At 73.2% G+C, this 56,636-nt stretch carries 48 protein-coding genes and 2 pseudogenes (2 of these 50 cut by a window edge); 31 read left to right on the forward strand and 19 right to left on the reverse strand.

Features of this window, described 5'->3' with window-relative positions:
• Window positions 1–723, reverse strand: the beginning of a protein-coding gene (locus KK483_RS05710) for an FAD-binding dehydrogenase (protein ID WP_262004116.1). It extends 933 nt beyond the left edge of the window; 723 of the gene's 1,656 nt are visible here — the first part of the coding sequence; it begins with the start codon at window positions 721–723; its stop codon lies beyond the left edge, outside the window.
• Window positions 724–832: 109 nt separating this feature from the next.
• Between KK483_RS05710 and KK483_RS05715 the strand changes: the two genes are divergently transcribed.
• The 3 genes from KK483_RS05715 to KK483_RS05725 are packed head-to-tail and all read left to right on the forward strand — an operon-like array spanning window position 833 to window position 2,104.
• Window positions 833–1,372, forward strand: a complete 540-nt coding sequence (locus KK483_RS05715; RefSeq protein ID WP_262004117.1) for an NUDIX hydrolase — start codon at window positions 833–835, stop codon at window positions 1,370–1,372.
• 10 nt (window positions 1,373–1,382) lie between these two features.
• A complete protein-coding gene (locus KK483_RS05720) occupies window positions 1,383–1,772 on the forward strand; it encodes a YidH family protein (RefSeq protein WP_262004118.1) in 390 nt (129 codons plus the stop codon).
• A gap of 11 nt (window positions 1,773–1,783) precedes the next feature.
• Complete coding sequence (locus tag KK483_RS05725; RefSeq protein WP_262004119.1) at window positions 1,784–2,104, forward strand: DUF202 domain-containing protein; 321 nt, start codon at window positions 1,784–1,786, stop codon at window positions 2,102–2,104.
• Window positions 2,105–2,116: 12 nt separating this feature from the next.
• On the opposite strand, the gene KK483_RS05730 is transcribed toward KK483_RS05725, so the two are convergent.
• Entirely contained in the window at window positions 2,117–3,052 is a 936-nt protein-coding gene (locus KK483_RS05730; RefSeq protein WP_262004120.1) for an NADP-dependent oxidoreductase, read from the reverse strand.
• A gap of 152 nt (window positions 3,053–3,204) precedes the next feature.
• Between KK483_RS05730 and KK483_RS05735 the strand changes: the two genes are divergently transcribed.
• Together KK483_RS05735 and KK483_RS05740 are read left to right on the forward strand one after the other, a co-directional pair.
• Entirely contained in the window at window positions 3,205–3,501 is a 297-nt protein-coding gene (locus KK483_RS05735; protein ID WP_262004121.1) for a hypothetical protein, read from the forward strand.
• Window positions 3,502–3,696: 195 nt separating this feature from the next.
• Window positions 3,697–4,608: an MBL fold metallo-hydrolase gene (locus KK483_RS05740; RefSeq protein ID WP_262004122.1), complete on the forward strand. Its 912-nt coding sequence runs from the start codon at window positions 3,697–3,699 to the stop codon at window positions 4,606–4,608.
• A gap of 351 nt (window positions 4,609–4,959) precedes the next feature.
• Here KK483_RS05740 and KK483_RS05745 read toward each other — a convergent pair whose 3' ends face one another.
• A complete protein-coding gene (locus tag KK483_RS05745) occupies window positions 4,960–6,249 on the reverse strand; it encodes a glucarate dehydratase family protein (protein ID WP_262004123.1) in 1,290 nt (429 codons plus the stop codon).
• Window positions 6,250–6,405: 156 nt separating this feature from the next.
• Between KK483_RS05745 and KK483_RS05750 the strand changes: the two genes are divergently transcribed.
• Window positions 6,406–7,428, forward strand: coding sequence for a phosphotransferase family protein (locus KK483_RS05750; protein ID WP_262004124.1), 1,023 nt, complete (start codon window positions 6,406–6,408; stop codon window positions 7,426–7,428).
• Window positions 7,429–7,433: 5 nt separating this feature from the next.
• The gene (locus KK483_RS05755; RefSeq protein ID WP_262004125.1) at window positions 7,434–8,648 is read left to right on the forward strand and encodes an acyl-CoA dehydrogenase; all 1,215 of its coding nucleotides are present in this window, start codon (window positions 7,434–7,436) and stop codon (window positions 8,646–8,648) included.
• 424 nt (window positions 8,649–9,072) lie between these two features.
• On the opposite strand, the gene KK483_RS05760 is transcribed toward KK483_RS05755, so the two are convergent.
• From KK483_RS05760 to KK483_RS05770, 3 genes are read right to left on the reverse strand one after another with little or no spacing between them, the layout of a single operon-like run.
• On the reverse strand, window positions 9,073–9,666 hold the full coding sequence (locus KK483_RS05760; RefSeq protein WP_262004126.1) for a TetR/AcrR family transcriptional regulator: 594 nt from the start codon (window positions 9,664–9,666) through the stop codon (window positions 9,073–9,075).
• A 35-nt stretch (window positions 9,667–9,701) separates the two neighbouring features.
• Window positions 9,702–11,375, reverse strand: coding sequence for an AMP-binding protein (locus KK483_RS05765; RefSeq protein ID WP_262004127.1), 1,674 nt, complete (start codon window positions 11,373–11,375; stop codon window positions 9,702–9,704).
• The gene (locus KK483_RS05770) at window positions 11,354–12,118 is read right to left on the reverse strand and encodes an SDR family oxidoreductase (RefSeq protein ID WP_262004128.1); all 765 of its coding nucleotides are present in this window, start codon (window positions 12,116–12,118) and stop codon (window positions 11,354–11,356) included. The genes KK483_RS05765 and KK483_RS05770 overlap by 22 nt, the downstream gene beginning before the upstream one ends.
• A gap of 177 nt (window positions 12,119–12,295) precedes the next feature.
• Between KK483_RS05770 and KK483_RS05775 the strand changes: the two genes are divergently transcribed.
• Window positions 12,296–13,564: a DUF1343 domain-containing protein gene (locus KK483_RS05775; protein ID WP_262004129.1), complete on the forward strand. Its 1,269-nt coding sequence runs from the start codon at window positions 12,296–12,298 to the stop codon at window positions 13,562–13,564.
• Window positions 13,565–13,686: 122 nt separating this feature from the next.
• On the opposite strand, the gene KK483_RS05780 is transcribed toward KK483_RS05775, so the two are convergent.
• Window positions 13,687–16,494, reverse strand: coding sequence for a penicillin acylase family protein (locus KK483_RS05780; RefSeq protein WP_262004130.1), 2,808 nt, complete (start codon window positions 16,492–16,494; stop codon window positions 13,687–13,689).
• Between the two features lie 210 nt (window positions 16,495–16,704).
• On the opposite strand from KK483_RS05780, the gene KK483_RS05785 reads away from it, so the two are divergent.
• From KK483_RS05785 to KK483_RS05800, 4 genes and pseudogenes are all read left to right on the forward strand, one after another.
• Window positions 16,705–17,316: a hypothetical protein gene (locus KK483_RS05785; RefSeq protein WP_262004131.1), complete on the forward strand. Its 612-nt coding sequence runs from the start codon at window positions 16,705–16,707 to the stop codon at window positions 17,314–17,316.
• Window positions 17,317–17,390: 74 nt separating this feature from the next.
• Window positions 17,391–18,101: a 3-keto-5-aminohexanoate cleavage protein gene (locus KK483_RS05790; protein ID WP_262004132.1), complete on the forward strand. Its 711-nt coding sequence runs from the start codon at window positions 17,391–17,393 to the stop codon at window positions 18,099–18,101.
• A gap of 381 nt (window positions 18,102–18,482) precedes the next feature.
• Window positions 18,483–18,743: pseudogene (locus KK483_RS35460) on the forward strand (AIR synthase-related protein); the annotation flags it as partial.
• 2 nt (window positions 18,744–18,745) lie between these two features.
• Complete coding sequence (locus KK483_RS05800) at window positions 18,746–19,456, forward strand: YoaK family protein (protein ID WP_262004133.1); 711 nt, start codon at window positions 18,746–18,748, stop codon at window positions 19,454–19,456.
• Window positions 19,457–19,460: 4 nt separating this feature from the next.
• Here the strand turns inward: KK483_RS05800 and soxR are convergent, their stop codons facing one another.
• The gene (gene soxR, locus KK483_RS05805) at window positions 19,461–19,937 is read right to left on the reverse strand and encodes a redox-sensitive transcriptional activator SoxR (protein WP_262004134.1); all 477 of its coding nucleotides are present in this window, start codon (window positions 19,935–19,937) and stop codon (window positions 19,461–19,463) included.
• 156 nt (window positions 19,938–20,093) lie between these two features.
• Between soxR and KK483_RS05810 the strand changes: the two genes are divergently transcribed.
• Window positions 20,094–20,555, forward strand: coding sequence for a MaoC family dehydratase (locus tag KK483_RS05810; protein WP_262004135.1), 462 nt, complete (start codon window positions 20,094–20,096; stop codon window positions 20,553–20,555).
• Between the two features lie 86 nt (window positions 20,556–20,641).
• Here KK483_RS05810 and KK483_RS05815 read toward each other — a convergent pair whose 3' ends face one another.
• From KK483_RS05815 to KK483_RS05825, 3 genes are all read right to left on the reverse strand, one after another.
• Window positions 20,642–21,286, reverse strand: a complete 645-nt coding sequence (locus KK483_RS05815) for a TetR/AcrR family transcriptional regulator (protein WP_262004136.1) — start codon at window positions 21,284–21,286, stop codon at window positions 20,642–20,644.
• Window positions 21,287–21,364: 78 nt separating this feature from the next.
• Window positions 21,365–21,652 carry a YiaA/YiaB family inner membrane protein gene (locus KK483_RS05820; protein WP_262004137.1) on the reverse strand — a complete coding sequence of 96 codons (288 nt, stop codon included), beginning with the start codon at window positions 21,650–21,652 and terminating at the stop codon, window positions 21,365–21,367.
• Between the two features lie 69 nt (window positions 21,653–21,721).
• Window positions 21,722–22,876, reverse strand: coding sequence for an acyl-CoA dehydrogenase family protein (locus KK483_RS05825; protein ID WP_262004138.1), 1,155 nt, complete (start codon window positions 22,874–22,876; stop codon window positions 21,722–21,724).
• 62 nt (window positions 22,877–22,938) lie between these two features.
• Between KK483_RS05825 and KK483_RS05830 the strand changes: the two genes are divergently transcribed.
• From KK483_RS05830 to KK483_RS05840, 3 genes and pseudogenes are all read left to right on the forward strand, one after another.
• Window positions 22,939–23,616 (forward strand): TetR/AcrR family transcriptional regulator, encoded by a 678-nt coding sequence (locus KK483_RS05830; protein ID WP_262004139.1) that lies wholly within the window; start codon window positions 22,939–22,941, stop codon window positions 23,614–23,616.
• 113 nt (window positions 23,617–23,729) lie between these two features.
• Window positions 23,730–24,430 (forward strand): annotated as a pseudogene (locus KK483_RS05835) (ArsR/SmtB family transcription factor).
• Between the two features lie 32 nt (window positions 24,431–24,462).
• Entirely contained in the window at window positions 24,463–25,428 is a 966-nt protein-coding gene (locus KK483_RS05840) for a DMT family transporter (protein WP_262004140.1), read from the forward strand.
• On the opposite strand, the gene KK483_RS05845 is transcribed toward KK483_RS05840, so the two are convergent.
• Window positions 25,391–26,725, reverse strand: coding sequence for an MFS transporter (locus KK483_RS05845; RefSeq protein WP_262004141.1), 1,335 nt, complete (start codon window positions 26,723–26,725; stop codon window positions 25,391–25,393). The genes KK483_RS05840 and KK483_RS05845 overlap by 38 nt on opposite strands.
• Before the next feature lie 154 nt (window positions 26,726–26,879).
• Between KK483_RS05845 and KK483_RS05850 the strand changes: the two genes are divergently transcribed.
• The gene (locus tag KK483_RS05850; RefSeq protein WP_262009356.1) at window positions 26,880–27,452 is read left to right on the forward strand and encodes a putative glycolipid-binding domain-containing protein; all 573 of its coding nucleotides are present in this window, start codon (window positions 26,880–26,882) and stop codon (window positions 27,450–27,452) included.
• Here the strand turns inward: KK483_RS05850 and KK483_RS05855 are convergent.
• From KK483_RS05855 to KK483_RS05875, 5 genes are all read right to left on the reverse strand, one after another.
• Window positions 27,422–28,552, reverse strand: coding sequence for a Zn-dependent alcohol dehydrogenase (locus KK483_RS05855; RefSeq protein WP_262004142.1), 1,131 nt, complete (start codon window positions 28,550–28,552; stop codon window positions 27,422–27,424). The two genes, KK483_RS05850 and KK483_RS05855, sit on opposite strands and share 31 nt — an antisense overlap.
• Before the next feature lie 17 nt (window positions 28,553–28,569).
• Window positions 28,570–29,961: an aldehyde dehydrogenase family protein gene (locus KK483_RS05860; RefSeq protein ID WP_262004143.1), complete on the reverse strand. Its 1,392-nt coding sequence runs from the start codon at window positions 29,959–29,961 to the stop codon at window positions 28,570–28,572.
• 183 nt (window positions 29,962–30,144) lie between these two features.
• Entirely contained in the window at window positions 30,145–30,507 is a 363-nt protein-coding gene (locus KK483_RS05865; protein ID WP_262004144.1) for a hypothetical protein, read from the reverse strand.
• A gap of 168 nt (window positions 30,508–30,675) precedes the next feature.
• Window positions 30,676–32,976 carry a molybdopterin oxidoreductase family protein gene (locus KK483_RS05870; protein WP_262004145.1) on the reverse strand — a complete coding sequence of 767 codons (2,301 nt, stop codon included), beginning with the start codon at window positions 32,974–32,976 and terminating at the stop codon, window positions 30,676–30,678.
• A gap of 166 nt (window positions 32,977–33,142) precedes the next feature.
• Entirely contained in the window at window positions 33,143–33,751 is a 609-nt protein-coding gene (locus KK483_RS05875; RefSeq protein ID WP_262004146.1) for a TetR/AcrR family transcriptional regulator, read from the reverse strand.
• Between the two features lie 177 nt (window positions 33,752–33,928).
• Here KK483_RS05875 and hmgA point away from each other — a divergent pair, with 177 nt between their 5' ends.
• The 6 genes from hmgA to KK483_RS05905 all read left to right on the forward strand — a co-directional run bounded on the left by hmgA (window position 33,929) and on the right by KK483_RS05905 (window position 44,242).
• The gene (gene hmgA / locus KK483_RS05880) at window positions 33,929–35,257 is read left to right on the forward strand and encodes a homogentisate 1,2-dioxygenase (RefSeq protein ID WP_262004147.1); all 1,329 of its coding nucleotides are present in this window, start codon (window positions 33,929–33,931) and stop codon (window positions 35,255–35,257) included.
• Between the two features lie 64 nt (window positions 35,258–35,321).
• On the forward strand, window positions 35,322–36,071 hold the full coding sequence (locus KK483_RS05885; RefSeq protein WP_262004148.1) for a GntR family transcriptional regulator: 750 nt from the start codon (window positions 35,322–35,324) through the stop codon (window positions 36,069–36,071).
• Between the two features lie 21 nt (window positions 36,072–36,092).
• Window positions 36,093–37,259 carry a type ISP restriction/modification enzyme gene (locus tag KK483_RS05890; RefSeq protein WP_262009357.1) on the forward strand — a complete coding sequence of 389 codons (1,167 nt, stop codon included), beginning with the start codon at window positions 36,093–36,095 and terminating at the stop codon, window positions 37,257–37,259.
• A gap of 160 nt (window positions 37,260–37,419) precedes the next feature.
• Window positions 37,420–38,640, forward strand: a complete 1,221-nt coding sequence (locus tag KK483_RS05895) for a CaiB/BaiF CoA-transferase family protein (protein WP_262004149.1) — start codon at window positions 37,420–37,422, stop codon at window positions 38,638–38,640.
• Between the two features lie 329 nt (window positions 38,641–38,969).
• Complete coding sequence (locus KK483_RS05900) at window positions 38,970–42,872, forward strand: Pls/PosA family non-ribosomal peptide synthetase (protein WP_262004150.1); 3,903 nt, start codon at window positions 38,970–38,972, stop codon at window positions 42,870–42,872.
• A complete protein-coding gene (locus KK483_RS05905; protein ID WP_262004151.1) occupies window positions 42,860–44,242 on the forward strand; it encodes a M1 family metallopeptidase in 1,383 nt (460 codons plus the stop codon). The genes KK483_RS05900 and KK483_RS05905 overlap by 13 nt, the downstream gene beginning before the upstream one ends.
• A 225-nt stretch (window positions 44,243–44,467) precedes the next feature.
• On the opposite strand, the gene KK483_RS05910 is transcribed toward KK483_RS05905, so the two are convergent.
• Window positions 44,468–44,734, reverse strand: coding sequence for a hypothetical protein (locus KK483_RS05910; RefSeq protein ID WP_262004152.1), 267 nt, complete (start codon window positions 44,732–44,734; stop codon window positions 44,468–44,470).
• A 267-nt stretch (window positions 44,735–45,001) separates the two neighbouring features.
• Here KK483_RS05910 and KK483_RS05915 point away from each other — a divergent pair, with 267 nt between their 5' ends.
• From KK483_RS05915 to KK483_RS05930, 4 genes are all read left to right on the forward strand, one after another.
• Window positions 45,002–46,555 (forward strand): DUF4331 domain-containing protein, encoded by a 1,554-nt coding sequence (locus tag KK483_RS05915; RefSeq protein ID WP_262004153.1) that lies wholly within the window; start codon window positions 45,002–45,004, stop codon window positions 46,553–46,555.
• Window positions 46,555–47,907, forward strand: a complete 1,353-nt coding sequence (locus KK483_RS05920) for a hypothetical protein (protein ID WP_262004154.1) — start codon at window positions 46,555–46,557, stop codon at window positions 47,905–47,907. The genes KK483_RS05915 and KK483_RS05920 overlap by 1 nt, the downstream gene beginning before the upstream one ends.
• A gap of 938 nt (window positions 47,908–48,845) precedes the next feature.
• The gene (locus KK483_RS05925) at window positions 48,846–50,303 is read left to right on the forward strand and encodes a sulfite exporter TauE/SafE family protein (RefSeq protein ID WP_262009358.1); all 1,458 of its coding nucleotides are present in this window, start codon (window positions 48,846–48,848) and stop codon (window positions 50,301–50,303) included.
• 58 nt (window positions 50,304–50,361) lie between these two features.
• The gene (locus tag KK483_RS05930; RefSeq protein WP_262004155.1) at window positions 50,362–52,122 is read left to right on the forward strand and encodes a serine/threonine-protein kinase; all 1,761 of its coding nucleotides are present in this window, start codon (window positions 50,362–50,364) and stop codon (window positions 52,120–52,122) included.
• On the opposite strand, the gene KK483_RS05935 is transcribed toward KK483_RS05930, so the two are convergent.
• Window positions 52,106–52,912 carry an SGNH/GDSL hydrolase family protein gene (locus KK483_RS05935; protein WP_262004156.1) on the reverse strand — a complete coding sequence of 269 codons (807 nt, stop codon included), beginning with the start codon at window positions 52,910–52,912 and terminating at the stop codon, window positions 52,106–52,108. The genes KK483_RS05930 and KK483_RS05935 overlap by 17 nt on opposite strands.
• 664 nt (window positions 52,913–53,576) lie before the next feature.
• Between KK483_RS05935 and KK483_RS05940 the strand changes: the two genes are divergently transcribed.
• The 4 genes from KK483_RS05940 to KK483_RS05955 all read left to right on the forward strand — a co-directional run.
• The gene (locus KK483_RS05940) at window positions 53,577–54,404 is read left to right on the forward strand and encodes a glycosyltransferase family 2 protein (protein ID WP_262004157.1); all 828 of its coding nucleotides are present in this window, start codon (window positions 53,577–53,579) and stop codon (window positions 54,402–54,404) included.
• Window positions 54,401–55,480, forward strand: coding sequence for a glycosyltransferase family 2 protein (locus KK483_RS05945; RefSeq protein WP_262004158.1), 1,080 nt, complete (start codon window positions 54,401–54,403; stop codon window positions 55,478–55,480). Before KK483_RS05940 ends, KK483_RS05945 begins: the two co-directional genes overlap by 4 nt.
• Window positions 55,481–55,506: 26 nt before the next feature.
• A complete protein-coding gene (locus KK483_RS05950; RefSeq protein ID WP_399015972.1) occupies window positions 55,507–56,307 on the forward strand; it encodes a polysaccharide deacetylase family protein in 801 nt (266 codons plus the stop codon).
• A gap of 74 nt (window positions 56,308–56,381) precedes the next feature.
• Window positions 56,382–56,636, forward strand: the 5' end (the start) of a protein-coding gene (locus KK483_RS05955; RefSeq protein ID WP_262004160.1) for a DUF5925 domain-containing protein. Its footprint extends 849 nt past the window's final position; 255 of the gene's 1,104 nt are visible here — the first part of the coding sequence; the start codon lies at window positions 56,382–56,384; its stop codon lies beyond the right edge, outside the window.

Consider the following 56,636-nt stretch of genomic DNA (forward strand, 5'->3'; position numbering starts at 1 on the left):
GAGCCGCTCGGGCCACTGGGCGCGTACGAGGTCGTGGTTTCCGCCGATGCCGCCGGAGGTGACGATCACGGCCTGGGCGCGGAGTTCGAAGGTGCCGGTGGTGTCGCGGCTGCTCGCCCGGCCGCGCTCGACGCCGGACGGCTCCAGGATCTCGCCGGTGACGGTGTCCACGGCGCCGCCGGTGCGGCGCAGTCCGGTCACCCGGTGCCGGAAGCGCAGGTCGACGAGGCCGCGTGCGGCGCCTTCCCTGACCCGCCGTTCGAAGGGGGCGACGATGCCGGGGCCGGTGCCCCAGGTGATGTGGAAGCGCGGCACCGAGTTCCCGTGCCCGTTCGCGTCGTAGCCGCCTCGCTCCGCCCAGCCGACGACCGGGAAGAAGCGGACGCCCTGGGCGTGCAGCCAGGACCGCTTCTCGCCGGCGGCGAAGTCGACGTACGCCTCGGCCCAGCGCCGCGGCCAGTGGTCCTCGTCGCGGTCGAAGCCCGCCGTGCCGAGCCAGTCCTGGAGCGCCAGGTCGTGGCTGTCCTTGATGCGCATCCGGCGCTGCTCGGGCGAGTCGACGAAGAAGAGGCCGCCGAACGACCAGTGGGCCTGACCGCCGATGGACTGCTCGGGCTCCTGGTCGAGGAGGATGACGCGGCGGCCCGCGTCGACGAGTTCGGCGGTGGCCACGAGCCCCGCGAGCCCCGCCCCGATCACGATGACATCAGCGTCGTACGCCATGGGTTGTTCGTCCCTCTCGGAGCCGGGGCCTGGTGGATGGGTCCGATCTTCGGTACGCGGGAGTAACTCGTCAATACGTCGAGTCGTGGGCCGGTGATTTGATGGCGGTATGAGTGCCGCTTCGAGTGCAGCTGACGAGATCCTCGACATCGTCGACGAGAACGACGAGGTCATCGGCCAGGCCCCGCGCGGCGAGGTCTATGCGCGGGGCCTGCGCCACCGCTGTGTGTTCATCGAGGCCAGGGACGCCGAGGGGAGGATCTTCGTGCATCGCCGCACCCCGGGGAAGCTGGTCTTCCCCTCCCTGTACGACATGTTCGTGGGCGGGGTCGTCGGCGCGGGCGAGTCGTACGACGGAGCGGCGCTGCGCGAGGCGGAGGAGGAGCTGGGCGTCTGCGGACTCCCCCGCCCCGTGCCGCTCTTCACGTTCCTGTACGAGGCCCCGGCCGCCGAGCCGGGCGGGCTCGGGCAGACGTGGTGGTCCGCCGTGTACGAGGTCCGCTGCGATCTTCCGGTGAACCCGCAGGCGGAGGAGGTCGCCTGGCACGCCTTCCTTCCGGAGGCCGAGCTGGAGGCCCGGCTCGGCACGTGGGAGTGGGTGCCGGACGGTCTCGCGGCGTACCGGCGGCTGCGAGATCACCGCCGGTAGGGTGCGACGCGTGAGCGAGTTCGTGCGGAGTCTGCGGCTGTGGCTGGCCCCCCAGCGGATCCGGGACGAGGGCGAGACGCCCGACTACCGCTTCTCGCTCGCCAACGAGCGCACGTTCCTCGCCTGGCTCCGTACCGCCCTCGCGCTCATCGCCGGCGGGTTCGCCGTCGACCAGTTCCTGCCGGACCTGCGCTGGGGCGTCCGCGTCGGGCTGTCGCTCGCGCTGATCGGGACGGGCGTGCTCTGCGCGCTGCGGGCCGTCAACCACTGGGTGCGGTGCGAGCGGGCGATGCGGCGCGGCGAGGATCTGCCCGTGTCGCGCTTCCCGACGGTGCTGGCGCTGGTCGTGGGCGCCGTGTCGGTCGCCATGGTGGTGGTCGTGGCGTGGGGGCGCGGGTGAGCGGGGGGCCGGTGAGCGGGGTGCCGGCCCGGGACCCGGGGCTCCAGCCGGAGCGGACCCGGCTGGCGTGGCGGCGTACGACGCTGGCGTTCACGGTCGTCGCGGTGCTGGCGGCGCGGCAGGTGGTGCACCACGCGGACATCTCCGCGGAGGACCTGGTCGCCCTGGCGCTGAGCGCACTGGTGTGGGTGGGCTTCCTGTCCGTGGCGCACCGGCGCATCGGGGTGCTCGACGCGGGCCGGCCTCCGGGCGCGATGCCCCTGGGGCAGGGGCTCGCGGCCACCGCGTGCGCGCTCGGGCTCGCCGCCTTCGCCGTCGCGATCGTCTGGTGATCCCCGGCCCGTTCAGCTCTCCCAGTCGACGGTGACGACGATCTTTCCGCGGGTGTGGCCCTCCTCGTTGAGCCGGTGCGCGTCCGCGGTCCTCTCCAGCGGGAAGCTGCGGGCCACACGGACCTCGATGACCTCTTCCTCGGCGAGCTCGCTCAGCCGGTAGAGGTCTGCCGTGTTGGGCCGGACGAAGACGTAGCGCCCGCCGAGCGTGGTCACGGCCGGGTCGGCGATGGAGGCGAGGCGGCCGCCCGGGGCGAGCAGTTCGGCGGAGCCCGCGAGCGTGTCGCCGCCGATCGTGTCGAAGACGGCCTGCACCCCGTCTGGCGCCAGCGCCCGCACCCGCTCGGCGAGCCCGTCTCCGTACACCACGGGCTCCGCACCGAGATCGCGCAGGTACTCGTGGGACGGCGGGCTCGCGGTGCCGATCACCCGCGCGCCGAAGTGGTGGGCGAGCTGCACGGCCATCGAGCCGACCCCGCCCGCGGCCGCGTGCACGAGGACCGTGTCGCCCTGGCCGATGCTCAGCGCCTGGGTGAGCACCTGATAGGCCGTGAGCCCGGCCAGCGGCAGGCAGGCCGCCTCCTCGAAGGTCAGATTGCGCGGCTTGCGGGCGAGCGCGCGGACCGGGGCGGCGACGTACTCGGCGCACGTGCCCCGGGAGAGGAAGTCCTCGCGGACGTATCCCATGACCTCGTCCCCGACGGCGAACTCCGGCACGGACAGCCCCGGCTGGACGACGACCCCGGAGACGTCCCAGCCGGGGACCACCGGGAAGACGGCGTCCAGGACCCCGTCCAGGTGGCCCTCGCGGGCCTTCCAGTCGACCGGGTTGACGCCCGCCGCCCGCACCTTGACCAGCACATGGTCGGGTCCGAGCTTCGGCTCCGGGAGATCGCCGTACTCCAGGACCTCGGGGCCGCCGTAGCGGCGGTAGCTGATCGCCTTCATGCTCCGACCCTCCGGCGGGCCCGGGGCTCGCGCAAGCCGGAAGGGCTCCCCGGGGCGACGCAGCGCCGGGACGACTGAACAATGGGACATTTCGGACTAGCCTGGGTCGGGCCAGGATTCCCGAAGCCCCACGCATCACGAAGGTGAACGACATGACCGTCCTGCACCAGGAGCACCCCACCCACGAGCACGCCCACGGACCGGGCTGCGGACACACCGAGATCGTGCACGGCGACCACATCGACTACGCGCACGACGGCCATCTGCACCGTTCGCACCAGGGCCACTGGGACGAGTGCGAGGCGGGCGGGCACGTGACACACGGGGACCACGCCCACCGACACGGCGAGGGGTGCGGGCACACCGCGGTGAAGCACGGGGACCACGTCGACTACGTCCACGACGGCCACCGCCATGCCGCGCACGACGGGCACTGGGACGACCACTGACGAACACTGACGACCGCCGACGACCGCCGACGACGCGCTGACGGCCGGGCCGGCGGGCCCGGCCTCCGCGGCCTCCGTGATCTGCCCGGCCCGCGCGGCCTCCGCGGCCCGCGCGGCCTGCCCGGCTTCCCCGGGGGCGGGGCGGACTGGCAGGCTGCCACCGTCCGTTCGGCCACACTCCCCGGGGGAGCCACGGTGCCTGCCACCGACCCTTACACCCTCCAGCTCGCACCGTCCGTGCACGCATACGTGCAGCCCGACGGCGGCTGGTGCCTGAACAACGCGGGCTTCGTCAGCGACGGCGAGTCGACGCTCCTGGTCGACACGGCCGCCACCGAGCGGCGCGCCCGGCTGCTGCGCGAGGCACTGCTCGCGACCGGGGCGCCCCTGCCGAGGACGCTCGTCAACACGCACCACCACGGCGACCACACCTACGGCAACTCCGTGTTCGCCCCCGGGGCGACCGTCGTCGGCCACGAGGCGTGCCGGAGCGAGGTCCTCGCGGCGGGACACCAGCTCCATCTCATCTGGCCGGAGACCGAGTTCGGCGACATCGCGATCACCGCGCCGGACCTGACGTACAGCGAACGCCTCACCTTCCGCGCGGGCGGCACGGAGGTGCGCCTGATCCACCCGGGCGTGGCGCACACGACCGGCGACACGGTCGTGCATCTGCCGGAGCAGGGGATCGTCTTCGTGGGGGACCTGGTGTTCCAGGGCGGCACGCCCTTCATCCCCATGGGCTCGCTCGCCGGCTCGCTGCGGGCTCTGGACCTGCTGCGCTCACTCGATGCCGGGATCGTCGTGCCCGGACACGGCCCGGTCACCGACCCGTCGGCGTACGACGCGACGGAGCGCTACCTGCGGTTCGTGGCGGAGCTCGCGGAGGCGGGGCACGCGAGGGGCCTGACGCCGCTGGAGGCGGCGCGGGGGGCTGAGCTCGGGGAGTTCGGGGAGCTGCGGGAGAGCGAGCGGCTGGTGGCGAATCTGCACCGCGCGTACGCGGAGCTGGAGGGGGTGCCCGGGGGTTCGCCGCTGGATCCGGTGGCGGTGTTCGGGGACATGGCGGTGATGAACGGGGGCGTACCGGTGGCGTGCCACGCCTGACGCTTCCCCGTCCGGGGCCCCGACGGCGCGGCTCCGCCCCGGATCCCCGCGCCCCGGATCCCCGCGGCCTCAGACGCCGGCGTGACCGAAAGACCCGCAGCCGGCGACGCACACCCCCTGCGGGGTCGTTCAGAGGCGCCTCCCCAGGGGCCGGCAAGAACCGGGCGTGCGGCAAGAGCGGAGCTGTGCGGCACCGCCCCAGGAGTCGAGCCCGGAGGGATCCCGGACCGGCCGTTCACCGGCGATCGCCGCACCGGCACCCCGGGCCGGGGCCCGTGGGCCCCGCCCCACCGCCCACCGGTGGCAGCCGCACCCTGCGCAGCCCCCGGGCGGTGCCCGGGCAGGGCCCTGCTACCAGCGGGGCACCGGCGGGGTGCGCCAGCCCGGCTCGGCCACGCGCATCGCCGAGGCGTCGTCGCGATCGCGCATCGTGCCGTCGTCCTCCAGCCACCGCCGGTGCAGCGCCGCGAGCCGCTCCCGGTCGAGCTCGACCCCGAGTCCCGGCGCGTCGGACACGGCCAGCCGGCCGCCCTCGAAGACGTGGCGTTTCGTGATGACGTCCTCGGCCTGCCAGGGATAGTGGCTGTCGCAGGCGTGCCCGAGCCCGGGGACCGTCGCCGCGACGTGGGTCATCGCGGCGAGACTGATGCCCAGGTGGGTGTTGGAGTGCATGGACAGGCCGACCCCGAACGTCCGGCAGATCGCGGCCAGTTCGCGCGTACGGTGCAGTCCGCCCCAGTAGTGGTGGTCGGAGAGGACGATCTGTACGGCGCCGCGCGCGAACGCCTCCGGGATCTCGGGGAAGGTCGTGACGCACATGTTGGTGGCGAGCGGCACGTCCGTGCCGGCCGCGACCTCGGCCATGCGGTCGGTGCCGCTCGCCGGGTCCTCCAGGTACTCCAGGACGTCCTTCAGCTCCTCGGCGACGTACAGCGAGGTCTTCACGGACCAGGCGCCGTTGGGGTCGAGGCGCAGCGGCCGGCCGGGGAAGGCTTCGGCGAGCGCGCGGATCGCGGCGATCTCCTCGTCGGGCTCGAAGACGCCGCCCTTGAGCTTGAAGGAGGTGAATCCGTGCTCGCGTGCGAAGCGGCGCGCCTGGGCGACGACGCCGGCCGGGTCGAGCGCGGCGCCCCAGTCGTCGCTCTCGCCGCCCTCCGGGTGGGCGGCCCAGCGGTAGAAGAGGTAGGCGCTGTACTCGACGGAGTTGCGGACCTTGCCGCCGAGCAGGGCGTGCACGGGCAGGCCGAGCGTCTTTCCGAGGGCGTCGAGGCAGGCTACCTCGAAGCCGGATACGACCGAGAGGCGCAGCTTGTCGGCGGTCTGGACGCCGCGCAGTCCGCCCGCGTCGACGCGCTCGTCGGCGGCCCGTGAGTCGCCGCACACCTGCTCGGCGAGGGCGAAGAGTCCGTTCAGATCGGTGACCGGGTGGCCCGGGAGAGCCTCCGCGAGCGGGCGGGCGATGTCGAGGTACTTCCCGTCGCCGTATGTCTCGCCGACGCCCGTGATGCCTCCCCTGGTGACGACCTCGATGATGAGGCGCGGGGTGTACGGCTGGTGGACGCCCTGGGTGTTGAGCAGCGGCGGGTCGGCCATGAGGATCGGGGTGAGCCGGACCGTGTCGATCATCATCGCGGTATCCATACGTGAACTCTATTCAGGGATACGACTCCGGGGCCAGAGGCGGGAACCGACTTTCCGTCCGCGGCACATCACCGCACCCGTCCCGCCCTGGACGACATACCGACTGGTCGGTCATCATGAACGCCAACGAACAGCCGCCCCTCCGGAGGTGCCCCGATGAGCTCAGTCCACCCCCCAGGTCTCGACCCCGAGCAGCTGCGCGGCCATCTCGACCGCGAGCGGCCCGGCCTGGTGAGCGGACCGCTCAGCGCCCGGCTGATCCAGGGCGGCCGGTCGAACCTGACGTACGCCGTCACCGACGGCACGGGCCGCTGGGTGGTGCGCCGGCCCCCACTCGGCCATGTCCTCGCCACCGCCCACGACATGAAGCGCGAGCACCGGGTCATCGAGGCGCTGCACCCGACGGCCGTGCCGGTGCCCGAGCCGCTGCTGCTCTGCGAGGACGAGTCCGTCCTCGGCGCGCCCTTCTACGTCATGGAGTTCGTCGAGGGCACCCCCTACCGCACGGCCGAGGAGCTCGCCCCGCTCGGACCCGAGCGCACCCGGGACGCCGTCCTCGGACTCGTCGACACGCTCGTCGATCTGCACGCCGTGGACCCCGGGTCCGTCGGCCTCGGCGACTTCGGCCGCCCGGAGGGCTTCCTCGACCGGCAGCTGCGCCGCTGGGGGAAGCAGCTCGACGCCTCCCGCAACCGCGAGCTCGCGGGCATCGACGAGCTGCACGCCGCGCTCGGCCGCGCCCTTCCGGCCTCCCCCGCGGCGACCGTCGTCCACGGGGACTACCGCCTCGACAACGTACTGATGGGCGACGACGACCGGATCAGAGCGGTGCTCGACTGGGAGATGTCCACGCTCGGCGACCCGCTCACCGACCTCGGGCTGCTCGTGATGTACAGCCAGAAGCTGGAGCTGCCCGACTCCCCCATCAGCACGACCGCGGCGGCGGCAGGACATCCGGACGCGCGGGAGCTGGTCGAGCGGTACGCCGCCCGCTCCGGCCGGGACACCTCCGCCATCTCCTGGTACACGGCGTTCGCCTGGTTCAAGCTCGCCGTGATCCTGGAGGGCATCCACTACCGCTACACCCTCGGCCAGACCGTCGGCGCCGGCTTCGACCGCATCGGCGACCTCGTCCCCGTCTTCATCGAGCACGGCCTCACCACCCTGCAGGAAGGCTGATCAGCATGGACTTCGCTTTCGACGCGCGCACCGAGGAGCTGCGGGACCGGCTCCTCGCCTTCATGGACGAGCACGTGTACCCGGCCGAGGCGGTCGCCCACGAGCAGCACGCGAAACTCGCGTCCCCGTGGGACACCCCGCCGGTGATCGAGGAGCTCAAGGCCGAGGCCCGCAGGCAGGGCCTGTGGAACCTCTTCCTCCCGGATGCGGAGTACGGCGCCGGGCTGACCAACCTCCAGTACGCGCCGCTCGCCGAGATCACCGGCCGCTCCCCGCATCTCGCGCCGACCGCGCTGAACTGCGCGGCACCGGACACCGGCAACATGGAGGTGCTCGCCCTCTTCGGCTCGGACGAGCAGAAGAAGCAGTGGCTCGAGCCGCTGCTGGCCGGTGAGATCCGCTCGGCCTTCGCGATGACCGAGCCCGAGGTGGCCTCGTCCGACGCGACGAACATCGAGACGCGGATCGACAGGGACGGCGACGACTACGTCGTCAACGGCCGCAAGTGGTACATCTCCGGGGCGATGAACCCGAACTGCCGGATCTTCATCGTCATGGGCAAGACCGACCCGGACGGCCCGGACATCCGCCGCCAGCAGTCGATGATCCTCGTCCCGCGCGACACGCCCGGCGTCGAGGTCCGCCGCGCGATGCAGGTGTACGGCTACGAGGACCATCTGCACGGCGGCCACGCGGAGGTCGTCTTCGACGACGTCCGGGTCCCGGCGTCGAACCTGATCGGCGAGGAGGGCGGCGGCTTCGCGATCGCCCAGGCGCGCCTCGGCCCCGGCCGCATCCACCACTGCATGCGCCTGATCGGCATGGCCGAGCGGGCCATCGAGCTGATGTGCCGACGGGCCGTGTCGCGTACCGCCTTCGGCAGGCCGATCGCCCAGCAGGGCGTCGTACAGGCGTGGATCGCGGACGCCCGGGTGACGGTCGAGCAGCTGCGGCTGCTGGTGCTGAAGACCGCGTGGCTGATGGACACGGTCGGCAACCGCGGTGCGCACACCGAGATCCAGGCCATCAAGATCGCCACCCCGCGGGCGGTCGTGGACATCCTCGACCGGGCGGTCCAGGTGCACGGCGCGGGCGGGGTGAGCCAGGACTTCCCGCTGGCCGAACTGTGGGCGGGAGCGCGGACGCTGATGCTGGCGGACGGCCCAGACGAGGTGCACCAGCGGTCGCTGGCACGTCAGGAACTCAAGAAGTACCTGTAGGCCGTGTCCGGCACATGACGCCCCGTCCGCCCGAAGGGCGGGCCCGGCGGCGTCTGGTGCGTGCGATCCCAAGGCGGAGGACGGAGTCCAAGCGGTCAGGGCACCTCCCGTGCCCGAAGGGCCACGGGGGTGGGGGCACCTCCCAGACGCGAGCTCAGGGGGAGGAGCGTGCCAGACGCCACCGGGCGGACGGACTGTGAAGACATGACCTAGGTCCTGTCGTTCGGATCAGGCCGGATCAGGGCGCGGCCCGCCGCGGAGCGGCTGATGTCACAGCGGTGCGTGCAGCTGCAAGGCGGAGGAAGGAGTCGACGCGGTGGGGACACCTCCCGTGCCCGAAGGGCTACGGGGAAGTCGGCTGACGACAACGCGGCAGATGCGCGTGCCAGGACGTGCGAGCCCGGCAAGATCCGAACGACAGGGCCTAGGGGCGCAGCGCGCGCAGCAGCAGGTCGGCGAGGTGGTCGGCGACCTGCTGCTGTGTGAGCGGCCCGTCCGGGCGGTACCAGGTGGACAGGTGGTGGACCGAGCCGAAGTGGTAGTCCACGACCAGGTCCGCGGGGGTCGCGTCGGAGAAGACCCCGCTGCGCTGGCCCTCCTCGATGAGCGCGCGGAAGCGCTCGTGGTAGTGCCTGCGCTCGGCGCGGACCTGCTTGTTCTTCTCCGGGCTGAGGTGGTGCATGGAGCGGAAGAAGATCGCCGCGTCGTCGAGGTTCTCGATGGTGGTGACGACGACGTCGGCGGCCGCGTCCCGCAGCCGCCGCTCGACCGGTGCGTCCGCCTCGGCGAAGGCGTCGAGGCGCTCCTGCTGGAGCCGCAGGACCCGTGAGTAGACCTCCTGGAGGAGGTCCTCCTTGGAGCCGAAGTAGTGGTAGAGCGCGCCCTTGGTGACGCCCGCCGCCTCGACGATCTCCTGGACGGACGTGCGGTCGTACCCCTGCTCGGCGAAGAGCCGGGTGGCGGCGGCCAGCAGCCTCTGGGGGACGGGGGTGCCGCTCCCGTCCGTCGTCCTGGCCATTGCCGCCACCTGCCCTTCGCTCGGCTCACACGTGTTCATCGGCGGGAACGCAGTTCCCGCCTGAGGATCTTCCCACTGCTGGTCTTGGGCAGCTCCTCCAGGACCTCGACCTGCCGTGGGGACTTGTACGCGGCCAGGCGTTCCTTGCAGTAGTCCGCCAGCTCGGCGGGGTCGGCACAGGCGCCCGGGCGGAGGCTGACGTACGCCTTCACGGTCTCGCCGCGGTAGGCGTCGGGGATTCCGACGACGGCCGCCTCGCGGACGGCCGGGTGTGTGTAGAGGACGTCCTCGACCTCGCGCGGCCAGACCTTGAAGCCCGATGCGTTGATCATGTCCTTCTTGCGGTCGACGACGTACAGCCAGCCGTCGGCGTCCATGAAGCCGATGTCGCCGGTGCGCAGCTCCCCGTCCGGGAAGCCGGCGGCGGTGGCGTCCGGCATGCGCCAGTAGCCGAGGGCGAGCTGCGGGCCGCGCACGACGATCTCGCCGTGCTCGCCGAAGGGCACCTCCTCGCCGTTGTCGTCGACGATGCGGACGACCGTGTCGGGTCCCGGCAGGCCGACGGAGAGGGTGCCGGACGCCGGGTCGACGGGGGCCTCCCGCTCGGGCGGTACGGCGGCGCAGGGGGCGGTGCACTCGGTCAGGCCGTAGCCGTTGCGGATGTACGGTCCGAAGCCCGCGCGGAACTTCTCGACGAGGGCGGGTGGCACGGGCGCCCCACCGGAGGAGATCACCTGGAAGGACGCGAAGTGCTCCCGGGTCGCCCCGGGGTGGGCGGCCAGCGCCATGAACGCGGTGGAGGGACCCACGGTGTAGGCGGGGCGGTGCTCGGCGAAGGCGTCGAGGACGACGCCCGGGTCGAAGCGGTAGGCGAGGGCGAGGGTGCCGGCGTTGGCGATGCAGGCGGCGAGCTCGCAGACCATTCCGGTGATGTGGAAGAGGGGCGCGAGCGCGAAGTAGCAGGCGCCCTCCGGCACGGGGTGGCCGGTGCGCTGGCGCTCGGCGTTGTAGGTGAGGGCGCCGTGCGGGTTCATGGCGCCCTTGGGGCGGCCGCTCGTGCCCGAGGTGTAGCTGATCAACGCCACGTCGGTGGCGGTGAGTTCGCGGCCGGCGGGTGCGGGGTGGCCGGCACGGGCGACGGCGAGGAGGTCGTCGGTGTCGTCGGGCCGGGTCAGCCGCCCGAAGCCGAGGACGCGTGCGTCGTCGCGGGTCTGGAGGTCCAGCTCGCAGGTGGTGACGGCGACGCGTACGGGTGAGCCGGCGGCGGTGTCCCGGATGTACGCCTCCCAGGCGCGGTCGGAGCAGATGACCGCCGCCGCGTCCGCGTCCTGGAGGATGTGGGCCGTCTCGGCGGACTTGTACATGGGGTTGAGCGGCACGACGGTCGCCCCGGCCTTCCATGCGCCGAGCAGGGCGATCACGAAGTGAGGGCTGTTCTGCAGCATCAGCGCGACGCGGTCGCCGCGCGCGATGCCCCGGGCGGCGAGCCGGCCGGCCACGGAGTCGGAGAGCGCGTCGGTCTCGGCGTAGCTCAGGCGTCCGTCGAAGTAGGCGAGGGCGGTGCGTTCGGGTGCGCGGGCGACGGCGGCGCGGAAGGCGTGGAGGACGGTGGCGGGCGGTGTGACGGGGGCCCGCTGGGCATCGGTGAGCCGGCCGAGCCAGGGCCTGGCGGCGTAGATCGACCCGGTCACGCGCCCGCCCCTTCCCATGTGCGCTGGATGCGGTTCATGCTGCCGAGCCAGTGCTCGGTGTCGTCGGCACGGGCCCGGTAGTAGGCGGCCACCTCGGGGTGCGGCAGGATCAGGAAGCGGTCGGCCTCGATTCCGTCGAGGAGCGCGTCGGCGACGTCCTCGGGCTCGATGGCACTGGGGGCGAGGACGAGCTCGCCGGCCGAGCCGGCGGCGGTGAGCATGTCCGTACGCACGCCCTGGGGGCAGATGGCGTGGACCTTCAGGCCCCGGTGACGGTACGTCAGCGAGAGCCACTCGGCGAAGGCGACGGCGCCGTGCTTGGTGGCGCTGTAGGGCGCCGCGCCGATCATGGTGAGCAGTCCCGCGGCGGAGACCGTGGAGACGAAGCGGCCGCTGCCGCGCTCGAGCCAGCCGGGCAGCAGGGTGCGGACGGCGCGGACGTGGGCCATGACGTTGACGTCCCAGGCGGCCGCCCATATGTCCTCGTCGGCGAACGCGTCGCCGGGCGAGGCGAGTCCGGCGTTGGCGCAGTAGATGTCCACGGTGCCGCCGAGGGCGTCGCGCGCCTCCTCGACGATGGCGGAGGCGTCGCCGGCGACGGGGATGGCGCCGGTCTCGGCGGCGATGGCCTTGGTCCTGCCGGGGTCGATGTCGTTGACGACGACCCGTGCGCCCTCCGCGGTGAAGCGGCGGGCGAGCGCTGCCCCGATGCCTCCGCCCGCTCCCGTGACCACCACGTTCGCGCCCTGCACCGTACTCATGGGACCTGCCTTCCGTCGCGGCTCACTCGGGACACTCCGGACGGCAGACTAACCAGTCGGTATGTTCACGCGGAAGGGGCGGACGGGGAACCGTGGTGTCCCGGCTCGTTCCCCGGGGCCCTGGCCCGCGCTACCGTGCGTGCCCATGACAGATGTAGCGATCACGGAGGTAGTGCGATGAGCCTGTCCAGACGGGGTCTGCTGGCGGCGGGCGGCGCGGTCGGCGCCGGCGCTCTGGCCGCGACCGCCTCCACCGCGGCGTCCGCCGCGCCCGCCGCGGCGCACCACGGCGGCAGCCGGGTCCGTACCGGCTTCGAACGACTCGCCGCCGACGGCTACGGGCTCCTCTCGGGCGAACGCGTCGGCGTCGTCACCAACCCCACCGGCATCACCCGCGACACCCGCCACATCGTCGACGTCATGCACGCCGACGACCGGGTGGACCTGGTCGCCGTCTTCGGTCCCGAGCACGGCTTCCGCGGCACGGCCCAGGCGGGCGGTTCGGAGGGCCGCTACGACGACCCCGCGACCGGACTGCCCGTCTACGACACCTACCTCAAGAGCGGACAGCCGCTCGCGGACATCTTCACCGCCTCCGGCGTCGACACCGTCGTCTTCGACATCCAGGACGCGGGCGCCCGCTTCTACACGTACATCTGGACGCTGTACGACTGCATGCAGGCGGCCGCGCTCGCGGGGAAGCGGTTCGTCGTCCTGGACCGGCCCAATCCGGTCACCGGAAGGGCGGCGCTCGGGCCCGTCCTGGACAAGGCGTTCGCGACGTTCGTCGGCCGTGAGCCCATCGCCCAGGCGCACGGCATGACCGTCGCCGAGCTGGCGCTCCTCTTCAACGGCGAGTTCCTCACCGCGGCGCCGGTGGAGCTGGAGACCGTGCGGATGACCGGCTGGCGCCGCGAGGACTTCTACGACGCGACCGGGCTGCCCTGGGTGCCGCCGAGCCCCAACATGCCGACGCCCGAGACCGCCCTCGTCTACTCGGGCACCTGCCTCTTCGAGGGCACCAATCTCTCCGAGGGCCGCGGGACGACCCGCCCCTTCGAACTCCTCGGCGCGGAGGGCGTCGACCGCGCCTGGGCGGAGGCGGCCAACGCCCTTGAGCTGCCCGGAGTCCGCTTCCGGGAGGCGTACTTCGCGCCGACGTTCTCCAAGTTCCAGGGCAGGACGGTCGGCGGTGTGCAGCTCCATGTGCACGACCGGGAGGCGTACGACCCCGTCCGCACCGGGATCGCCCTGCTGGTGACGGCGAAGCGCAGCTGGAGCGGTTTCGCCTGGCGCTCCGACAACTGGATCGACAAGCTCACCGGCTCCACGCGTGTGCGCACCCTGATCGACGCGGGCGCGGACACGGACGAGGTGGTCGGGGCCTGGCAGGACGATCTTGCGGCGTTCCGGGCGGTGCGGAAGCGGTACCTGCGGTACCACTGATCGGAGCCGGCGGCTCCGGCGTACGACGCGGAGACCCCTGCGCCCGGATGCCCCCTGCGCCCACCGGGGCGCAGGGGGCGCAGGGGGGCAGGGGGCGCAGGGGGGCAGGAGGCGAGCTTGCGTCAACGGTGGGTCGGGAACTCCACCACCTGCTGGTACGTCGGACGGTTCTGCCAGTGGACGGCCGGATGCGTGATGCCGCCCAGCGCGCGGTGCACGATCGCGTCCGTGCACCACTGGTCACCCGCCGCGCAGTTCTCGTCGCCGGGGTACACCTGGTTCGCCGGCTTCGCCACCGCCTGCCCCAGGGTCGTCAGGAGCGTCTCACGGCACGCGCTCAGCACCCCGCCACCGCAGTACGGGCGTGCCAGCGGACCCGCCACCGGCCGGCCGAGGACCCGGCGGAGGTCCTTGTCGGCCAGGCCCCACCAGCCGTTCTGGAAGGCGGAGCCCCCGTGCGCCCCGGTCGGCCCGTGGTTCGCCGCGGGCGACTCGTCGACGGCGAGGCTCGCGGTCAGGGCGGCGTACAGCTCGTCACCGAGCCCCGGCCTGAACTCGGCCTCCACCAGCAGTGGCCACCACGCGTCCATGATCCGGACCGCCTCGGCGTGGGCGTAGGCGTGCGACCCGGGTGAGGTCTCCTTGCGCTGCGCACCGGCCGCCCGCCAGGCGTCCAGCTTCTGCACGGCGGCGTTCAGCTGCGGATCGGCGACGGGCGTGCTGCGCACCACCGCCAGCAGTTCGGGAAGCAGCTGCTCGCCGCGCAGATCGGTGACGCCCGCCTCGGCCATCGCCCGGGTCAGCGAGGCCCGGGTGACCCCGCCGTCCGCTACGAGCTCGGCCACCCTCCCGTCGAGCAGATCGCCGCGGTGCACGGCGCCGAAGCCGAACCCCGCGGTGTTGTAGTCCTTGGCCTGCCGGTTGTTCCAGGAGATGTAGTAGTCCTGGCCGACGGACTGCGGATGCTGCGCGAAGGGCGTGTACGCGGCGGTGTTGGCGGCGGGGTCGAAGCCCTGCCACTCGTACGCCTGCTCGGCCTTCACGGGCAGCGCCGGATCGACCCCCGCCGCGCGCACGGGGTTCATGCCGCTGTTGTAGTAGGCGGCGGTTCGGGAGTCCGCGTAGAACCAGTTGAAGGCGTAGTCGATGTGGTGGACGGCCTGCTGGAAGGAGGCGGCGTCCGTCACGTACGACGGGTCGTTGAGCAGCTGGAAGCCGATGATCGAGTCGGCCTCGTGGCGGTAGGTGGTCCGCAGGGTGGTGTACGCGACGGGCTTGCCGCCGACCGTGGCGCGGTGCGTGACGATGCCGTACTTGGTGCGCCAGACCTGCATGCGGTACGAGCCCTCGGCCGTGCCGTCGGCGACGGTGGGCTTCCAGGAGTTGCGCTTCTCCAGCTTCTCCATCGGGGTGCACACGCCCCGGTAGAGGTAGTGGGTGTCGTCCTGGCACAGCTCGATCGCATAGGTGTCGGTCAGGTCCTGGGCCGCCGACGTCGCGGACCAGGCGTAGTCCTGGCCGCGGCCCATCTGGACGTACATGCCGACACCCGCGAAGGAGACGCCGCGGGCGGAGATGCCCGGCCCCTGGAGCTCCTGGAGCATCAGCAACTGCGGCGCGAAGTAGCCGGTCTGCGGCCCGAAGACGGCGACCGGGTTTCCGCTCGCCGTGTGCGCGCCGGAGACGAGCAGGGCGTTGGACATGCCGCGCTTCGGGTCGAGCGAGCCGGGCGGCAGGACGCCGTCGTCGAAGATGCCCTGGGCGGGCCTGAGGCGCTGTGGGGCGCGCACCGGCGCCCTGGCGCCGGTGCCGGCCGAGCCGGTGCGGTCGTACACGAGCTGCTCGGCCCTGACGGAGCCCGGGTCGGGCAGGGCGGTGCCGCGCGGGTTCGCGGGCTTCTCGGCGTACGGGAAGGAGGTGCCGTCGTGCACGGTGAGCACGGCCTCGGGGTCGTTGCGCTGGCGGAACGACTCCCAGACGGCGGTGCCTTCGACGACGCCGTACTTCTGCTGCGCGGCGAGGAGCGAGAGGGCGGCCTGGACCTCGCCGCCACCGCCGCCGCCGAACTGGCCGCCGACGACGGAGGCGATGGCGATGAGGTCGGTGAGCTTGAACGGCTGGATCTCGCCGACGTTGGTGATGGAGTCGATGTGGCCGGTGAGGACGTACTCGCCGGGGAAGTACCTGCCGTCCTTGGCCTGCTCTCGGTAGGCGTTGATGCCGTCGACGTATGCCTGCGCGTCGGCCATGGCCTGTTCGCCGCGGGCACCCTCGGTGCCGCGGATACGGGCGATCTGGGCCTCGTAGTCGGCCTCGGTGTACGGGGCCTGCGGCCAGAACTGCTGCTCCAGGCCCTGGTTGGCGAGCGCGCCGCCGGCGAACGAGGTCAGCTCGCCTCGGCCGATGTGCCGGAACAGGTCCATCATCCACAGCCGGTCCTGGGCGGCCGCGTACCCGGCGCCGAACTCCGTGCCGTAGCGGGTGGTGCCCTTGATGTGCGGGACACCGGTCTTCCTGTCCCGGGTGATGGTGACGTCCGGGCGCGGTGTCGCGACGGACTCGACCTGGTCGGCCGGGACGCCGAAGGAGGCGTCGTTGAAGAAGTCGGTGAGCCTGGCGTCGGTGAGGCCGCCGTAGCCGCCCACGAGGGATTCGTAGCGGGCGAGTTGGTCGGAGCTGTGGGCGGGACGGGTGCCGAGGACCTGGTGCAGAAGGATGTCGGCGAGCGTCGCGTTGCCGTTCTGGCCGGGCGGCAGGATGTCGGCGCACTGGCTCAGGCCCTGGTTCAGGCAGTGGTCGGGGGCGGGGTCGGGGCCGGCGGTGGCGGCCGCGGCGCCCTGCGGCAGCGGGGCCAGCAGGGCCGTTCCGAGTACGAGTGCCGCACAGGCGGTTCTGAAGCGTCCGGTGGGGGGTCCGGTGCGTCGTCGCATGGATGCTCCTCGGGGCTGGGCCCTGTCGGTCGAAGAGGCGGGTGCGGCGGAGGTTACCGGCGGTATGACGGATCGTTGAGATGAACAACCGTCACTTTTTCCGAATCGCCACACCCGCAATCCGCTGTACGGATGTTCGAGGGAGCCGGATCGGGTACTCGTACGTCCATTCCTCAACGCCGAAGTACGAGCGACGGAGGTGGCAGTGCCATGGCCGGTTTCCGGAGTCTTGCGAGACAGGTGCGCGACCCGCGGGGTGATCTGGCGCTGCGGCGCCATTCGCTGCGGAAGTGCCTGGAGCGGTTCGCCCCTTACGGGCACCGGGCGACCTGGCACCATCTGTGCGCCAGGCACGGCATAGGGCCCGATGACCGGGCACCCGATCCGGAGCGGCTGGTGGCCGCGGTCGATGAACTGGAAGAGGCCCGGGACGTGTGGCTCGCGTACGAGGAGGAGTTCGCGGAGCGCCGCAAGCGCGAGAAGCACAACGGGCTGCGGCGGCCCGGGGCGTTCGACGACTGGCACCGGCGGACCTGGGGCGGCAATGGCATCGCACGCTGCGTCGATCCCGCGGTGCATCCGGTCGCTCCGCTGGGAGAAGTGCTGCGACGGCTGATCACCGCGCTGGGAGCCGCGCCCGGGGCGGTCTGCCCGGTGTGCCGGGGCAACCGGATCGTGTGGCGCCAGGATCTGGCGAACGAGCCGTGGTTCGGCCCGGTGTGCACCGGCTGCGGTGTGGTGGTGCCACGGCCGGTGCTGACCAACGACGCCGTCAGGGCCGCCAAGCGGATCAGGGGTGTGGAGCTGGCCTCGGTGGCGTAGCGCGCACCGCGCCGACCGGTTCGGCGTGCGTCGCAGGCGGTGCGCTGTCAGTGGCGGCTGGCACCATCGGAGCCATGATCCAGGTCTGTCTCAACGGGCCCCGTGGCGCGGGTGATTCGCCCGCGGTGCCCATGTCACCGGCCGCGCTGGCCGAATCGGCGGCGGCCGCGGTCGCCGCCGGCGCGGCGGAGGTGCATGTGCACCCGAAGACGCCGTGCGGAAGCGACTCGCTGTCGCCGCGTGTGGTCGCCCCCGTCCTTGAGGCGGTGCAGGCCGTGGTGGACGTCCCGGTGGGCGTGACCACGGGCGCCTGGGCCGAGCCCGACCCGGCCCGGCGGGCCGAACGCATCCGCTCCTGGACGGCGCTGCCCGACCACGCGTCGGTGAACTGGCACGAGGACGGCGCCGAAGAGCTCGCTGCGGCCCTGCTGGAGCGCGGGGTCGGCTTCGAGGCCGGCGTCTGGTCGGGCACCCCCGGCGCCCGGCGCTTCCTGCGCTCCCCCCTCGCGCCGCACGCGCTCCGCGTACTGGCCGAGGTGACGGACCCGTCCCCCGCCACCGCCGCGTCCTCGGCCCGCGCCCTGCTGGCCGAACTGGGCGCCGCCCACGGCCTGCCCGTCCTGCTCCACGGCGAGGACGCCGGAGCCTGGCCGGTCCTGCGCCTGGCCCGTCGCCTCGGTCTCGACACCCGCATCGGCCTGGAGGACACCCTGCTCCTCCCGGACGGCCGCCCCGCCCCCTCCAACGCGGCGCTGGTCGCGGCGGCCCGGGCTCAGCCGCCGTGAAAGGGCGGGACGTTACCAGAGCGGAAATCGATGGCCCACAGGAATGGGGCGCGTGCACAGTGGACCCGATGTGAACCACGCCCGAGGAGTCCCGACATGTCGACGGTGCGCGTCACCGCCGACCGCTGACGATCCATGAGCGTCCGAACGCGGACCCGCTCACGAGTGAGCGCCCGGCGCGGGTCGGCCGGCGGCGCGGGGTGGCCCGTCACGGGGGTGCGGGCCACCCGGCGCCCCCCCGGCGCCGCCCGGCGCCCCGGCGCCATCCGGCCCGGCCTGTGCGCGGCTTGCGGCGGTCGCCCGGCCACGCGCGCGTGGGGCGGTCGGGTGCGACAGTTCCTCGAGCAGCGCGACCATGTCCCGCACGACCTCGGGACCGATGAGGTTCATCGGCGGGCGTTGAACGTGGCGGTCCTGATCTCGGCCTCCCGCGACGGCATGGTCGACGCGGCGCACGACCTGTCGGACGGCGGTCTCGTCCAGGCCGTCACCGAGTCGTGCCTGGGCGGCGGCAAGGGCGCACGCCTGGTCGTCCCCGACGGCCTGGACGCCTTCGCCTTCCTCTTCAGCGAGTCGGCGGGCCACGCGCGCCCACGGTCGGCGCAATGCGGTCGGCGGGCGGGCGACGGGCCGAGACTCGGCGCGTGAAGTCCACGCACGGTACCGCCCTCACCACGACGATGGTGGCGCTCACCGCGGTCACCGGGATGGTGGAAGCGATCAGCGTCCTCGCGCTGGGGCCGGTCTTCACGGCCGTCCAGACGGGCAACACACTCTTCCTGGCGTTCGCGGTGGGCGGCGCCCGGACTCTGTCCGTGGCCGCGTGCCTGGCCTCGCTCGCCGGTTTCGCCCTCGGGGCGGTGCTGGGCGCCCGGTTCGAGTCGCACGAGGACAGCGTCGGGCGCCGGTGGCTCGTCATGGCCCTCTACGGCGAAGCCGTTCTGCTGGCCGTCGCCGGGCTGGTGGCCTGGGGGGTCGTGCGCGCCGGCGAACCTCCCTCCGGCCGGCACTACGTGGTCATCGCGCTGGTCGCCTTCGCCATGGGCATGCGCAATGTCACGACCATGCGCGCGAGCGTCCCGGACGTGCCGACGACGGTGGTCACCCGGTCGATGACGGCGCTTCTCGGCGGCTCGCCCCTCGGCCTCGACACCCGGATCCCGACGGGCACCCGCAATACGCTGCGCCGTGTCGCCGCGGTCCTGGCCATGTTCGCCGGAGGTCTGCTGGGCTCGTGGCTGATCCACGAGGCCGTCGAACCGCCCCTCCTGCTCATGGGCACCGCGGCGTTCGTGCTGGTCGTCGCGTTCCTGTACTCGTTCACCCCGCGCCCGAGCCCCTCCGACCGCGGCTGAGGGGTCAGTCGGCTGCCTGGGCGCGCCGGCGTTCCGGCATCAGACGCGAGCCGGCCATGCGTTCGCCGAAGACGTCGTCCGGGTTGGAGAGGACGCATGTCTCCAGCGACAGACAGCCGCAGCCGATGCAGTCGGTGAGGTGGTCGCGCAGCCGCCCGAGCTGCTTGATGCGCTCGTCGAGCTCGGAGCGCCATGCCTCGGAGAGCCGTGCCCAGTCCGCGCGGTTGGGCGTACGCCCCTCGGGGAGTTCGGCCAGGGCGTCGCGGATCGTGGCCAGCGGAATGCCGACGCGCTGCGCGGCGCGGACGAAGGCGACCCGGCGCAGCGCGTCGCGCCCGTACCTGCGCTGGTTCCCCGGAGTCCTGCGGCTGCTGATGAGTCCCTTGGACTCGTAGAAGTGCAGGGCGGACACCGCGGCTCCGCTGCGCGCGGAGAGCTGGCCGACGGTGAGTTCGTGGACGTTCTCGGGAATCTGCGGCACCCGCCGAGCCTAGGGCGTCCGGCGGATCATGCTGGGCCCGCTGTCGTTCGCGCGGCTCACGGCTCGGGGCTCCGTTGACAGAAGCCCTCACCGCGACCATGCTAAGCAGTCGCTTAGGCATACATAGGGACCGGGCGAGAGGCAGGAGACAGGGACATGGCCGAGCCGAGGATCTTCACATCCGCCGAGGAGCTGACCGCCGGGGTCGGCGAGCAGCTGGGGTACAGCGACTGGCTGGAGGTCGAGCAGAAGCGGATCGACCTCTTCGCCGAGGCCACCGGCGACCACCAGTGGATCCACGTGGACCCGGAGCGCGCCGCGGGCGGGCCGTTCGGGACGACCATCGCGCACGGCTATCTGACGCTGTCGCTGCTGCCCACCCTGGTCCCTCAGATCATGCGGGTCGAGGGGATGAAGATGGGCATCAACTACGGGACGAACAAGGTGCGTTTCCCCTCCCCCGTCCCGGTCGGCTCGCGGCTGCGCGCGACCGCCGTCCTCAAGAGCGTCGAGGAGGCGGGCGGCGGCGTGCAGGTGACGGCCGTCGTCACCGTGGAGCGCGAGGGCGGCGACAAGCCGGTGTGCGTCGCCGAGTCGGTCTCCCGCTACTTCTTCTGAGCGTTCCTGCCTCCGGGCGTTCCTGCTTCCGGGCGTTCCTGCCTCCGGACGCCCCTGCTTCCGGCCACCGCTTCTTCCGGGCGCTGCTACTTCCGAGCGCCCGTCTGCGCACCGGAACCCACCATCCGCAGCACGAGGTCGGCGTACAGCGCGCCGACCTCGTCCGGCGTCCGGCGCCCCTGCACGTTGAACCAGCGCGCCACGTCGATGCAGAGGGACAGCACGGCGAGGGTCGTGCCCGGCACGTCGGGGACGTCGAACTCCCCCGCCGCCACGCCTTCGTTGAGGATCCGGCGCACCGCCGCGTCGCTCCTGCGGCGCAGCTCGACGATCTCGGTCCGGTGCTCCTCGCTGAGCGCGTCGAGTTCGTACTGGACGACACGCGCGGTCATGTGGTGTCCGGCGTGCCAGCGGACGAAGGAGTGTACGGCGTCGGCGAGCCGCTCGGCCGCCGTGCCGCCGCTGCCGGCCGCCGCCTCCAGGATCTCCAGCGCCCGGTCGTGGCCGATTCGGCTGATCCGGTGGAGCAGTTCTTCCTTGGTCTTGTAGTGGATGTACAGCGCGGCCGGACTCATTCCGGCCCGGCCCGCGATGTCGCGCGTCGTGGTCGCGTGGTAGCCGCGCTCGGCGAACGCCTCGACGGCGGCGACCAGCAGCCTCCTGGCCGCCTCCGGGGTGACCTCACCCCACGGCACGTCCTCGGCGCCGGGCGTTTCCTCCGCCGTGCTCATCGCTCGCCCCTTCCGTCCGACAGGACGAACACCATACCCCGAACCTGAGCAAGCGCTTAGACCCTGTCCATCGCTTCGTCACAGCTTCTGGAAGGGGTCGTGCTCCGCGAGGAGCTTCTCCAGCCGCGCCTGGTCGACACGGCTGACGATCTGCCCGGCCTCCTGCTTGTCCCGCACCACCTTGGCCAGTGTGAACGCCGAGGTCGTGAGGTAGAGGACCGCGATCCCGAGGAAGGCGCGCACCCAGACGTCGGCCTCCAGATTGAAGATTCCGAGGGCGACGGCCGCGAGCGCGACGGCGAAGGAGGCGACGGCCTGACCGTAGTACGCCGTCGTGTTCTGCTGTTTGACCGGGGTCTCACTCATGCCGGAAGGATGCGCGGGACGGGTCCCGGCCGGCATCCGCTCCCGTACTCACCCGCCTCACCCGCGTACTCAGAACGCCGAGACCCCGGTCAGCGCGCGGCCGATGATCAGCTTCTGGATCTGGCTGGTGCCCTCGTAGAGGGTCATCACGCGCGCGTCGCGCAGCAGCTTGCCGACCGGGTACTCGTCGATGTAGCCGTAGCCGCCGAAGACCTGGAGCGCGTTGCTGGCGGCGCGGACGGCGGCCTCGGAGGCGAAGAGCTTCGCCTGGGACGCGGCGGTGGCGAACTCCCCGCCGCGGTCGACGAGGTCCGCGACGCGCCAGGTCAGCAGCCGGGCGGCGTCCACATCCACGGCGATGTCGCTGATCAGCTCCTGCACCAGCTGGTACGAGGCGATCGGCTTGCCGAACTGCTCGCGCTCGCGCGCATAGCCGACGGCCGCGTCGAGCGCCGCCTGGGCGATGCCGACACAGCCCGCGGCCACCGACATCCGGCCCTTGGCGAGCGCGGACATGGCGATCGAGAACCCCTTGCCCTCGGGCCCGAGCATGGCGTCGGCCGGCACGCGCACGTCCTCCAGGACCAGTTCGGCCGTGGCCTGGCCACGCAGGCCGAGCTTGCCGCGGACGGTGCGCCGGGTCAGTCCGGGCGTGTCGGCCGGCACGAGGAAGGCGGATATCCCGCGGTGCCCGGGGGCGTCGCCGGTGCGGGCGAAGAGCAGCACGACATCGGCCCAGGTGCCGTTGGTGATGAACATCTTCGAGCCGTTGACGACGTACGCGTCGCCGTCCCGTACGGCCCGGGTGGCGAGGCCGGCCGCGTCCGAGCCGGTGCCCGGCTCGGTGAGCCCGAAGCAGCCGAGGGCCTCGCCTGCGGCGAGCCGCGGCAGCCAGTGCCGCTTCTGCTGCTCACTGCCCCAAGCGGCGATGGTCTTGGCGACCAGACCGAGGGAGACGGACACGATGCCCCTGACCGACGAGTCGCCGCGCCCGAGCTCCTCCGTGACCAGGCAGTACGCGAGGTGGTCGCCGCCCGAGCCGCCGTACTCCTCGGCGACGGTGAGGCCGAGGAAGCCGACCGAGCCGAGCTTCTTCACGATCGACTTGTCGACACTCTCGGCCCGGTCCCAGTCGACGGCATGGGGGGCGATCTCACGGTCGACGAAGTCGCGGGCGAGCTGCCGGACGGCCTTGTGCTCGTCGCCGAGTTCCAGGTTCACCACTGGACATCCCGCCTTTAACTATCACTGCTAGTTTCCGATCGGCAGGCCCTACTATGTGCGCCATGGCCCGACCGCGCAAGCCCCTCCTCAGCAGAGACCGCATCGTCGGGGCCGCGAGCGCGCTCGTCGACGCGGAGGGCCTGGAGGCGGTCTCCACCCGCCGGCTCGCCGCCGAGCTGGGCGTGAGCGGGCCGTCCCTGTACAACCACTTCCGCAACAAGGACGAGATCCTCGACGCGGTCGCCGACGCGGTCAGCGCCAAGGTCGACCTGTCGATGTTCGACGAGTCGGACAGCCGCGACTGGCGCACCGCACTGCACGACTGGGCCGTCTCCTACCGCGCGGCCCTCGCCGACCACCCCCGCCTCGTCCCCCTCCTCGCCCGCGGCCCCGGCCGCCGTCCCGCCGGCCTGAAGGTCGCCGACGCGGTCTTCGGAGCGATGGTGCGCGCGGGCTGGCCCCCCGCCCAGGCCACCCGCATCGGCGCCCTGATGCGGTACTTCATCACCGGCTCGGCGCTCGGCTCCTTCGCCCGCGGCTTCGTGCAGGACGAGACCGCCTACGACCCCGCCGACTACCCTCACCTCGGCCAGGCTCATCTCCTCGCCGACCGCCAGGAGCAGGTCGACGAGGGCGCGTTCGCGACGGGGCTGCGGGCGCTGCTGGACGGCCTTGCGGTGCAGTACGAGGCGGGGGTGCGGGAGGCGTGGGGGAAGAAGGGCCCCACGGGCGGCTCGTAGCGGCGGCGCGGGCGGGGCAAGGGATGCGGTACTCCGCGGTCCGGCACGGCCGGCGGCGCATGGACGAGAAGGCTTCGGCCGCCACCGAACAGTGACTGCGCCACCCTGGAGGCATGGCTTCCAACGATGTCGCCGCCCTCGCGGCGCTGCTCGCCGACGAGACCCGCGCCGCCTTCTGCCTGGCCCTGCTGGACGGACGGGCCTGGACGGCCGGGGAGCTGGCCCGGCATGCCCGGGTGGCCCCCTCCACCGCGAGTGAGCATCTGGGGAAGCTGGTGGCGGGCGGGCTGCTGGCCGAGGAGCGGCAGGGGCGGCACCGTACGTGCGGCTGGCCGGGGAGTCCTCCGCGCACCTGGTCGAGCTGCTCGCCGCGCACGCCGCGCACGCCGCGCCGTCCGACGAGCCGCCGCGGACGCTGCGGGCGGCGAGCGCGCGCAGCGCCATGGCCCGCGGACGCACCTGCTACGACCATCTCGCCGGGAGGCTCGGCACCGCGATCACGGACGCGATGACCGCGCGGGGCCTACTGCGCCAGGACACCGGTTTCGCGCTGACCGATGCGGGTCTGGAGTGGTTCCGGACGGTGGGGATCGCGCTGCCCTCGGGTGGGCGGCGGCCGCTCGCCCGGGCGTGCCTGGACTGGACGGAGCGCCGCCCGCACCTGGCCGGGCTCGCCGGGGCGGAGCTGTGCCGGCACGCCCTGAGCGCCGGCTGGTGTGCGCGCATCGGCTCGGAACGTGCGGTCCGGGTCACCCCGGACGGCGAGCGGGCCCTCGGCGATCTGCTCGGGATCGACGCGGGGATATTGCGGTGAGCGCCGAAGCGTCGTCGGCGTACGGTCGCTCCATGACCTCCACCCCCTGGCGCGCTGTCGCCGCTGCCGCGACGACCGTCGTTCTCTGGGCCTCGGCCTTCGTCTCGATCCGCAGCGCCGGTGCGGAGTACTCCCCCGGCGCGCTCGCGCTCGGCCGGCTGCTCGCCGGGGCCCTGGTCCTGGTCGCGATATGTGCCGTACGGCGCGAGGGGCCCCCGCCCCGGGCCGCCTGGCCGGGGATCGCGGTCTCCGGGCTGCTCTGGTTCGGGCTGTACATGGTCGTCCTGAACTGGGGCGAGCAGAAGGTCGACGCGGGCACCGCGGCCCTGGTGGTCAATGTCGGCCCACTGGTCATGGCGCTGCTGGCGGGGTGGCTGCTCAAGGAGGGGCTGCCGCCGCGGCTGCTCGCCGGGATGGGCGTGTCCTTCGCGGGCGCGGCGGTGGTCGGTCTGTCGATGTCCGGTGAGGGCTCGGCGTCGGTGCTCGGCGTGGCCCTGTGCCTGCTCGCCGCGGTCTCGTACGCGGCCGGGGTGGTGGCCCAGAAGCCCGCCCTGCGGCACGCGTCCGCGCTCCAGGTGACGACCTGGGGCTGTGTGATCGGGGCGGTGGCGTGTCTGCCGTTCGCCGGGGTGCTGGTGCGCGAGGTGGCCGCGGCGCCCGCGGCGGCGACGCTCAACATGGTGTACCTGGGCGTGTTCCCGACCGCGCTGGCGTTCACGACCTGGGCGTACGCGCTGGCCCGTACGACCGCGGGCAGGATGGGCGCGACCACGTACGCCGTGCCCGCCCTGGTGGTGCTGATGTCCTGGCTTTTCCTGCAGGAGGTGCCGGGCCTGCTGACCCTGCTGGGCGGTGTGGTGTGTCTGGCGGGTGTGGCGGTGTCGCGCTCGCGGGCGCGTACGCCGGCCCGGGCGGACCGGACCGGCGTCACGGAAGCGGCCGCGACCGCGGCCGCCGATGTCAGTCCCGCGCAGCCGCCCGCTTCGCGAGAATCCTGATCGACGCGAGCGCGATGACGGCGAGGCCGATGATGTAGCCGGAAACGGCCATCGAGGTGCCGGTCGCCTCCAGCAGCAGCACCATGACGAAGGGCGCCAGGCCGCCGCCGAAGACCGCGGCGATCTGGTAGCCGAGCGAGGCGCCGGTGTACCTCATCTCGGCGGTGAACAGCTCGGCGAAGAGCGCGGCCTGCGGTCCGTACATGATGCTGAGGAAGCAGCTGGTGACGAAGGTGCCGACGGCCAGCCACAGCAGCGACTTGGTGTCGATGAGCAGGAACAGCGGCACCGCCCACACCAGCAGCCCGACCGCCCCGAAGGCGTAGATCCGCAGCCGTCCGATGCGGTCGGAGAGGGCGGCGGACGCCGGTATGAGCGCGAGCTGGGTGAGGCTGACGCAGAGCGAGACGGTGAGCACCGCGTCGCGCTCCATGCCGAGTTCGCGGGTCGAGTAGTCCAGGACGCCGGTGATGATGATGTAGAACGTCGCGGTGTTGACGGCGAAGGAGCCGCCGGCGAGGAACACGGTGCCCAGGTGCCGGCGCAGGATCGTCCGGAGCGGCGAGCGGGGCTCGCTCTTCTCCTGCTCGGCCAGGGCCTGTTCGGCCTCGCGGAACTCGGGGGTCTCCTCGACGCGGGTGTGGATGAACCAGGCGAGTCCGAGGACGAGGAAGCCCACGACGAACGGCACCCGCCAGCCCCAGGAGGCGAAGGCGGCGTCGTCGGTGAAGGCGCCCGCGATCAGGAAGACGCTGTTGGCGGTGACCACTCCGATGGGCACCCCGAGCTGGACGAGGCTTCCGTACAGCCCGCGCTTGCCCTCGGGGGCGTACTCGGTGGCCATCAGCATCGCGCCGCCCCACTGGGCGCCGACGGCGACGCCCTGCATGACGCGGAGCAGCACCAGCAGCAGCGGTGCGGCGATGCCGATCGTCTCGTACGTCGGCAGGAGGCCGATTCCCGTGGTGGCGACGCCCATCAGCGTGAGCGCGAGGACGAGCATCGGCTTGCGGCCGCGCTTGTCTCCGAGCTGGCCGGCGATGATGCCGCCGATCGGGCGGGCGAGGAAGCCGACCGCGAAGGTGGCGAAGGCCGCGAGGACGCCGGCCGACGCACTGCCCGAGGGGAAGTACAGGTCGCCGAGCACGAGGGCGGCCGCGATACCGAAGACGAAGTAGTCGTACCACTCGACGGCGGAGGCGAGAGCGGCCGCGGTGGCCACGCGGCGGCGGTGCCGGTCGGTGGGGGCGGCCACCTGTGCCGAACCGGCGAGCGGGGAAGGGGGTGCCGTGTCCATGCGTGCACACTCCGATGGGTGCGGGGGACGAGGAGTGCGGGGACCGTACCGACCGGGTGGTATGGCGGTCAACGGGTCGCGCAGCAGGAGTTTTTGCTCGATCATTACCCGTCAGTAGCGCCCTGGACATGCCATGGTGAACGCCGTGAGCCTCATGCCCCCGCCCTCGACCGCCGCCTGGCGGCACCAGGACACCCGAGCGGGCTTCGAAGTCGCCTACTTCCAGGCCGTGGAGAACGGCTGGCACATCGACGGGTACACGTCCGCCTGGGCGGACGGCGGTACCTTCGCCGTCGAGTACGCCATCGAACTGGACACGGCCTGGCGGACCATGGGCGCCCGGATCCGCGGCCGGTCGCCCGCGGGGCCCAGCTCGACGGTGCTGGCGACGGACGGTTCGGGGCACTGGCAGGTCGACGGGGAGCCGGCGCCGCACCTCGACGGCTGCTTCGACATCGACCTGGAGGCGTCGGCCCTGACCAACGCCCTGCCCGTGCGCCGCCTGGAGCTGCCGGCCGGGGCCGCGGCGGGCGCGCCGGCGGCCTGGGTGCGCGCGGTCGGCCTCCGCGTCGAACGGCTGGAGCAGACCTACGCCCGCACCGCCGACGAGGCCGGGCACCAGCGCTACGAATACGCGGCCCCCGCCCTCGACTTCGCCTGCCGCATCGTCTTCGACGAGTCGGGACTCGCGCTGGACTACCCGGGGATCGCCGTCCGCGTCGCCTGATCCGCAGAGGAGGCCCCGGCGGGGAAGACGACCAGCGCCCTGCCGCCCTTGCCCGCGAGCATGGTGTCGAAGGCGGCCGGGATGCCGTCGAGCCCGATCCGCTCGGTGACCAGCGTGCTCAGGTCCAGACGCCCCGCGCGGATGTGCTCCGCCAGCACCGGCAGGTCACGCGCCGGGTCGCAGTTGCCGTACACGCAGCCCGCGAGCGTACGACCCCAGTGGAAGAGTTCCAGCGCGTTGAAGGTGACCCGCTGGTCCTTGCCGCCGATGCCGACGACGGTCGTGCGGCCGCCGCGCCGGGTCGCGTCCCAGGCGGTACGGATCGTGTCCGCACGGCCGACGCACTCGATCGCCACGTCGGCGCCCTGCCCACCCGTCAGCCCCCGGATCTGCCGCACCGTCGTGTCCGAGGCGACGACGTACTCGGTGGCGCCTGCGCTGCGGGCGAGGGCCTCCTTCTCCTGCGACACATCGACGGCGATGACCGTCGAGGCTCCCGCGATCCGCGCGGACTGGAGGGTCGCGAGGCCGACCCCACCGACGCCGAGGACGACCACCGTCTCGCCCTCGCGGACGCGCGCCGAGTGGTGGACCGCCCCGTAGCCGGTGAGGACCGCGCAGCCGAGGAGTGCGGCGTCGGTGAGCGGGACGCCGTCCGGGACCGGGAGCACGCAGTTCGCCGCGACGACGGTCTCCTCGGCGAACGCGGCCACGTTGAGGCCGGGGTGGAGCTCGGTGCCGTCCTCGGCGACGGCGTACACGGCGCCCGCGCCGGTGAGTGCATCGGCGCAGAGCCAGACCTCGCCGAGCGAGCAGTGGTGGCACTTTCCGCAGGACGGCGCCCAGTTGAGCACCACGCCGTCGCCGGGCGCGACATGGGTGACGCCCTCGCCGACGGAGACGACCGTGCCCGCGCCCTCGTGGCCGAGGACGGCGGGGACGGGGACGCGCATGGTGCCGTTGGAGAGGGAGAGGTCCGAGTGGCAGACCCCGGCGGCGGCGAGGCGGACCCTCACCTGGCCGGGTCCCGGCTCGGGGAGGCGGATGCCGGTGATCTCCAGCGGAGAACCGACGGCGGGCAGGACTGCGGCGCGGACCACGGTGTGATTCTCCCGGCTCAGAACTGGAGGGACTTGGTCTGAAGGTACTCGGCGAGGCCGTGCGGACCGAGCTCGCGGCCGACGCCGGACTGCTTGTGACCGCCGAACGGGGCCAGCGGGTTGAAGCGGCCGCCGTTGATGTCGACCTGGCCGGTCTGCATACGGCGGGCGAAGGCGACGGCAGCGTCCCGGTCGCCCCAGACGGCGCCCGCGAGACCGTACACGGTGCCGTTGGCGATGCGGAGGGCGTCGTCCTCGTCCTCGTACCGCAGGATCGAGACGACCGGGCCGAAGATCTCCTCCTGGGCGAGGGACATCTCGGGGGTGACGTCGGCGAAGACGGTCGGCGCGACGTAGTAGCCCGTCTCGCGCGGGGCCTCGGGGCCACCGGCGACGAGCCGGGCGCCCTCGGCGACGCCCTGCTCGATGTGGCCGCGGACGCGCTGCCGCTGCTTGGCGCTGACGAGCGGGCCGATGCGGTCGCCGGGGACGTACTTGGCGACGGCGGCGACGGCCAGGGCCACGGCCTCGTCGTACTGGTCGCGGTGGACCAGCATCCGGGTCCAGGCGCTGCACGTCTGGCCGGAGTTGGACATGACGTTGGCGATGCCGACGTTGACGGCGCGGGCGAGGTCGGCGCTCGGCAGGATCACGTTGGCCGACTTGCCGCCGAGCTCCAGGGCGACGCGCTTCACGGCGCCGCCCGCCGTCGCGCCGATCCGCCGGCCGACGGCGGTGGAGCCGGTGAACGAGACCAGGTCGACGTCCGGGTGTTCGGCGAGTGCCTGGCCGGCGACCGGTCCGAGGCCGGTGACGAGGTTGAACACCCCGGCCGGAAGCCCCGCTTCGTGCACGGCCTCGGCGAAGAGCTGGGCGGTCAGCGGGGTGTCCTCGGCGGGCTTGAGCACCACCGTGCAGCCGGCGGCGAGGGCCGGGGCGACCTTGGCGACGATCTGGTGGAGCGGGTAGTTCCAGGGGGTGATGGCGCCGACGACGCCGACGGGCTCCAGCAGGACGGTGGAGTTGCCGATCTGCTCCTCGAAGGGGTACGAGGCGGCCAGCTCGGCGTACGAGCCCGCGACCAGGAGGGGCAGGCCGGCGTGGACGGACTCGGCGAGTCCGGTCGGGGCGCCGAGCTCCGCGGTCACGGTCCGGGCGATCTCGTCCTTGCGGGCGGCCAGGGCGTCCCGGAGCGCGGCGAGCTTCTCGGCGCGGTGGGCGGGGGTGGTGGCGGCCCACCCCGGGAACGCGGCGCGGGCGGCGCGGACCGCATCGTCCACGTCCTGCGCCGTGCCGGCCGGGACGTGCGCGATGACCTGCTCGTCGGCGGGGTTCACCACGGGGATGGTGTCGGGGGAGGCGGCAGAGCGCCAGGTGGCGCCGATGTACATGCCGTCATGGGCCTTCATCCGCGTGCTCCTTCGGACGGGGGAGGCGTCGTGCCGCGGAGCCCAAACTAGCGGTGATAGTTTTCGCGCGCCAGGGCGGGGCGGGGTGCGGTGGGTCTCCCCCGCCCCACCCCGCCTCCTGTCCCGTGATGGCGGCATGGCGCCCGGCCGCGGCATGGCGTCATGGCGCCCGGCTGCGGCCGGTCAGGCAGGCGTCTGGCCGAGGACCGGGGTCGGCGCGGCGGTCGGGTGCGGTGCGCGGGAGGCCGAGGGGGAGATGGGGGTGACCCGGGACGACGGGTCCTGGGCGTGGGCCGGTTGGGGGCGCGGGGCCGTGATGGCGGGGGGCTGGGGCTGGTCCTCGGGGGGCTTCGCCACCGAGGACCAGGTGCGCAGCCGGTGGCTGGCCGCCTCGTCGAGGCTCACCGGGGCCCCGCGCTGTTCCGCCAGCCGGCTGGCCTCGCGGCCGAGGGCCGCCACGTCGTCCCAGCGCAGCCGCAGCACCACGGACAGTTCGGCACCGCCGTCCGGGAGCCCTTTCATGATCGGGCCGTCAGCATTGGTCATCGCCGCTCCTGCTCCTCTCGTCCGCCCGAACGGTCCGCCCGGGCAGTGCGCGCGAGCCGGTCCGCCCGAGTCGTCCGCCCGAGTCGATTCCTCACAGGAGTACGGCGCGCCGGGCCGCCTTGTTCACCCGGTGGTCGTTCACCCGGTGGTCGTTCACCCGGTGGTCGTTCACCCGGTGGTCGTTCGTCCGGTGGTCGTTCGTCCGGTGGTCGGTGACACGTCGACGGGGAAGCCGTTGAGGACGGCGGTGCCGGACAGCGGGTCGAGCAGCGAGCCGTCCAGGAGCTGGTTCACGTTGACTCCGGGGCGGGCCGCTGCCACCGACAGACGCGTACCGGGCCGGTCGTGGCCCCAGCCGTGCGGCAGGCTCACGACCCCGGTCCGTACGGCGTCGGTGACTTCGGCCGGGACCTCCAGCGCCCCGCCGGCGGCCTCGACCCGGGCGAGGTCGCCGTCGCCGAGGCCGAGGCGGGCGGCGTCGGCGGGGTGGATCTGCAGGGTGCAGCGGTTGGAGCCGCCGACCAGCGTGGGGACGTTGTGCATCCAGCTGTTGTTGGAGCGCAGATGGCGGCGGCCGACCAGGACGAGCCGGCCCTCCGGCCGCTCGGTGAGCGCGCGGCGGAGCCTGGGCAGATCGTCCGCGATGGGGCCGGGCAGGAGCTCGATCCGGCCGCTGCGGGTCCTGAGGACCTGGGGGACGCGCGGCAGGAGCGGACCGAGGTCGACTCCGTGCGGGGCGGCGCGCAGGTCGTCGAGGGTCAGACCGTACGGGCCGAGCCGCAGCATCATGTCGAGGCGACGCTCGGGGCCCGTGTCGCCGGTCAGCCCGGCGGCGAACTCCTTGGCGTCCTGGCCGTGGACCGGTGAGTGCGGGTCGGCGACGGCCTTGGCCAGGGTCTGTTCGATCACCATGTCGTCGACCGCGGACGGGGCGGCGCCGTGCATACCGGTCACGGCGAGGATCAGCCGGGCATGGATCTCGCACTCGTCCAGGAGCCCCGGGTCGAGGGGCACGGCGGCGGGTGTGTAGCGGGCCTGGTTGCGTACGGCGAAGGCGTTGAAGGCGAAGTCGAAGTGGGCGCTGCGGGACGGTGGCGGCGGGGGCAGGACGACGTCGGCGTGGCGAGAGGTCTCGTTCAGATAGGGGTCGACGCTGACCATCAGGTCGAGTCCGGTGCTCAGCGCGTGGTCGAGGCGGTCGCCGTCGGGCGCGGACAGCACCGGGTTGGCGGCGATCGCGATCAGGGCGCGGACGCGCCCTTCGCCCGGGGTCCCGATCTCCTCGGCGAGCGCGGCGATGGGCAGTTCGCCCTTGGCCTCGGGGTGGCCGCTGACCCTGCTCGCCCAGCGGCCCAGGGCGAAGCCCTTGCCGGGCGCCGCCGGGCGGGGGGCGCGGTCGGTGGCGGCGAGCGGGAAGAGCGCGCCGCCGGGCCGGTCGAGGTTGCCGGTGAGGATGTTGAGGACGTCGACGAGCCAGCTGGCGAGGGTGCCGTGGGCGACGGTGCAGCTGCCGATGCGGCCGTAGACGGCGGCGGCCGGGGCGGCGGCCAGCTCGCGGGCGATGGTACGGATCTCACCGGCGTCCAGGTCGCAGACCGGCGCGACGGCTTCGGGCGTGAAGTCGCCCAGCGCGGCGCGGACTTCGTCCGTGCCCTGCACGTGCGCGGCCAGGCCCCCGGGGTCGGTGAGGTCGGTCAGTCCCTCCTCGAACAGGACCTGGACGAGGGCGGCGAGCAGCAGCGCGTCGGTGCCGGGGCGGATGGCGATGTGCCGGTCCGCCAGTTCGGCGGTGCGGGTGCGGCGCGGGTCGACGACGGTGAGCGTGCCGCCGCGGCGGCGCAGCGCCTTGAGCTTGCCGGGGAAGTCGGGTGCGGTGCACAGACTGCCGTTGGAGTCGAGCGGGTTGGCGCCGATGAGGAGCAGATGGGCGGTGCGGTCCAGATCGGGCACGGGGATGGCGTTCGCGCTGCCGTAGAGCAGTCCGCTGGAGACGTGCTTGGGCATCTGGTCGAGCGTCGAGGCGGTGAAGAGGTTGCGGGTGCGCAGGGCGGAGAGGAGTACGGGTGGGTACAGCCCGCCGGCCATGGTGTGCACGTTCGGGTTGCCGAGGACGACTCCGACCGCGTGCGGCCCGTGCTCCTCGATCAGCGGGCGTATCCGGGCGGCGATGGTGTCGAACGCCTCGTCCCAGGTGGCCTCGCGCAGTTCGCCGCGGCCGTCGCGGACGAGGGGCGTGCGCAGCCGGTCGGGGTCGGCGTCGAGCTGGCCGAACGACGCCCCCTTGGGGCAGATGAAGCCCTCGCTGAAGACGTCGTCGCGGTCGCCGCGCGCGCCGGTGACCCTGTCCCCCTCGATGGTGAGCGTCAGTCCGCAGGTGGCTTCGCAGAGGGGGCAGATCCGCAGGGCGGTGCGGGCTCCGGCACGAGTCGCGCCGCGGGTGGCGTCGTGTCCTGCGGCTGTTCCTGGCATGGGGCCCTCCCGGGGCGGCGGCAGCGGTGACGCACGGGCGAGCCGAGCATACCGACCGGTACGCACAGTGGCGAGGGTCCGGCCCGGCGGGGCCAGAGCGGCCCGGCGGGGCGCCGACCCCGGGGCGGGAGGGGGACCGGGGCGGAAGGGGGGACCGGGCCGCGGATCAGTCCAGTACGCGGGCGAGGTACGCGTACAGCAGCTCTCTGGTCTCCGCGATGATCTCCGGATCACCGGACGGGCCGACGCGGAAGGCGAGTTGGAGGAGCGCGTCGGCGGCTTCGACGGCCACGAGCGTGGCGCGGCGCAGCGACGCGTCGACGGTCAGTCCCAGGTGGGCGCCGAGCAGCTCGGCGAGGCGGTCGGCGACTTCGTGGTTGGCCCCGGACGCGGGGGCGGCGAGGGGGATGCGGTGGCCGAAGTCGACGAGCGCGAAGCCGGGTACGGTCCGCTTCATCGCCAGGTACTCGTCGAGCACGGCATCGACCACACCGCGCCAGTCGGCCGCGGGCAGCGCCGCGATGCGCTCCGTGATCCGCTGCGCGTAACCGTCCAGGTTCCGGGCGGCGAGGGCCTCGGCCATGGCGCGCTTGTTCCCGAAGAAACGGTAGACCGAGCCGATCGGCACGCCGGCGCGGGCGGCGACGTCGCGGGTGGACAGATCCTCGTAGCCCGTCTCGTCGAGGAGCGCGGCGCAGGCGTCCAGGATCCGGGTCAACCGCTCGGCGCTGCGCTGCTGCACGGGCATACGGCGGAGTGGGTTGGCTGAGGGCATCGCCCCATCATGCCGCCGACCGCGCGGAAGGGGCACGCCGGGGATGTGGGAGCCGGCCGGAGCGGCGCCTCGGGTGGAAACCGCCGCCGCCGGCGGGAAGGTTGCCGTTGACGGGCGCCGCCCGCAATCCTACTGTCAACCATAGGATTCCTTGGTACGGACGCATCGGGAGTACGGATGAGCGGCATCGAGCAGGCGAGGAAGACGGCGGAAGGGCTGGCGTTCCTGTCGGGCTTCGGCAACGAGCACAGCTCGGAGGCGGTGCCCGGCGCACTGCCCCTCGGGCGGAACTCGCCGCAGCGCGCACCGCTCGGCCTGTACGCGGAGCAGCTCAGCGGCTCCGCCTTCACCGAGCCGCGCGCCCACAACCGCCGCTCGTGGCTGTACCGGATCCGCCCCTCGGCAGCCCATCCCCCGTTCGTCCGCGCCGACAACGGTGCCATCCGCTCCGCGCCGTTCACCGAGACCGTGCCCGACCCGAACCGGCTGCGCTGGAACCCGCTGCCCGAGCCCGGGCCCGGTACCGACTGGCTGGCGGGCCTGTGGACCCTCGGCGGCAACGGCGACGCCACCCAGCGCACCGGCATGGCCGTGCACCTCTACCACGCCAACGCCTCCATGGGGCGCCGGGTCTTCAGCGACGCCGACGGCGAGCTGCTGATCGTGCCCGAGCACGGCGGACTGCTGCTCCGCACCGAGCTCGGCCTGCTGGCCGTGCGCCCGGGCGAGGTGGCACTGGTCCCCCGCGGGGTGCGCTTCCGCGTCGAGCTGCTCGACGAGACGGCCCGCGGCTACGTCTGCGAGAACTACGGACAGCCCTTCCAGCTGCCCGACCTGGGGCCGATCGGCGCCAACGGCCTCGCCAACCCGCGGGACTTCAGGGCACCGGTCGCCGCGTACGAGGACGTCGAGGAGCCGGTGGAGGTGGTCAACAAGTTCTGCGGCAACCTCTGGACGGCGACGTACGACCACTCCCCCCTCGATGTCGTCGCCTGGCACGGCAACCATGTGCCGTACGTCTACGACCTGCGCACCTTCAACGTCATCGGGACCATCTCCTACGACCACCCGGACCCGTCGATCTTCACGGTCCTGACGTCGCCCAGCGACACCCCCGGGCTCGCGGGCGTGGACTTCGTCGTCTTCGCCCCGCGCTGGCTGGTCGGGGAGGACACCTTTCGGCCCCCGTACTTCCACCGGAACGTGATGAGCGAGTACATGGGGCTCATCGAGGGCGCCTACGACGCCAAGACCGCCGGTGAAGGGGGTTTCGTCCCCGGCGGCGGCTCGCTGCACAACATGATGTCCGCGCACGGACCCGACCGGGAGACCTTCGACCGCGCCAGCGCCGCCGAGCTGCGGCCGCAGAGGATCGACGACGGTCTCGCGTTCATGTTCGAGACCCGCTGGCCGGTCACCGCCACCGTCCAGGCCGCGAACGCCGGACACCTGCAGAGGGGGTACGACACCGTGTGGCAGGGTCTTGAGCGCCACTTCCGGTCCTGAGCGCCGCCCTCCGGGCCCCGAGCACCACTTTCGGTCCCGAGGCCGGATCTGATACGGAGTTGCCGTGACCGCCTTCGCCCCCGACTCGCTCGTCCTGAACCGCAAGCTGCCGCTCTGGTACCAGGTCTCGCAGTCCCTGCGCGCCTCGATACTGGGACGCCGGCCGCACGATCCGCTGCGGCTGCCCACCGAGGAGCAGCTCGCCGAGCACTACGGCGTGAGCGTGCTGACCATGCGGCAGGCGCTGAAGGAGCTGGAGTCGGAAGGGCTGATCAGCCGGCACCGGCGGCGCGGCACCTTCATCGAACCGGGCGCCCGGCGCGGCGCTCCGCGGCGGCTGCTGGGCTCGATCGACGCGATCGTGGCCCAGCAGTCGGGCGAGCGGACCACGGTCCTCGGCCACGGGACGGCGCCCGTGCCCGGCGAACTCGCCGAGCACTTCACGGACCTGGACGAGGTCGTGATGTACCGGCGGCTGCGCTGCGACGGCGAGAGCGGGGAGCCCACCAACTGGGCCGAGAACGCGGTACGGCCGGACATCGCCGCCGGCATCGACGTGGCGGACCTGGAGCGCTGGCCGATGACGAAGGTGCTGCGGGACGTCGTGGGGGTAAGGATCAGCCGGGTCACCGACACGGTCGAGGCGCGGCTGGCCGACCCGGAGACGGCGGAGCTGCTCCAGGTGCCGCTGCTGTCGCCGATCCTGCACTACACGGGGGTGACCTACGACGACGAGGGGCGGGTGGTCGATGTGGCGCGGATCCGGTATCGGGGGGACCGGTTCTCGTTCTCGGTGACCATCGAGGCGGAGTGACCGGGCGGAGTGACCACGACCATGCTGCTGGACGACCTGATGCCCTGGTCCACCGGACCGCTGCGACTCGGCCGCCGCTGGGTGGTCGCACCGGATGCCCGCACCCTCAGGTCCCGTTGGGACGCGCTCGTGGGGTCCGCGGCGGAGGAGCGCCGGGCGCTCTTCGGCGAGACGCGGGCGCGGGGGCTGCACACCGCGGTGGCCGCGCTGCCGGGGCAGTCCGCGGGGACGGCGCGGTTCGCGCGGGAGGACGGCCCCTGTCCGGAGCCGGTGCGGATCGTGCACGGGGCGTTCGACGAGCAGTGGGTCATCCCCGACCACCGGCTGATCGACGTCGCGCGGCCCGAGTTGTGGCGGGTGGCGGACGAGCGGCAGCTGTTCGCCGTGGAGCAGGGGCATGTGCCGGGAGCGGCGGGGCCCGCGCTGCTCGTCTCCGGGGCGCTGCCCGAGGGCCGCTCGCCGGCCGGCCGGCCCGGGCGGATACGGCCGCTGTACCGGCGGCCTGGCGGGCGTGAACCCAATCTGGCACCGGGGCTGCTGGAGGCGCTGACGCGCCGGTACGGGCAGGAGGCCGCCCCGGAGGACGTCCTCGCGTGGGCCGTGGCCGCCGGGCGGACGACGGCGAGGGGGTGCGAGGTGCCGTTCCCCGCGGATGCGGGCGTGTGGGCAGACGGAGTCGAGCTGGGGCGGCGGATCACCGGGATCCAGCTGAGGGGCGCGCGGGGCGGTGAGCGGCCCCGGCTGCCCGGGGGCCGGCGGCCCTATGTGCGGTCCGCGCTTCCGGCCCGGCCCCTGGACATCGCGTACGACTCCGGCGAGGAGGCGCTGCTCATCGGCGAGGGGCGGATCGCTCCCGTACCCGCGGAGGCTTGGGACTTCCAGGTCGGCGGGGTCCGGGTGGTGGAGCACTGGTTCGAGCGGCGGGCCGCCGAGGCGGAGCCGGGCACCCTGGAGGCGTTGCGGCCCGGCACCTGGCCGCAGGAGTGGACCTCGGAACTGCTGGAGCTGATCACGGTGCTGGCGCTGCTCGGGCAGCTGGAGGCGCGGAGGGCGGAGCTGGGCGAGCAGGTCGCGCGTGCGGAGCTGCCGGAGGTGCCGCTGCCCGCGGTCCCTGCCGCGGCCCGCCGGCCCGCGTCGGTGCTCGACCACCACGAGGAGGGTCCGGAAGGCCAGTTCGCGCTCGTCTGAGGCGTGCGCGCGGGGCGCGAAGGGCGCGGGCGCGGGGCGCGAAGAGCGCGTACGCGAGGCGCGAAGAGCGCGTACGCCGGGCGGGCAGGGCGCGTACGCGGGGCGGGCGGCTCAGGCGTGCGAGTGACAAAGGCGGCGCGTGCACGGTAGTACGGCTCCCATGAGCCAGCCGCTGCCCCAGCAGTCCTCGCCGACGCCGCTGCCCCTCGACGGTGTCACGGTCGTCGCCGTCGAGCAGGCCGTGTCGGCGCCCTTCGCCACACGCCAGCTCGCCGACCTCGGCGCGCGCGTCATCAAGGTCGAACGCCCCGACGGCGGCGACTTCGCCCGCGGCTACGACACGGCGGCGCAGGGCCTCGCCTCGCACTTCGTCTGGTGCAACCGCGGCAAGGAGTCACTCGCGGTCGATCTGAAGGACCCGCGCGGGCTCGCGGTGGTGCGCCGGCTCGTCGCGGGCGCGGACGTCTTCGTCCAGAACCTGGCGCAGGGCGCGGCCCAGCGACTGGGGCTCGACGCCGCCACGCTGTGCGCGGCCCACCCGCGGCTGGTGGCCGTGGACATCTCGGGGTACGGCCCGGACGGTCCCTACGCGCACAAGCGGGCGTACGACATGCTCGTGCAGTGCGAGGCAGGGCTGGTGTCGGTGACGGGTACCGCCGAGCAGCCGGTGAAAGCCGGGATTCCGGCCGCCGACATCGCGGCGGCCATGTACGCGTTCTCGGGGGTGCTCGCGGCGCTGCTGCGACGGGCGACGACGGGGCGGGGCGGCCCCGTGGAGATCTCGATGCTGGAGGCGCTCGCGGAGTGGATGGGGCATCCGCTGCACCACGGGATGCACGGCGGTGCGGCGCCGGCGCGCACCGGCGTGGCGCACGCCGTCATCTCCCCGTACGACGCGTATCCAACGGCGGACGGCGGGCAGGTGCTGCTGTCCGTGCAGAACGACCGCGAGTGGCGGCGGCTGGCGGAGCAGGTGCTGGAGCGGCCCGAACTCGGCGACGACCCGGGCTTCGCCACGAACGCGGCGCGCACGGTGAACCGCGCGAAGACGGACGCCGTGGTCGCGGAGGCGCTGGCGCTGCTGGACACGGCGGAGGCCGTCGCCCGCCTGGAGGCCGCGGGCATCGCCTGCGCCCGGCTGAACACGGTCGCGGACCTGGCGGACCACCCCCAGCTGGCGGCCCGCTCGCGCTGGCGCGAGGTCGGCTCCCCCGCGGGCCCGCTGCGGGCACTGGTGCCCCCGATCACCCTGCCCGGCGGTCCGCAGCCGCTGATGGGCGCGGTCCCCGGGCTCGGCGAGCACACCGACGCGCTGCTCCGCGAGGCGGGGCTGACGGACGAGGAGACGGCGGAGCTGCGGAGGGACGGGGTCGTGGTCTGACCGCCCGCGGGGCCGCGGACGCCCCGTACGGCTGGATCTGCGCGTGCCCTTCACCACAGCCGCTCTCCCGGCCGCGGGCCCCGACCGACGCCCACCGTCCCCCACTCCACGCCTTTGACCTGCGGCGATACTCTGCCAACGGGTCCGCGGTGCAAGTGTCCGGGAAGACCCCGCCCGCGGCGGGCACAACAGGCGAGTCGCTCGAACGCTGGATAAACTCCTCGTTTGCCGTGCGCGCAACAACGCAGCGCACCACTGGGCGAACGGAGAGTGAGATATATGCGTAGGAACGAGCCGTGCGCAATATCGTTCGGCGATCGGCACGCTGCATGACCGTCGTCCCTGGTACCCCGGCCCTGCTCGACCCGCTGCTCGACGGCGCCCCCGTACCGGAACCGGCGCTCTTCGTCGCCGGTGGCGCCCCCGCCGAGCGCACCCTCCTCGACATCCTCGACGAGACGGCGCGCCGGCACCCGGACTCCCTGGCCGTCGACGACGGCCTGGCGCCCCTGACGTATTCCGCCCTCCTCGACGAGGTCGAGGCGCTCGGGCTGCGGCTCGCCGAAGCCGGCATCGGCACCGGCGACCGGGTCGGCGTGCGCGTCCCGTCCGGGACCGCCGACCTGTACGTGTCCATCCTCGCCGTCCTCGCGGCGGGCGCCGCGTACGTCCCGGTCGACGCCGAGGACCCCGACGAGCGCGCCGAACTCGTCTTCGGCGAGGCGGCCGTGAGCGCCGTGATCGGCGCGGGCCGGAGCATCGCGGCGAGCGGTACGCCTTCCGGAGCCACCGGCCGCAGGCCCGCTCCCGGCGACGACGCCTGGATCATCTTCACCTCCGGCTCGACCGGAAAGCCCAAGGGCGTCGCGGTCACCCACCGCAGCGCGGCGGCCTTCGTCGACGCCGAGGCGCGGCTGTTCCTGACGGACGCCCCCCTGGGCCCGGGCGACCGTGTGCTCGCCGGGCTGTCCGTCGCCTTCGACGCCTCCTGCGAGGAGATGTGGCTGGCCTGGCGCCACGGCGCATGCCTGGTCCCCGCCCCGCGTTCCCTCGTCCGCACCGGCCTCGACCTCGGCCCCTGGCTGGTCGAACAGCGCATCACCGTCGTGTCGACGGTCCCCACACTTGCCGCGCTGTGGCCCGCCGAGGCGCTCGACGAGGTACGGCTGCTGATCTTCGGCGGCGAGGCGTGCCCGCCCGAGCTGGCCGAGCGCATGGCCGTCCCCGGGCGCGAGGTCTGGAACACCTACGGCCCCACCGAGGCCACGGTCGTCGCCTGCGCGGCCCCGCTGACCGGCGAGGGCCCGGTGCGCATCGGACTCCCCCTCGACGGCTGGGAGCTCGCGGTCGTCGACGGCCGGGGCGAGGTGCTGCCCATGGGCGAGACCGGTGAACTCGTCATCGGCGGCGTCGGTCTGGCCCGCTACCTGGACCCCGCCAAGGACGCCGAGAAGTACGCCCCGCTGCCCGCCCTGAACTGGTCCCGCGCCTACCGCAGCGGCGACCTCGTGCGCGCGGAGCCCGAGGGCCTGCTCTTCGTCGGCCGCGCCGACGAGCAGATCAAACTCGGCGGCCGGCGGATCGAGCTCGGCGAGATCGACGCCGCCCTCCAGGCCCTCCCGGGCGTGGCGGGCGCCGCCGCTGCGGTCCGTACGACGGCCGCGGGCCACCAGCTCCTGGTCGGCTACGTCGTGCCGGGCGATACCTGGCCCGAGTCCGGGTTCGACGCCGGGGACGCCCTGGAGCGGCTGCGCAAGGAGCTTCCCGCGGCGCTCGTGCCCGTCATCGCCGTCGTCGACGATCTGCCGACCCGCACGTCCGGCAAGGTGGACCGCAACGCGCTGCCCTGGCCGCTCCCGGACAGCGGGGCGGACACCGAAGGCGGCACGGCCGCTCTCACCGAGACCGAGGCGTGGCTCGCCGAGCAGTGGCGCGAGCTGCTGGGCGCCCCCGTGACCGGCGCCGACGCGGACTTCTTCGCCAACGGCGGCGGCAGCCTGGCCGCCGCCCAGCTCGTGTCGCGGATCCGCGAGCGGTACGGCACCGGCTCCGTCGGCGACATCTACCAGAACCCGACGCTCGGCGCGCTTGCCGGAACGCTGGAGGCAGAGTCCGCCGCCGGCGCCAAGACCCGAACGGTACGACCGGTCCCGCGGTGGACCGGCGTCGTCCAGATCCTGCTGATGCTGCCGCTGCTCGGCGTCGCCGGACTGCGCTGGGGCGTCGTCGCGGCCGCCGTCAACAACATCGTCGGACTGCCCTGGGCGCCCACCGTCTCCTGGTGGTGGGTGGCGTTCGGCTGGCTGCTCGTCGGCAGCCCGCCCGGGCGGATCGTGATCGCGGCGGGCGGTGCGCGGCTGCTGCTGCGCGGCGTGCGCCCCGGCACGTACGCCCGCGGCGGCAGCACCCACCTGCGGCTGTGGACGGCCGAGCGGTTCGTCGAGCTGAGCGGCGCGACGAGTCTCGCCGGCGCCTGGCTCACCTACTACGCGCGGGCGCTCGGCGTCCGCATCGCGGAGGACGTCGATCTGCACTCCCTGCCGCCGGTGACCGGCATGCTGCGCCTCGGCAAGGGCGCCGCGGTCGAGCCGGAGGTGGACCTGTCGGGCCACTGGCTCGACGGCGACCGGCTGCGCATCGGCACCGTACGGATCGGCGCGGGCGCCACCGTCGGCGCCCGCAGCACCCTCTTCCCGGGTGCGCGCGTCGGCAAGCGGGCCGAGGTCGCCCCCGGCTCCGGGGTGACCGGCGCCGTCCCGGCGGGTGAACGCTGGTCCGGCGTCCCGGCCTCCCGCAAGGGCAGGGCCAACCGCCATGTCCCGGCCGGCGGGCGCCCGGTGCGCAAGCGCCGCTGGACCACCGTCTACTCGGTGTCCTCGCTGGTGCTCGGCGTGCTGCCGGCCCTCGCCGCACTCCCCGGACTGCTGGTGATCGGTACCTTCCTGCGCGGCCGCACCGGCATCGGCGAGGCGATGGCGGCGGCGCTGGCCGCCGTCCCGCTCGCCACGGTCGCCTCGGTGATCACGTATGCGCTGCTGATCCTCGCCGGCGTGCGGGCGCTGGCGCTCGGGCTGCGCGAGGGCTACCACCCGGTGCACGGCCGCGTCGCCTGGCAGGCATGGGCGACCGAGCGGTTGATGGACATGGCCCGGGTGCATCTCTTCCCGCTGTACGCGAGCCTCTTCACGCCCGTGTGGCTGCGGGCGCTCGGGATGAAGGTCGGCCGCGGGGTGGAGGCTTCGACCGTGCTGGCGCTGCCCGCGATGACCACCGTCGGCGACGGGGCCTTCCTCGCCGACGACACCATGGTCGCCTCGTACGAGCTGGGCGGCGGCTGGCTGCACATCGCCGAGGCCCGCGTCGGCAAGCGCGCCTTCCTCGGCAACTCCGGGATGACCGCCGCCGGCCGCCGGGTGCCCAAGCGGGGCCTCGTGGGCGTGCTGTCGGCGACCCCGAAGCGGGCGAAGCCCGGCTCGTCCTGGCTCGGAATGCCGCCGATGAAGCTGCCCCGGGCGGTGGAGGAGGGCGACCAGAGCCGCACCTTCGCCCCGCCGAGGCGGCTGAAGTGGGCGCGGGCGGGCGTCGAGCTGTTCCGTGCCGTGCCGGTGATGTGCGGCGTCGCGCTCGCCGTGCTCGCGTTCGGGTCCTTCACCTGGCTGGCCGGGCGCTACGGCTATCCGGTCGCGGTGCTGTCCGGCGGCGCGGTGCTTGCGGCCGCGGGTCTGGTGGCCTGTGTGGTCGCGATCGCGATGAAGTGGCTGCTGGTCGGCAGGTTCCGGGCGGTGGAGCACCCGCTGTGGTCGTCGTTCGTGTGGCGCAACGAGCTCGCCGACACCTTCGTCGAGGTGCTCGCGGTGCCGTGGCTGGTCGGCGCGATCGGCGGCACCCCGCTGATGAACCTGTGGCTGCGCGGCCTCGGTGCCCGCATCGGCCGCGGTGCCTGGTGCGAGACGTACTGGCTGCCGGAGGCCGACCTCGTCACCGTCGGCGGCGGCGCGAGCGTCAACCGGGGCTGCGTCGTGCAGACCCACCTCTTCCACGACCGGATCATGCGCATGGACAATGTCCTCCTCGGAGCCGGTGCCACGCTCGGTCCGCACGGCATCGCGCTGCCCGGCGCGGTGATCGGCGACCGCGCGGCGGTCGGCCCGGCGTCGCTGGTGATGCGCGGGGAGAGCGTGCCCGCGGACACCCGCTGGCTGGGCAACCCGATCGCGGCATGGCGGAAGTGACCACCGGCGGCCCGAGCGCACAGCACGGCACGGAGCACTTGGCACAGGGCAAGACCGGAGGAAGCACGACGGTGTCGGATTCGTATCTGCCGCAGCACGGAGACAGCGGCTACCGGACCACGGAGTACGACCTGGAGCTGGACTACCGTCCGCACACCGGCCGGCTCGCCGGCCGGGCCAGGATCAGCGCCGTCGCCGAGCGGGCGCTGCCCGAGGTCGTCCTCGACCTCGGGCAGTTCCGCCTGACCAAGGTGCTGGTGGACGGCGGCCGCCCGGCCCGGTACACGCACCGCGCCGACAAGCTGCGGATACGTCCGGCGCGCCCGCTGCGCGCCGGCGCCGCCTTCACCGTGGAGGTCCGCTACACCGGCGTGCCGCAGCCCGTCCGCACCCGCGACTGGGGCGACCTCGGCTGGGAGCAGCTCGACGAGGGCTCCCTGGTCGCCTCGCAGCCCAGCGGAGCGCGTTCCTGGTTCCCGTGCAACGACCGCCCGGACGACAAGGCGCCCTACCGGATCGCGGTCACCGCGCCGTCGCCGTACACGGTGATCGCGAACGGCTCGCTGACCTCCCGCACGATCAGCGCCTCCACGACCACGTGGGTGTACGAGCAGCCCGCTCCGATGGCGAGCTATCTCGCGACGGTCCAGATAGGACCGTACGAGCTGGTCGACGTGGCGCACTCGGGCGCCGTGCCCCAGCCTGCGGCGGTGCCGCACGCGCTGCTGGGGCGATTCGAGCACGACTTCGCCCGGCAGCCGCAGATGATGACGGTGTTCACGGACCTCTTCGGCCCGTATCCCTTCGACGACTACGCGGTGGTGGTGGTCGACGAGGAGCTGGACGTACCGGTCGAGGCGCAGGGCCTGTCGATCTTCGGGGCCAACCACGTCGACGGCAGGCGCGGCAGCGAACGGCTGGTCGCGCACGAACTGGCCCACCAGTGGTTCGGCAACAGCCTGACCGTCGCCGACTGGCGGCACATCTGGCTCAACGAGGGCTTCGCGAAGTACGCGGAGTGGCTGTGGTCCGAGATGTCCGGAGGCCCGTCGGCGACGGCGAAGGCGGCCGAGTCCCGAGCGCGGCTCGCGCTGTTGCGGCAGGACATCAAGGTCGCCGATCCGGGGCTGCGGAGGCTGTTCGACGACCGGGTCTACGAGCGGGGGGCGCTGACCCTGCACGCGCTGCGCACGGAGATCGGGCACGCGCCCTTCGTGGCACTGCTGCGGGAGTGGACCTCGACGCGGCGGCACGGCGTGGTGACCACGGAGGAGTTCATCGCCCTGGCGCGGCAGCACTCGCCGCGGCCGCTGGACAAGCTCTTCACGCGGTGGCTGTACGAGACGAAGCTGCCGCCCCTGCCTCTGTAGCACCCCTGCCTCTGTGGCACCCCTGGCTCTGCAGCTCGCCCGCTCTCCGCCCCGGGGGCCGGGTGGGGACCGCCGGGACGGAGAGCGGGCGAGGGGTGAAGAGGTGGAGGGGCACTGGGGTGGGCGACCGTCGGCACCGGCTCAGGCGCCCCGAGGCGAACCGGTGGGGAGGTCGGGTGCGCGTGATCACGCGAGCCCGGCGCCGCGGTCGGTCACCCCGTGGGGCTACTGGCCTCGGCTGCCGAACAGCGAGCGCCGCAGTCGGCGCAGCGGCGCGAAGAGCGAGACGCGCGCGCTCTTGCGGCCGTGACCGTGCGCCACATCACGCGTCGTCAGCTCGCGCATCAGCGATGTCGCCTCTGCCGCCTCGCGCTGCGGGACGGCGGGGCCGCCCAGCACCGAGAGATGGCGGTCGAGACGCGAGCTGGTCGCACTGCTCCCGCAGGTGATGGCAGGCACTCGCGGCCTGCTGCGCATTGTTATCTGATCCATGTCACTCCCCACCCGTACGAGGGCACCCGGCCCGGGCAGGTTAACCCTATCGCCCCGCAGTGACACCCGTGTATCCCGGTCGCAGGATTCACCACACTCGTACGGGGGTTGACGCGTGTTCGATCAATCCATCTGATTCCAGGGCGAGTTGGACACCGGGTGGCCCGGCCCGAGAGCCCGGGATCCGGACCAATCCTCGCACCCGCCGCCTCCGAATGCAGGTCATCAGCAGTTCCGGACAGCTCGCTCAGGAACAGGACGGATGCGATGACCACTGTCAACAGGAGCGCACGGGGGACTCGGGGGCGCAGGAGTCTCGCCGCACTCGTCTGCGGTGCACTGGCCGCCGGGGGGCTCGCGGCCGCCGGTGTCACCACCAGCCTCGCGCCGGAGGCGGCCAACGCCTCCAGCCACCGCGAGGCCCCGCTGGTCTCGGGCCAGCCGCAGTACGACAACACCGATGTGTACGCCTTCGTGAGCCCGGACAAGCCGGACACGACGACGATCGTCGCCAACTGGCTGCCGTTCGAGGAGCCCGCCGGCGGCCCGAACTTCCACCGCTTCGCGCACGACGCCCGCTACGACATCCATATCGACTCGGACGGCGACGCCCAAGGCGACCTGCTCTACCGCTGGACGTTCAAGGACCACGTCCGCAACGGCGACACGTTCCTCTACAACACGGGTCCGGTGACCAGCCTCGACGACACCGACCTCAACATCCGGCAGACGTACGACATCGAGCTGCTGCGGCTGCGGAATCAGCATGTGATCTCCACCACCAAGATCGCCGACGATGCGCCGGTCGCCCCCTCGAACGTGGGCAAAGCATCCATGCCGGACTATGCGCAACTGCGCGGGCAGGCGGTACGCGAACTGCCCGACGGCAGCACGGTGTTCGCCGGCCAGGCCGACGACCCGTTCTTCCTCGACCTGCGCGTCTTCGATCTGCTCTACGGGGGCGACCTGTCGGAGGTCGGCCGGGACACCCTCAAGGGATACAACGTCAACACGATCGCACTCCAGGTCCCGTCGGAGCACATCCGGCAGTCGTCAGGACAGCCGGTGATCGGCATCTGGTCCACCACCCACCGCAAGAACGCGAGCGGCCACTGGACCCAGGTGTCGCGGCTCGGGATGCCGCTCGTCAACGAGGTCGTCGTACCGCTGAAGGCCAAGGATTCGTTCAACGCGTCCTCGCCCTGGAACGACGGGGACTTCCTGCCCTTCGTCACCGAACCCGAGCTGCCGAGGCTGATCGAGGCGATCTACAAGATCGACGCTCCGCAGGAGCCCCGCAACGACCTCGTGTCGGTCTTCCTCACCGGGGTCGAGGACCTCAACCAGCCGCCGGACGTCCGGCCCGCCGAGGCGCTGCGCCTGAACACCGCGATCCCGCCGGCCGCAGAGCCGAAGCGGCTCGGGGTGCTCGACGGGGACAACGCGGGGTTCCCGAACGGGCGCCGGCTGAGCGACGACGTCCTCGACATCTCGCTCCAGGTCGTGGAGGGCGAACTGCTCGGCCAGAAGAACGACTTGGGCGACGCCGTCGACGCCAACGACCAGCCCTTCGGCGAGAGCTTCCCGTACGTCGCCCTGCCGGTGTCGGGTTCGGACGGCCCCCAGGCCCAGGGGCAAGGGCAGGGGCAGGACGGCGGCGACCGGAGTCAGCTGGGCGGCGGCACGGCCGAGCTGACGTCGGCGGCGGACGGTGACGACACCCTGGTGACCGCCTCGCTGACGGCAGCGGGCGCCGGCCTCGTGCTCGTGGCACTCGGCCTGGCGTGGTGGCGCATGCGGCGTGGCGGGAGGGCGATGTGATGCCCCTCTCGGGCGGCCGGATGTGGCGGCTCGGAGCCGGGGTGGCGGGGCTGGCCCTCGCGCTGACGGCCGCGGGAGCGGTCGTGGGCGGCGCGGGCGAGGCCCCCGCCGCCCCGGCGGCGGCCGGGGCGGCCCTCGGGACGGGCACCCGGCAGGACCTCCGGCCGTTGCAGGACCATCTCAGGACCCGGCCGAAGGACGCGACGGCCTGGGCGGCACTCGGGGCCGCCTATGTGGAGGAGGCGAGGGCGGGCGGTGACCCGTCGCGGTACCCGCAGGCCGAGGAGGCGTTCGGGCGCTCCCTTCGGCTCCGCCCGGACGAGAACGCCGACGCCCTCGCGGGCCGTGCCGCGCTCGCCGCGGCGCGGCACGACTTCACGGCGGCGCTGCGCGACGCGGAGCGGGCGCTCGCCGTCAATCCGTACAGCGAGCGCGGCCTTGCCGTGCGGATCGACGCGCTCGTCGAACTCGGCCGCTACGGCGAGGCGTCGGCCGCCGCGAGGACGGCGGACGCCCGTCGCCCCGGGATCCCCGTCTTCACGCGGTTCGCGTACTTCCACGAGCTGCGCGGTGACACGAAGGAGGCCCGGCGCGTGCTGGAGCTCGCACTGGCCTCGGCGGTCCGTCCCGCGGACATCGCGTACACAGCGACCGCGCTCGGCCAACTCGCCTGGAACGAAGGCGACTACGCGGAGGCGCTGCGCCGCTGCGGGCATGCGCTCAGGGCCGAACCCGGCCATCAGGAGGCGCGGGACTGCCGGGCGCGGGCCCTGGCCGGCCAGGGCGATCTCCGGGGCGCCGTCAAGGAGTTCGAGGGTCTCACCCGGCTCGCCCCGCTGCCCGGACGGCTCGTCGCACTCGGTGAGCTGTACGAGGCGACCGGGCAGCGTGCGCGTGCCGAGGATCAGTACGCGCTGATCGGCACCTGGACGGAGCTCGCCCGCGCCGGCGGCGTCAACCCCGACCTGGACACCGCACTCGCCGCGGCGGACCACGGCGACCGCGCGGACGCCCTGCGGGCCGCACGGGCGGAGTGGCAGCGCCGCCGCACGGTCCACACGGAGGACGCGCTGGCGTGGGCCCTGCACCGCTCCGGCCGCTCCGCCGAGGCACTCCCCCACGCCCGGCGGGCGACCGCGACCGGCTACCGCAACGCCGTGTTCCTGTACCACCGGGGGATGATCGAGCGGGCGGCCGGCGACACGGCGGCGGCACGGGACTCGCTGTCCCGGGCGCTGCGGCTCAACCCCGCGTTCTCCCCGACGGGTTCGGTCGAGGCGCGGCGCGCCCTTGATGCGCTGGGTGCGCTGGATGCGCTGGATGCGCTGGATGCGCCGGAGGGGGCGTCATGAGCGGGGGACGCGTCGGCGGGCGCCCGCGGCGGGCCTCCTCCCCACCCCGCCCCTTCCCGCCCCGGGGCTCCGCCCCGAACCCCGCCCCGGCCGAAGGGACCGGGCCCGCCCGGCGCTCGGGAACCGGCGACCTGAAACAGAGCCCCGGTCTCCAGCCCGCCCGGCGCCCGAGCACGGGGGACCTTGAGCGGACCCCCGGTCACCAGCCCGTCCAACGCCCGAGCGCAGGGGACCCCGAGCGGAACCCCGGTCACCAGCCCGTCCGGCGTCCGAGCACGAGGGATCCCGAGCAGAGCCCTGCTTTCCAGCCCATCCAGCACCCGAACACGGGGAACCCCGAGCAGACCCCCGGACTCCAGCCCGTCCGGCGTTTAAGGACCGGGGACCGTGAGCGGAACCCCGTTCTCCAGCCCATCCAGCACCCGAACACGAGGGATCCCGAGCGGCCCCCCGGACTCCAGCCCATCCGGCGTTTAAGGACCGAGGACCCCGAGCAGACCCCTGCTCTCCAGCCCATCCAGCACCCGAACACGAGGGATCCCGAGCGGCCCCCCGGACTCCAGCCCATCCTGCGTTTGAGGACCGAGGACCCCGAGCAGACCCCTGCTCTCCAGCCCATCCAGCACCCGAACACGAGGGATCCCGAGCAGAGCCCCGGCCTCCAGCCCGTCCGGCGTTTGAGGACCGGGGACCGTGAGCGGAGCCCTGCTCTCCAGCCCGTCCGGCGCCCAAGCACGAGGGATCCGGAGCAGAGCCCCGTCCTCCAGCCCGTCCGGCGCTTGAGGACCGGGGGTGCGGGGGCGGAGCCCCCGGAACGGGGTGCGGGGCGGAGCCCCGTTGCAGGGCCGGGGGCGGAGCCCCCGGAACGGGGTCCGCGGGCGTCCGCGCGATGGCGCGCCGTCCGGGGGCTCGTCGCGGCCGCGGTCGGCGCCGCGGCGCTGCTGGCCGCTGCCGCGGCCCCCGCCGCCGCCCACCCTCTCGGCAACTTCACCGTCAACCGCTACGACGGGCTCGTCGTCTCCCCGCGCGCGTTGACGGTCGACCACGTCGAGGACCTGGCCGAGATCCCGGCCGCCCGGATCCGCCCGCGGGAGCTCTCGCGCGGCGAGCTGGCGGCGTGGGCGAAGGCACGCTGCGCGGCCGCCTCCCGCGATGCGCGGCTGCGTGTCGACGGGCGCGCGGTGGCACTCGCCGCGGACACCGCGCGGGCCGAGGTCCGTCCCGGTCAGGCGGGGCTGCCGACGCTCCGCGTCGAGTGCCGTATGACCGCCCCGCTGCCCGAACGCGGCGCCGTGTCCATCGGCTTCACGGCCGCTGCGGCCGGCGCCGAGGGCCCCGGCTGGCACGAGATCACGGCCCGAGGGGACCGTAGGACCCTCACGTCATCGGACGTGCCGCAGAAGTCCGTGTCGCGCAGGCTGGCGTCGTACCCGACGGGTCTCCTAGACTCGCCGCCCGACCGTACGAGCGCGGCGGTCACGGCCGTTCCGGGCGGCCCCGCCCTGACCGCGGACGAGGGCGACGACGGGGCCGCCGCCCCGCCCCCGTCGGTGCTGCCGCGCGGCGCGGACCGCTGGACGCAGGCGCTGACCGGGCTCGTCGAACGGCGCGAGCTCACGCTCTCGTTCGCCGCGCTCGCGCTCGCCGTGGCCGTGGGCCTCGGGGCACTGCATGCCCTCGCCCCCGGCCACGGCAAGACGCTGATGGCCGCGGCCGCGGCGGCGGGCGGACGGAGTTCGCTGCGGAACGTCCTGGTCCTGGGCGCCTCCGTGACCGTGACCCACACGCTCGGGGTCTTCGCCCTGGGCGCCCTCGTGGCGGCCGGCTCGGCCGTCGGCCCGTCGGTCGTCGGCTGGCTGGGCGTGGTGAGCGGTGTCCTGGTCACGGTCGCCGGAGCGGTGCTCGTACGCCGGGCCTGGCACCAGCGGGCACACGGCCATGCGCACGGTCACACCCACGTCCATCTGCCGGGCGGCCACGGCCACGCTCATCACCACGGCCACGGCCACAACCACAACCACGAGCACACGCACGAGCGCCCCTCCCAGCCGCTCCGCCGCGCCGTCCTGCTCGGCTTCGCCGGCGGCCTCGTCCCCAGTCCCTCCGCCGTCGTCGTGCTCGTCGGCGCCGCGGCCCTCGGGCACGCCTGGTTCGGGCTGCTGCTCGTCGTCGCGTACGGCGCCGGGCTGGCCCTCACGCTCACCGCGGCGGGGTTCGCCGTCGTACGGCTCGGGGAGCGGGCGGGGCGCTGGCTGGCGCGGCGGCGGGGCGACGGGCGGCGCGGTGGGCGGCTCGTCGCCTTCCTGCATCGCACCGCTCCGTTGAGCACAGCCGTCGCCGTCCTCGTACTGGGTTGCGGATTGGTGTTCAGGGGGGCCGCAGGGGCCATCAGTTGAGCTAGCTTGGAGGGGTTTCCACCGTGATGGTCGCTCTGCTGCGGATGGGGGGCTCGCCATGAGCGAAGTGCCGGACGGCGAAAGGGACTGCGGACGAGACGGCGGACGGGCCGGCGGACGGGCCGGCGACGGGACGCTGATCGCGGACCGGTACCGGCTGCTGGGCCGGCTCGGCGAGGGCGGCATGGGCGTGGTGTGGCGCGCCCGGGACGAGCTGCTCGGCCGGGAGGTCGCGATCAAGGAGGTCCGGGCGCCCGCCGGGCTCGGCGCCACCGATGTGCAGCGGCTGTACGCGCGCCTGGAGCGCGAGGGCTGGGCGGCCGCCCGGATCTCCCAGCGCAATGTGGTCACGGTCTACGACGTGGCGTCGCACGACGGCCGCCCGTGGATCGTGATGGAGCTGATCCGCGGGCTCTCGCTCGCCGAGGTGCTCGACGCCGAGGGGCCCATGGCGCCGCGGCGCGCCGCGCACATCGGGGCGGAGGTGCTCGCCGCGCTGCGCGGGGCTCATGAGGCGGGGGTGCTGCACCGGGACGTGAAGCCCGGGAACGTCCTGCTCGCCAACGACGGCCGGGTGGTGCTCACCGACTTCGGGATCGCCATGGTCGAGGGCACGTCGAATCTGACGATGACCGGAGAGCTGGTCGGATCCCCGGAGTTCCTCGCTCCGGAGCGGGCGCTCGGGCGCACTCCGGGCGCGGAGTCCGATCTCTGGTCGCTCGGGGTGCTGCTGTACGCGGCCGTCGAGGGGGTCACCCCGTTCCGCCAGGACACGCCGCTGAGCACGCTGCGGGCGGTCGTCGACGAGGAGTTGCCGCCGCCGCGCCGGGCGGGTGCGCTGGCCCCGGTCATCGAGGGACTGCTGCGCAAGGATCCGGCGGCACGGCTGTCGGCCCGGGAGGCCGACCGTGAGCTGCGGATCGTGGGGGCCGGCGGCACACCGCGCACGGGGTCCACTCCCGTGCCGTCTTCCGGCCCGTACGCCACGACGGTCAGCCCGGCCGCGCCGACGGCCGCTACGGCTCCCGCGGGCGGTTTCGGGCCGCCCACACCGCCGACCGGAGCACTCGCCGTCCCGCCCGAGCGGCCACGGCGCGCCAGGGCAGCGCTGGTCGCGGGTATCGCCGTACTGCTGCTGTCGATCGGCGGCCTCGGCTACGCGCTCCTCGGCGGCTACGGCAACGGCTACGGCAACGGCAACGGCAACGGCAACGGCGGCAGCACCGGCGGCGCAGGCAACGGTGCGGCGAACGGCGGAGCGAGCGGCGGTGGGACCGCCGGCCCCTCGGCGACCGGTGACGACCCGTCCGGCGGCACTCCCGGCACACCGGGTACGCCGAGCACCACGGACACCGCGCCCACGGGCGGCGCCGGCTCCGCGACGGCGACGCCTCCGCAGCAGACCGTCCATGTGTACGCCCAGGCCGTGACGGGCAGCTACAGCGGCTCCTGCCCCCCGCCGGAGGCGGAGGCGCCCGCTTTCACCGCGACGGTCACCGTGGGGCGTACGCCGGCGTCCGTCACGTACCGGTGGGTGACGGAGAGCGGGAAGGGCTCTGGCGGGGGATGGAAGACGCTCGACTTCCCGGCCGGGAAGGGGACGTCGCAGCGTGTCGCCCACATCGAGCGGACATACGCGGAGAACGCGACGCACCACGACCGGATCCGGCTGGAGGTCCGGAGTCCGGTCGGGGCACGCTCGAACTGGGTGGCGTTCTCGGTGACGTGCGAGGAGGAGTCTCCGTCTCCGACGGGCGAGCCCTCCTATGCGGTGGTGGATCCCGCAGGCTCTGCGGACCCGCTCACACCGCGCCGTTGAACGTGGGCAGGTAGCCGCCCGACTGTCCGGACTGGGTGGGGTGGTACGACTCGCTGATGTTCAGCCAGTTGACGCTGTGCAGCCAGGCGGCGCCGGAGCAGATCTCGTGCCCGGTGAAGGTCGGGACGACATCGGCGAAGGTGTATCCGTGGTCGGCGGCCCGCTTGGCGATGGCGGCGTTGAGGTGGTCCGCGCCGCCGTTGATCGCGGCGCGCTCGTTCTCGGTGAGGCCTGTGACGCAGTTGCCGTTCAGCTTGTAGAAGCGGGGATAGCCGATGACGACGACGTGTGCCGCCGGTGCCTTGGATCTGATGGCCGAGTACACCGCGTCGAGCCGCCCGGGCAGGGTGCTGTCGACGTACTGCTTGGCCTGGTTGACCCGGGAGATGCAGGTGCTCTCGGACTGGAGCACGCAGGTCGTCATGACGTCGGCGAAGCCTGCGTCGTTGCCGCCGATGGTGATCGAGACGAGGTCGGTCGCGGAGGTGACGGGTCCGAGCTGGCTCGCCGTCACATCGGTCGTGACAGCGCCCGAGCAGGCGGTGAAGGCGAATGAGGACGGTGCGTTGACGGCCGCCCAGAGGGCGGGGTAGGCCCGGTTGGTGCGCTTGCAGTCGCCGCTGTCGCTGAGGTACGCGCCGGCGCCGAGGCCCGAGGAGTACGAGTCGCCGAGGGCCACGTAGTCCCCTGCCGCGCTCTGCGCGGCCTGTGCCTGGCCCGCCCCGGTCAGGGCGAGGACGGCGCCGAGGAGGAGTGAGGATGAGAATGCCGCGATTCGGGACAGTTTCATGGAACCTCCCTTTAGCAGGATCTCTGCCTCAACTGTGGTAGCACGCCCCATAGTTCACCGGAAGTGTCCATGCCAAGAACAATCAGGGACTTATGTCTACTTCTTGGTGGATCATCAGCTATCGACGTGCAGTGACCTCATGATTCACCCACGCCACGCCACACATGCCACGGCGACCGCTTTCTTTCCCTTCCTCATCGAAATGCGGAACAGTCCTGTGCATTTCGGCCCGGTAAGGAAAAAGATGCAGAAAGGGTGGGACGTCATTCCAGGACTTGTCATACAGTCCTATTCATCAATACCGGCGTAGATCCACCCGCAACGACCCATCATGCAGGACGACTCCAGGGGAGGGGTCGAGCATCGCGAAGGGGTCCGAGCGGAGCGCGGTAGGGGGGTGCCGTGACCGGCCGTGCCTGCGGGCATGCGCCGGCTCACGGGCCGCGCGACCGGCACTGCCAACTCACCCGGCCGGCACGGAGAGCCATGCCGTCACGCACGCGTGACGTCGTGCCTCCGTGAGTCATGGGTCCATGCCGTCATGGACCCGTGCCGCCATGGACCCGTGCCGTCACGGCCGAGGTGAGAACCCCCCTTTCGAACCGGACACTCATCCGGACCGCCCCGCCGCGGGCGGTCCACCGGACGAGAGGGAAACCCACCGATGAGCTCGTTCCTGCGCCCGGCGGTCCAAGAGACCACCGTCACACTGGGCCGGATCCCCGCCCAGTACCGCCCGATCTCCTCGCACCTCGCGATCACGCCGCCGGTCAGCGTCGTGATCCCCGCCATGAACGAGGCGGAGAACCTTCCGTACGTCTTCAAGACCCTGCCCGAGTGGATCCATGAAGTGGTCCTCGTCGACGGCAACTCCACGGACGGCACCGTGGACGTCGCCCGGGAGCTGCGGCCGGACGTCAAGGTCGTCAAGCAGGCGGGAAAGGGCAAGGGATCCGCGCTCATCAGCGGGTTCGCCGCCTGCACCGGCGACATCATCGTCATGGTCGACGCGGACGGCTCCGCCGACGGCCAGGAGATCGTCAGCTATGTCTCCGCCCTCGTCGGCGGCGCCGACTTCGCCAAGGGCTCCCGCTTCGCCAACGGCGGCGGCACCGACGACATGACAGCCATTCGAAGACTCGGGAACCGTGTCCTGTGCGCCGTCGTCAACGCCAAGTTCGGCGCCCGGTACACCGACCTCTGCTACGGCTACAACGCCTTCTGGCGCCACTGCCTGGACCGGATCACCCTGGACTGCACCGGCTTCGAGATCGAGACCCTCATGAACATCCGGGTCGTCAAGGCCGGACTGCGCGTCCAGGAAGTGCCCAGCCACGAGTACCTGCGCATCCACGGCGTCAGCAACCTCAGCACCGTACGGGACGGGCTGCGGGTCCTCAGAGTGATCCTCAAGGAGAAGGGGGTCCCGCGCCGGTCGGCACGCCGCGCGCCCGCGCTCACCCTCAAGACCTCACGGGGAGAGGCGTCTTGAACAGCCCGTTCCAGGCCGCTCGCCGGACGTACTCGGTCGTGGTCTGCGTCTACACGGAGGACCGCTGGGAGGACATCCTCGCGGCGGTCGCCTCGGTGCGGCAGCAGTCGCTCCCGGCGCTGGAGACGCTGCTCGTCGTCGACCACAATCCGGCGCTGCTGTCCCGGCTGAGCGGCACGTTCACGGGGAGCGTCGACCAGGGGGTGGTGCGGGTGCTCGCCAACGCGGGCCCCCGCGGCCTCTCCGCGGGCCGCAACACCGGGATCGCCGCCGCCCGCGGCGAGATCGTCGCCTTCCTCGACGACGACGCCGTGGCCGAGCCCGACTGGCTGCGGTACGTGGACGAGGGCTACGCCGATCCGCGCGTGATGGCCGTGGGCGGCAGGACCCAGCCGGCCTGGGCCTCGGGCCGCAGGCCCCGCTGGTTCCCCGAGGAGTTCGACTGGGTGGTGGGCTGCACCTACCGGGGACTGCCGCCCGGCCGCGTCCGGGTACGCAACGTCCTCGGCGGGAACGCCTCGTTCCGGCGCACCGCCTTCGACGCCGCAGGCGGCTTCGCCACCGGCATCGGACGCGACGGCGACCGGCGGCCCCTGGGCTGCGAGGAGACCGAGCTGTGCATCCGGCTGGCACGGGCCCTCCCCCACGCGGTCCTGCTGATCGACGACCGTGCCGTCATCCACCACAAGGTGTCCGCAGCCCGTGAGGGCTTCGGCTACTTCCGTGCGCGCACCTACGCCGAGGGCCTCTCGAAGGCCCTCGTGGCGCGCAGTGTGGGCAGCGACAAGGCGTTGGAGTCCGAGCGCCGGTACACCACGCGGGTGCTCCCGGCGGGCGTCGTGCGCGGACTGCGCGACGCCCTGCTCGGCCGTCCGGGCGGAGCCGGGCGGGCGGGCGCGATCGTCGCGGGCGTCGCGACCGCGGCCGCGGGCTACGCGCTGGCGCATGTACGGACGCGCTCGGGGGTGGCGTTCGCGCACGGCCCGGTAGCGGCCTACGCCCGGCGCCCGGACGGCGAGACGGACTCGGCGCCGGTCGCGGAGCCGGCCCCTGCCGCCGGAGGTGGGCCGCGGTGACGGACCGGTCGGCTGTGCCCATCCTGATGTACCACGCCGTCGGGCACCGGCCCGCGCCCGCCGCGTACCGGCTCTCCGTGGCGCCGGAGGCGTTCGCCGAGCAGATGGCGCTCCTGGCCGCACACGGCTTCGCCCCCGTCACGACGGCCCGTCTCGGCCGGGCCTGGCGGGGCGGGGAGCCGCTCCCCCCGCGTCCCGTGCTGATCACGTTCGACGACGGATACGAGGGCGTGCACCGCCACGCCCTCCCCGTCCTCGCCGAGCACGGCTTCGCCTCGACCTTGTTCGTCTCGACCGGATGGCTGCGCGGCGAGCACGAGACGCGCGGGACGGGCGGGACGGGCGGGACGAGCAGGACGAGCGGGGCACTCGACACGATGCTCGACTGGCACCAGGTGCGGGAACTGGCCGCCGCGGGCGCCGAGATCGGCGGCCACTCCCACACCCATCCGCAGCTCGACCAGGTCGACGACGCCCGTCTGCGGTTCGAGACCCTGCGGTGCCGGGAGATCATCGCCGGGGAACTGGGAGCGGCGCCGGCCTCGTTCGCGTATCCGTACGGCTACTCCAGCCGGCGCGTGCGGCACATGGTCCGTGCGGCGGGCTTCGCCCAGGCCCTCGCCGTGGGCAACGCGGCGGCCCGCCGCCGCCAGGGTCCGTACGCGCTGGAGCGGGTGACCGTTCGGCGCTCCACCCGCATCGAGGAGTTCGAACGCCTCGTCGAGGGCCGGGGCCTCGCCCGCCACTTCGCACCGGACCGGGCGCTGACGAAGGGGTACGCCGTCGTGCGCGGAACCCGGAAGGTGATGCGAGTTCTTCGCACGTGAGTGCGAGACCGGCACGCAGCGCCGCACGTCAAAACACCGTGCACGGAGCGTCCCCGTGCCGGATCATGGGCGCCATGTCTGCCACGCCTGCCAACCCCGGGGATGCCCTGCCGATCCGGCTCAACGTCGACGACAGCGATTCACCGTCGGACGTCGTCGACGCGCTCTTCCTCGGCCGCTTCGCGACGGGCGAGCAGCCGTACTCGCACAGTTCGACGATCGACCGCGTCAAGCCCGGCGCCACCCTGCTGCCGCCGGGCTCGACCGTGCTGCGCGCGGCGCGTGACGACGACCGCAGCGCGACGCTCGCCGAGGGCGACGGCTGGACG

It is taken from the genome of Streptomyces sp. FIT100 (assembly GCF_024584805.1).
Lineage (GTDB): Bacteria > Actinomycetota > Actinomycetes > Streptomycetales > Streptomycetaceae > Streptomyces.

Bases quoted from the DNA above. Each gene is read 5' to 3' on its own strand.
- KK483_RS05860 (WP_262004143.1), bottom strand. From the start codon at position 29,961: ATGAAGGCCCATGACGGCATGTACATCGGCGCCACCTGGCGCTCTGCC.
- KK483_RS05730 (WP_262004120.1), bottom strand. From the start codon at position 3,052: ATGAAGGCGATCAGCTACCGCCGCTACGGCGGCCCCGAGGTCCTGGAG.
- KK483_RS05810 (WP_262004135.1), top strand. From the start codon at position 20,094: ATGGCCGAGCCGAGGATCTTCACATCCGCCGAGGAGCTGACCGCCGGG.
- KK483_RS05845 (WP_262004141.1), bottom strand. From the start codon at position 26,725: ATGGACACGGCACCCCCTTCCCCGCTCGCCGGTTCGGCACAGGTGGCC.
- KK483_RS05820 (WP_262004137.1), bottom strand. From the start codon at position 21,652: ATGAGTGAGACCCCGGTCAAACAGCAGAACACGACGGCGTACTACGGT.
- KK483_RS05915 (WP_262004153.1), top strand. From the start codon at position 45,002: ATGACCACTGTCAACAGGAGCGCACGGGGGACTCGGGGGCGCAGGAGT.
- KK483_RS05735 (WP_262004121.1), top strand. From the start codon at position 3,205: ATGACCGTCCTGCACCAGGAGCACCCCACCCACGAGCACGCCCACGGA.
- hmgA (WP_262004147.1), top strand. From the start codon at position 33,929: ATGAGCGGCATCGAGCAGGCGAGGAAGACGGCGGAAGGGCTGGCGTTC.
- KK483_RS05790 (WP_262004132.1), top strand. From the start codon at position 17,391: ATGATCCAGGTCTGTCTCAACGGGCCCCGTGGCGCGGGTGATTCGCCC.
- KK483_RS05890 (WP_262009357.1), top strand. From the start codon at position 36,093: ATGCTGCTGGACGACCTGATGCCCTGGTCCACCGGACCGCTGCGACTC.
- KK483_RS05815 (WP_262004136.1), bottom strand. From the start codon at position 21,286: ATGAGCACGGCGGAGGAAACGCCCGGCGCCGAGGACGTGCCGTGGGGT.
- KK483_RS05750 (WP_262004124.1), top strand. From the start codon at position 6,406: ATGAGCTCAGTCCACCCCCCAGGTCTCGACCCCGAGCAGCTGCGCGGC.
- KK483_RS05830 (WP_262004139.1), top strand. From the start codon at position 22,939: ATGGCCCGACCGCGCAAGCCCCTCCTCAGCAGAGACCGCATCGTCGGG.
- KK483_RS05870 (WP_262004145.1), bottom strand. From the start codon at position 32,976: ATGCCAGGAACAGCCGCAGGACACGACGCCACCCGCGGCGCGACTCGT.
- KK483_RS05785 (WP_262004131.1), top strand. From the start codon at position 16,705: ATGGCCGGTTTCCGGAGTCTTGCGAGACAGGTGCGCGACCCGCGGGGT.
- KK483_RS05840 (WP_262004140.1), top strand. From the start codon at position 24,463: ATGACCTCCACCCCCTGGCGCGCTGTCGCCGCTGCCGCGACGACCGTC.
- KK483_RS05905 (WP_262004151.1), top strand. From the start codon at position 42,860: ATGGCGGAAGTGACCACCGGCGGCCCGAGCGCACAGCACGGCACGGAG.
- KK483_RS05780 (WP_262004130.1), bottom strand. From the start codon at position 16,494: ATGCGACGACGCACCGGACCCCCCACCGGACGCTTCAGAACCGCCTGT.
- KK483_RS05875 (WP_262004146.1), bottom strand. From the start codon at position 33,751: ATGCCCTCAGCCAACCCACTCCGCCGTATGCCCGTGCAGCAGCGCAGC.
- KK483_RS05895 (WP_262004149.1), top strand. From the start codon at position 37,420: ATGAGCCAGCCGCTGCCCCAGCAGTCCTCGCCGACGCCGCTGCCCCTC.
- KK483_RS05910 (WP_262004152.1), bottom strand. From the start codon at position 44,734: ATGGATCAGATAACAATGCGCAGCAGGCCGCGAGTGCCTGCCATCACC.
- KK483_RS05950 (WP_399015972.1), top strand. From the start codon at position 55,507: ATGTACCACGCCGTCGGGCACCGGCCCGCGCCCGCCGCGTACCGGCTC.
- KK483_RS05920 (WP_262004154.1), top strand. From the start codon at position 46,555: ATGCCCCTCTCGGGCGGCCGGATGTGGCGGCTCGGAGCCGGGGTGGCG.
- KK483_RS05745 (WP_262004123.1), bottom strand. From the start codon at position 6,249: ATGGATACCGCGATGATGATCGACACGGTCCGGCTCACCCCGATCCTC.
- KK483_RS05935 (WP_262004156.1), bottom strand. From the start codon at position 52,912: ATGAAACTGTCCCGAATCGCGGCATTCTCATCCTCACTCCTCCTCGGC.
- KK483_RS05940 (WP_262004157.1), top strand. From the start codon at position 53,577: ATGAGCTCGTTCCTGCGCCCGGCGGTCCAAGAGACCACCGTCACACTG.
- KK483_RS05715 (WP_262004117.1), top strand. From the start codon at position 833: ATGAGTGCCGCTTCGAGTGCAGCTGACGAGATCCTCGACATCGTCGAC.
- KK483_RS05900 (WP_262004150.1), top strand. From the start codon at position 38,970: ATGACCGTCGTCCCTGGTACCCCGGCCCTGCTCGACCCGCTGCTCGAC.
- KK483_RS05765 (WP_262004127.1), bottom strand. From the start codon at position 11,375: ATGGGAAGGGGCGGGCGCGTGACCGGGTCGATCTACGCCGCCAGGCCC.
- KK483_RS05770 (WP_262004128.1), bottom strand. From the start codon at position 12,118: ATGAGTACGGTGCAGGGCGCGAACGTGGTGGTCACGGGAGCGGGCGGA.
- KK483_RS05850 (WP_262009356.1), top strand. From the start codon at position 26,880: ATGCCCCCGCCCTCGACCGCCGCCTGGCGGCACCAGGACACCCGAGCG.
- KK483_RS05775 (WP_262004129.1), top strand. From the start codon at position 12,296: ATGAGCCTGTCCAGACGGGGTCTGCTGGCGGCGGGCGGCGCGGTCGGC.
- KK483_RS05865 (WP_262004144.1), bottom strand. From the start codon at position 30,507: ATGACCAATGCTGACGGCCCGATCATGAAAGGGCTCCCGGACGGCGGT.
- KK483_RS05930 (WP_262004155.1), top strand. From the start codon at position 50,362: ATGAGCGAAGTGCCGGACGGCGAAAGGGACTGCGGACGAGACGGCGGA.
- KK483_RS05760 (WP_262004126.1), bottom strand. From the start codon at position 9,666: ATGGCCAGGACGACGGACGGGAGCGGCACCCCCGTCCCCCAGAGGCTG.
- KK483_RS05755 (WP_262004125.1), top strand. From the start codon at position 7,434: ATGGACTTCGCTTTCGACGCGCGCACCGAGGAGCTGCGGGACCGGCTC.